This is a genomic window from Rhodococcus gannanensis (assembly GCF_042681175.1).
GTDB classification, from domain to species: Bacteria; Actinomycetota; Actinomycetes; order Mycobacteriales; family Mycobacteriaceae; genus Rhodococcus_G; species Rhodococcus_G gannanensis.
Window position 1 is genome coordinate 368,373 of the sequence record NZ_JBHUFB010000013.1, and the last position, 56,270, is coordinate 424,642.

The 56,270-nt window shown below is 69.7% G+C and carries 56 protein-coding genes and 2 pseudogenes (2 of these 58 cut by a window edge); 25 read left to right on the plus strand and 33 right to left on the minus strand.

Going from position 1 to position 56,270, the window contains the following annotated elements:
* The 4 genes in view from ACFSJG_RS18935 to pyrH are tightly spaced (at most 48 nt apart) and all read right to left on the minus strand, a layout consistent with a single transcriptional unit that may run on beyond the window.
* A protein-coding gene (locus tag ACFSJG_RS18935; protein ID WP_378486771.1) for a class I SAM-dependent methyltransferase crosses the window boundary here: on the minus strand, positions 1-80 show its beginning. 652 nt of this gene lie to the left of the window's left edge; only the first 80 of its 732 coding nucleotides appear in the window; it begins with the start codon at positions 78-80; its stop codon lies beyond the left edge, outside the window.
* 10 nt (positions 81-90) lie between these two features.
* The gene (locus ACFSJG_RS18940; RefSeq protein WP_378486772.1) at positions 91-921 is read right to left on the minus strand and encodes a phosphatidate cytidylyltransferase; all 831 of its coding nucleotides are present in this window, start codon (positions 919-921) and stop codon (positions 91-93) included.
* A 48-nt stretch (positions 922-969) separates the two neighbouring features.
* Positions 970-1,527: a ribosome recycling factor gene (gene frr / locus ACFSJG_RS18945; protein ID WP_378486773.1), complete on the minus strand. Its 558-nt coding sequence runs from the start codon at positions 1,525-1,527 to the stop codon at positions 970-972.
* A 45-nt stretch (positions 1,528-1,572) separates the two neighbouring features.
* Complete coding sequence (gene pyrH / locus ACFSJG_RS18950) at positions 1,573-2,331, minus strand: UMP kinase (protein ID WP_378486774.1); 759 nt, start codon at positions 2,329-2,331, stop codon at positions 1,573-1,575.
* Between the two features lie 198 nt (positions 2,332-2,529).
* On the opposite strand from pyrH, the gene ACFSJG_RS18955 reads away from it, so the two are divergent.
* Entirely contained in the window at positions 2,530-3,321 is a 792-nt protein-coding gene (locus ACFSJG_RS18955) for an SDR family oxidoreductase (protein WP_378486775.1), read from the plus strand.
* Between the two features lie 61 nt (positions 3,322-3,382).
* On the opposite strand, the gene tsf is transcribed toward ACFSJG_RS18955, so the two are convergent.
* Positions 3,383-4,207 (minus strand): translation elongation factor Ts, encoded by an 825-nt coding sequence (gene tsf / locus ACFSJG_RS18960; RefSeq protein ID WP_378486776.1) that lies wholly within the window; start codon positions 4,205-4,207, stop codon positions 3,383-3,385.
* 92 nt (positions 4,208-4,299) lie between these two features.
* Positions 4,300-5,139, minus strand: coding sequence for a 30S ribosomal protein S2 (rpsB, locus tag ACFSJG_RS18965; RefSeq protein WP_378486777.1), 840 nt, complete (start codon positions 5,137-5,139; stop codon positions 4,300-4,302).
* 287 nt (positions 5,140-5,426) lie between these two features.
* Here rpsB and ACFSJG_RS18970 point away from each other — a divergent pair, with 287 nt between their 5' ends.
* Positions 5,427-5,909, plus strand: a complete 483-nt coding sequence (locus ACFSJG_RS18970; RefSeq protein WP_378486778.1) for a M23 family metallopeptidase — start codon at positions 5,427-5,429, stop codon at positions 5,907-5,909.
* Between the two features lie 4 nt (positions 5,910-5,913).
* Here ACFSJG_RS18970 and ACFSJG_RS18975 read toward each other — a convergent pair whose 3' ends face one another.
* The gene (locus ACFSJG_RS18975) at positions 5,914-6,873 is read right to left on the minus strand and encodes a tyrosine recombinase XerC (RefSeq protein ID WP_378486779.1); all 960 of its coding nucleotides are present in this window, start codon (positions 6,871-6,873) and stop codon (positions 5,914-5,916) included.
* Positions 6,874-6,958: 85 nt separating this feature from the next.
* Between ACFSJG_RS18975 and ACFSJG_RS18980 the strand changes: the two genes are divergently transcribed.
* The gene (locus ACFSJG_RS18980) at positions 6,959-8,140 is read left to right on the plus strand and encodes a multidrug effflux MFS transporter (RefSeq protein WP_378486877.1); all 1,182 of its coding nucleotides are present in this window, start codon (positions 6,959-6,961) and stop codon (positions 8,138-8,140) included.
* A 38-nt stretch (positions 8,141-8,178) separates the two neighbouring features.
* On the opposite strand, the gene ACFSJG_RS18985 is transcribed toward ACFSJG_RS18980, so the two are convergent.
* Positions 8,179-8,955, minus strand: a complete 777-nt coding sequence (locus ACFSJG_RS18985; protein ID WP_378486780.1) for a siderophore-interacting protein — start codon at positions 8,953-8,955, stop codon at positions 8,179-8,181.
* A gap of 185 nt (positions 8,956-9,140) precedes the next feature.
* Between ACFSJG_RS18985 and ACFSJG_RS18990 the strand changes: the two genes are divergently transcribed.
* From ACFSJG_RS18990 to ACFSJG_RS19000, 3 genes and pseudogenes are all read left to right on the plus strand, one after another.
* Positions 9,141-9,722: a hypothetical protein gene (locus ACFSJG_RS18990; RefSeq protein ID WP_378486781.1), complete on the plus strand. Its 582-nt coding sequence runs from the start codon at positions 9,141-9,143 to the stop codon at positions 9,720-9,722.
* A 214-nt stretch (positions 9,723-9,936) separates the two neighbouring features.
* Positions 9,937-10,131: pseudogene (locus ACFSJG_RS18995) on the plus strand (GntR family transcriptional regulator); the annotation flags it as partial.
* A gap of 4 nt (positions 10,132-10,135) precedes the next feature.
* Positions 10,136-10,319 (plus strand): annotated as a pseudogene (locus ACFSJG_RS19000) (regulator); the annotation flags it as partial.
* On the opposite strand, the gene ACFSJG_RS19005 reads toward ACFSJG_RS19000, so the two are convergent.
* The 4 genes from ACFSJG_RS19005 to ACFSJG_RS19020 are packed head-to-tail and all read right to left on the minus strand — an operon-like array spanning position 10,250 to position 13,865.
* On the minus strand, positions 10,250-10,846 hold the full coding sequence (locus ACFSJG_RS19005; RefSeq protein WP_378486782.1) for an EVE domain-containing protein: 597 nt from the start codon (positions 10,844-10,846) through the stop codon (positions 10,250-10,252). The pseudogene ACFSJG_RS19000 and the gene ACFSJG_RS19005 overlap by 70 nt on opposite strands.
* Positions 10,847-10,885: 39 nt before the next feature.
* Positions 10,886-12,004, minus strand: a complete 1,119-nt coding sequence (gene dprA, locus ACFSJG_RS19010) for a DNA-processing protein DprA (protein WP_378486783.1) — start codon at positions 12,002-12,004, stop codon at positions 10,886-10,888.
* Positions 12,001-13,509, minus strand: coding sequence for a YifB family Mg chelatase-like AAA ATPase (locus ACFSJG_RS19015; RefSeq protein ID WP_378486784.1), 1,509 nt, complete (start codon positions 13,507-13,509; stop codon positions 12,001-12,003). Before ACFSJG_RS19015 ends, dprA begins: the two co-directional genes overlap by 4 nt.
* Positions 13,509-13,865: a YraN family protein gene (locus ACFSJG_RS19020; RefSeq protein ID WP_378486785.1), complete on the minus strand. Its 357-nt coding sequence runs from the start codon at positions 13,863-13,865 to the stop codon at positions 13,509-13,511. The genes ACFSJG_RS19015 and ACFSJG_RS19020 overlap by 1 nt, the downstream gene beginning before the upstream one ends.
* A gap of 261 nt (positions 13,866-14,126) precedes the next feature.
* Here ACFSJG_RS19020 and ACFSJG_RS19025 point away from each other — a divergent pair, with 261 nt between their 5' ends.
* Positions 14,127-14,873, plus strand: coding sequence for a DUF2786 domain-containing protein (locus tag ACFSJG_RS19025; RefSeq protein WP_378486786.1), 747 nt, complete (start codon positions 14,127-14,129; stop codon positions 14,871-14,873).
* Positions 14,870-15,382: a TIGR04338 family metallohydrolase gene (locus ACFSJG_RS19030; protein WP_378486787.1), complete on the plus strand. Its 513-nt coding sequence runs from the start codon at positions 14,870-14,872 to the stop codon at positions 15,380-15,382. The genes ACFSJG_RS19025 and ACFSJG_RS19030 overlap by 4 nt, the downstream gene beginning before the upstream one ends.
* 1 nt (position 15,383) lies before the next feature.
* Here the strand turns inward: ACFSJG_RS19030 and ACFSJG_RS19035 are convergent, their stop codons facing one another.
* The 7 genes from ACFSJG_RS19035 to ACFSJG_RS19065 form a co-directional block, all read right to left on the minus strand.
* Positions 15,384-15,707 carry a DUF2469 domain-containing protein gene (locus ACFSJG_RS19035; RefSeq protein WP_007536792.1) on the minus strand — a complete coding sequence of 108 codons (324 nt, stop codon included), beginning with the start codon at positions 15,705-15,707 and terminating at the stop codon, positions 15,384-15,386.
* A 64-nt stretch (positions 15,708-15,771) separates the two neighbouring features.
* Complete coding sequence (locus ACFSJG_RS19040) at positions 15,772-16,464, minus strand: ribonuclease HII (RefSeq protein ID WP_378486788.1); 693 nt, start codon at positions 16,462-16,464, stop codon at positions 15,772-15,774.
* A gap of 48 nt (positions 16,465-16,512) precedes the next feature.
* A complete protein-coding gene (gene lepB, locus ACFSJG_RS19045) occupies positions 16,513-17,271 on the minus strand; it encodes a signal peptidase I (protein ID WP_378486878.1) in 759 nt (252 codons plus the stop codon).
* A gap of 223 nt (positions 17,272-17,494) precedes the next feature.
* Positions 17,495-17,836, minus strand: coding sequence for a 50S ribosomal protein L19 (gene rplS, locus ACFSJG_RS19050; RefSeq protein WP_378486789.1), 342 nt, complete (start codon positions 17,834-17,836; stop codon positions 17,495-17,497).
* Between the two features lie 153 nt (positions 17,837-17,989).
* On the minus strand, positions 17,990-18,823 hold the full coding sequence (locus ACFSJG_RS19055) for a hypothetical protein (protein ID WP_378486790.1): 834 nt from the start codon (positions 18,821-18,823) through the stop codon (positions 17,990-17,992).
* Positions 18,823-19,746, minus strand: coding sequence for a formylglycine-generating enzyme family protein (locus ACFSJG_RS19060; protein WP_378486879.1), 924 nt, complete (start codon positions 19,744-19,746; stop codon positions 18,823-18,825). The genes ACFSJG_RS19055 and ACFSJG_RS19060 overlap by 1 nt, the downstream gene beginning before the upstream one ends.
* Positions 19,747-19,836: 90 nt before the next feature.
* Positions 19,837-22,200 (minus strand): Tex family protein, encoded by a 2,364-nt coding sequence (locus tag ACFSJG_RS19065; RefSeq protein ID WP_378486791.1) that lies wholly within the window; start codon positions 22,198-22,200, stop codon positions 19,837-19,839.
* Positions 22,201-22,259: 59 nt separating this feature from the next.
* Between ACFSJG_RS19065 and ACFSJG_RS19070 the strand changes: the two genes are divergently transcribed.
* Positions 22,260-23,345, plus strand: a complete 1,086-nt coding sequence (locus ACFSJG_RS19070; protein ID WP_378486792.1) for a serine hydrolase — start codon at positions 22,260-22,262, stop codon at positions 23,343-23,345.
* A 6-nt stretch (positions 23,346-23,351) separates the two neighbouring features.
* Here the strand turns inward: ACFSJG_RS19070 and trmD are convergent, their stop codons facing one another.
* Genes trmD through rpsP form a run of 4 tightly spaced genes read right to left on the minus strand, consistent with a single transcriptional unit; the run spans position 23,352 to position 25,282 of the window.
* Positions 23,352-24,041: a tRNA (guanosine(37)-N1)-methyltransferase TrmD gene (gene trmD / locus ACFSJG_RS19075; RefSeq protein WP_378486793.1), complete on the minus strand. Its 690-nt coding sequence runs from the start codon at positions 24,039-24,041 to the stop codon at positions 23,352-23,354.
* Positions 24,042-24,043: 2 nt separating this feature from the next.
* Positions 24,044-24,571, minus strand: a complete 528-nt coding sequence (gene rimM / locus ACFSJG_RS19080) for a ribosome maturation factor RimM (RefSeq protein ID WP_378486794.1) — start codon at positions 24,569-24,571, stop codon at positions 24,044-24,046.
* Between the two features lie 4 nt (positions 24,572-24,575).
* Entirely contained in the window at positions 24,576-24,818 is a 243-nt protein-coding gene (locus ACFSJG_RS19085) for an RNA-binding protein (protein ID WP_007536808.1), read from the minus strand.
* Complete coding sequence (gene rpsP, locus ACFSJG_RS19090; protein WP_378486795.1) at positions 24,815-25,282, minus strand: 30S ribosomal protein S16; 468 nt, start codon at positions 25,280-25,282, stop codon at positions 24,815-24,817. The genes ACFSJG_RS19085 and rpsP overlap by 4 nt, the downstream gene beginning before the upstream one ends.
* 434 nt (positions 25,283-25,716) lie before the next feature.
* On the opposite strand from rpsP, the gene ACFSJG_RS19095 reads away from it, so the two are divergent.
* Genes ACFSJG_RS19095 through ACFSJG_RS19105 form a run of 3 tightly spaced genes read left to right on the plus strand, consistent with a single transcriptional unit; the run spans position 25,717 to position 27,719 of the window.
* Positions 25,717-26,394 carry a DUF5336 domain-containing protein gene (locus ACFSJG_RS19095; protein WP_378486796.1) on the plus strand — a complete coding sequence of 226 codons (678 nt, stop codon included), beginning with the start codon at positions 25,717-25,719 and terminating at the stop codon, positions 26,392-26,394.
* Positions 26,391-27,185 (plus strand): NADase-type glycan-binding domain-containing protein, encoded by a 795-nt coding sequence (locus ACFSJG_RS19100; RefSeq protein WP_378486797.1) that lies wholly within the window; start codon positions 26,391-26,393, stop codon positions 27,183-27,185. Before ACFSJG_RS19095 ends, ACFSJG_RS19100 begins: the two co-directional genes overlap by 4 nt.
* 27 nt (positions 27,186-27,212) lie before the next feature.
* Positions 27,213-27,719, plus strand: coding sequence for a DUF2716 domain-containing protein (locus ACFSJG_RS19105; protein WP_378486798.1), 507 nt, complete (start codon positions 27,213-27,215; stop codon positions 27,717-27,719).
* Between the two features lie 75 nt (positions 27,720-27,794).
* On the opposite strand, the gene ACFSJG_RS19110 is transcribed toward ACFSJG_RS19105, so the two are convergent.
* Positions 27,795-28,061, minus strand: coding sequence for a hypothetical protein (locus ACFSJG_RS19110; RefSeq protein ID WP_378486799.1), 267 nt, complete (start codon positions 28,059-28,061; stop codon positions 27,795-27,797).
* 320 nt (positions 28,062-28,381) lie between these two features.
* Between ACFSJG_RS19110 and ACFSJG_RS19115 the strand changes: the two genes are divergently transcribed.
* From ACFSJG_RS19115 to ACFSJG_RS19125, 3 genes are read left to right on the plus strand one after another with little or no spacing between them, the layout of a single operon-like run.
* Complete coding sequence (locus ACFSJG_RS19115) at positions 28,382-30,160, plus strand: TIGR03767 family metallophosphoesterase (protein ID WP_378486800.1); 1,779 nt, start codon at positions 28,382-28,384, stop codon at positions 30,158-30,160.
* Positions 30,157-30,510 (plus strand): hypothetical protein, encoded by a 354-nt coding sequence (locus ACFSJG_RS19120; RefSeq protein WP_378486801.1) that lies wholly within the window; start codon positions 30,157-30,159, stop codon positions 30,508-30,510. Before ACFSJG_RS19115 ends, ACFSJG_RS19120 begins: the two co-directional genes overlap by 4 nt.
* A complete protein-coding gene (locus tag ACFSJG_RS19125; RefSeq protein WP_378486802.1) occupies positions 30,507-31,100 on the plus strand; it encodes a hypothetical protein in 594 nt (197 codons plus the stop codon). The genes ACFSJG_RS19120 and ACFSJG_RS19125 overlap by 4 nt, the downstream gene beginning before the upstream one ends.
* A 55-nt stretch (positions 31,101-31,155) precedes the next feature.
* Here the strand turns inward: ACFSJG_RS19125 and ACFSJG_RS19130 are convergent, their stop codons facing one another.
* The 7 genes from ACFSJG_RS19130 to ACFSJG_RS19160 all read right to left on the minus strand — a co-directional run bounded on the left by ACFSJG_RS19130 (position 31,156) and on the right by ACFSJG_RS19160 (position 40,470).
* Positions 31,156-32,250: an amidohydrolase family protein gene (locus ACFSJG_RS19130; RefSeq protein WP_378486803.1), complete on the minus strand. Its 1,095-nt coding sequence runs from the start codon at positions 32,248-32,250 to the stop codon at positions 31,156-31,158.
* Positions 32,251-32,253: 3 nt separating this feature from the next.
* Positions 32,254-33,840, minus strand: a complete 1,587-nt coding sequence (gene ffh, locus ACFSJG_RS19135) for a signal recognition particle protein (RefSeq protein ID WP_378486804.1) — start codon at positions 33,838-33,840, stop codon at positions 32,254-32,256.
* Between the two features lie 106 nt (positions 33,841-33,946).
* The gene (locus ACFSJG_RS19140) at positions 33,947-36,481 is read right to left on the minus strand and encodes a [protein-PII] uridylyltransferase (RefSeq protein ID WP_378486805.1); all 2,535 of its coding nucleotides are present in this window, start codon (positions 36,479-36,481) and stop codon (positions 33,947-33,949) included.
* Entirely contained in the window at positions 36,471-36,809 is a 339-nt protein-coding gene (locus ACFSJG_RS19145) for a P-II family nitrogen regulator (protein WP_007536824.1), read from the minus strand. The genes ACFSJG_RS19140 and ACFSJG_RS19145 overlap by 11 nt, the downstream gene beginning before the upstream one ends.
* A 42-nt stretch (positions 36,810-36,851) precedes the next feature.
* Positions 36,852-38,150, minus strand: coding sequence for an ammonium transporter (locus ACFSJG_RS19150; protein ID WP_378486806.1), 1,299 nt, complete (start codon positions 38,148-38,150; stop codon positions 36,852-36,854).
* 136 nt (positions 38,151-38,286) lie between these two features.
* A complete protein-coding gene (ftsY, locus tag ACFSJG_RS19155) occupies positions 38,287-39,783 on the minus strand; it encodes a signal recognition particle-docking protein FtsY (protein WP_378486807.1) in 1,497 nt (498 codons plus the stop codon).
* A 51-nt stretch (positions 39,784-39,834) separates the two neighbouring features.
* Positions 39,835-40,470 carry a TetR/AcrR family transcriptional regulator gene (locus tag ACFSJG_RS19160; RefSeq protein WP_378486808.1) on the minus strand — a complete coding sequence of 212 codons (636 nt, stop codon included), beginning with the start codon at positions 40,468-40,470 and terminating at the stop codon, positions 39,835-39,837.
* Positions 40,471-40,658: 188 nt separating this feature from the next.
* Between ACFSJG_RS19160 and ACFSJG_RS19165 the strand changes: the two genes are divergently transcribed.
* The 5 genes from ACFSJG_RS19165 to ACFSJG_RS19185 all read left to right on the plus strand — a co-directional run bounded on the left by ACFSJG_RS19165 (position 40,659) and on the right by ACFSJG_RS19185 (position 47,713).
* The gene (locus ACFSJG_RS19165) at positions 40,659-42,026 is read left to right on the plus strand and encodes a flavin-containing monooxygenase (RefSeq protein ID WP_378486809.1); all 1,368 of its coding nucleotides are present in this window, start codon (positions 40,659-40,661) and stop codon (positions 42,024-42,026) included.
* Positions 42,027-42,038: 12 nt separating this feature from the next.
* A complete protein-coding gene (locus ACFSJG_RS19170; protein WP_378486810.1) occupies positions 42,039-43,178 on the plus strand; it encodes a serine hydrolase domain-containing protein in 1,140 nt (379 codons plus the stop codon).
* A complete protein-coding gene (locus tag ACFSJG_RS19175) occupies positions 43,178-44,218 on the plus strand; it encodes an NAD(P)-dependent alcohol dehydrogenase (RefSeq protein WP_378486811.1) in 1,041 nt (346 codons plus the stop codon). The genes ACFSJG_RS19170 and ACFSJG_RS19175 overlap by 1 nt, the downstream gene beginning before the upstream one ends.
* Before the next feature lie 29 nt (positions 44,219-44,247).
* Entirely contained in the window at positions 44,248-45,906 is a 1,659-nt protein-coding gene (gene casG / locus ACFSJG_RS19180; protein WP_378486812.1) for a steroid-24-oyl-CoA synthetase, read from the plus strand.
* Between the two features lie 64 nt (positions 45,907-45,970).
* Entirely contained in the window at positions 45,971-47,713 is a 1,743-nt protein-coding gene (locus ACFSJG_RS19185; RefSeq protein ID WP_378486813.1) for an N-acyl-D-amino-acid deacylase family protein, read from the plus strand.
* A gap of 127 nt (positions 47,714-47,840) precedes the next feature.
* Here the strand turns inward: ACFSJG_RS19185 and ACFSJG_RS19190 are convergent, their stop codons facing one another.
* Complete coding sequence (locus ACFSJG_RS19190; RefSeq protein ID WP_378486814.1) at positions 47,841-48,518, minus strand: TetR/AcrR family transcriptional regulator; 678 nt, start codon at positions 48,516-48,518, stop codon at positions 47,841-47,843.
* Positions 48,519-48,598: 80 nt separating this feature from the next.
* Between ACFSJG_RS19190 and ACFSJG_RS19195 the strand changes: the two genes are divergently transcribed.
* Genes ACFSJG_RS19195 through ACFSJG_RS19215 form a run of 5 tightly spaced genes read left to right on the plus strand, consistent with a single transcriptional unit; the run spans position 48,599 to position 55,260 of the window.
* The gene (locus ACFSJG_RS19195; RefSeq protein WP_378486815.1) at positions 48,599-49,723 is read left to right on the plus strand and encodes a VOC family protein; all 1,125 of its coding nucleotides are present in this window, start codon (positions 48,599-48,601) and stop codon (positions 49,721-49,723) included.
* Positions 49,720-50,661 carry a fumarylacetoacetate hydrolase family protein gene (locus tag ACFSJG_RS19200; RefSeq protein ID WP_378486816.1) on the plus strand — a complete coding sequence of 314 codons (942 nt, stop codon included), beginning with the start codon at positions 49,720-49,722 and terminating at the stop codon, positions 50,659-50,661. The genes ACFSJG_RS19195 and ACFSJG_RS19200 overlap by 4 nt, the downstream gene beginning before the upstream one ends.
* Positions 50,658-52,553: an acyl-CoA synthetase gene (locus tag ACFSJG_RS19205; RefSeq protein ID WP_378486817.1), complete on the plus strand. Its 1,896-nt coding sequence runs from the start codon at positions 50,658-50,660 to the stop codon at positions 52,551-52,553. The genes ACFSJG_RS19200 and ACFSJG_RS19205 overlap by 4 nt, the downstream gene beginning before the upstream one ends.
* A complete protein-coding gene (mhpA, locus tag ACFSJG_RS19210; protein ID WP_378486818.1) occupies positions 52,550-54,094 on the plus strand; it encodes a bifunctional 3-(3-hydroxy-phenyl)propionate/3-hydroxycinnamic acid hydroxylase MhpA in 1,545 nt (514 codons plus the stop codon). The genes ACFSJG_RS19205 and mhpA overlap by 4 nt, the downstream gene beginning before the upstream one ends.
* Before the next feature lie 44 nt (positions 54,095-54,138).
* Positions 54,139-55,260, plus strand: coding sequence for an MBL fold metallo-hydrolase (locus ACFSJG_RS19215; RefSeq protein ID WP_378486819.1), 1,122 nt, complete (start codon positions 54,139-54,141; stop codon positions 55,258-55,260).
* Positions 55,261-55,284: 24 nt separating this feature from the next.
* Here ACFSJG_RS19215 and ACFSJG_RS19220 read toward each other — a convergent pair whose 3' ends face one another.
* Positions 55,285-56,270: the 3' portion of a molybdopterin-dependent oxidoreductase gene (locus tag ACFSJG_RS19220; RefSeq protein WP_378486820.1), read on the minus strand. 1,195 nt of this gene lie beyond the right edge of the window; the window shows 986 of its 2,181 coding nt (coding positions 1,196-2,181); its start codon lies beyond the right edge, outside the window — the gene reads right to left on this strand; its stop codon occupies positions 55,285-55,287.

Here is a 56,270-nt window from a genome sequence, read left to right on the forward strand (position 1 = left end):
ACCTCGTAGATCTGCGGCCACTGCCAGATGTTCGGACTCGGAATCGGTTCGCCGGGTGGTGGCCGCCGCCGTCCCGTCACGCCGGACCGGTCACAGCAGTGCGGTCAGCACCAGCCACGTCACGAACGCGGACGGGAGCAGCGAGTCGAGGCGGTCCATGATGCCGCCGTGCCCGGGCAGCTTCGTACCCATGTCCTTGATGCCGAGGTCGCGTTTGACCTGGGACTCGATCAGGTCTCCGAGCGTCCCCGTGACCACCAGGACGACGCCGAGGAGTACACCGATGAACGGGTTCGCGTCGAGAATCAGCGTGACGGTCAGCAACGATCCGATGATCGCGAACACCAGCGACCCGGCGAGACCCTCCCAGGACTTCTTCGGGCTGATGGCCGGGACCATCGGGTGCTTCCCGAAGAGCACGCCTGCGGCGTAGCCGCCGACGTCGGAGCAGACCACGCCGAGCATGAACACGAAGACCCACTTGGCGCCGCCGTCATGGGTGACCATCAACGTCGCGAACGATGCCAGCAGCGGAACCCACGCGGCGACGAAGACCGTGATCGAGACGTCCCGCAGATAGTTCTGCGGCGCCTTGTTCAGACCCTGGTCCAGCAGCCGCCACACCATGCACACGAGCACCGTGGCCGCGAAGCCACCGAGCACCCCGCTAGTGCCGTACGGCCAGCCGAGCCAGATGATCGCCTGACCACCGAGCAGCAGCGGGATACGCGGTACGAGGATGTCGCTCTCCCGCAGGCGGGTCGACACCTCCCAGGTGGCGATCGCCATCGCCGCGCCGACGATGCCGAACCACACCATCGGCACCAGCAGCAGCGACGCGATGACCAACGCGCCGAGCGCGACGCCCACCGCGATCGCGGCAGGCAGGTTGCGCCCCGCCTTCGAGGGAGCGGTTGTCACTGTCCCGTCCGGATGGGAACCATCGGTGGGACGTTGGGTGGACACCGCCTAGACCTCCATCAATTCGGCTTCCTTGTGCTTGACCAGCTCGTCGATGTGGGCGACGTACTTCGCCGTCGTCTTGTCGAGCTCCTTCTCGGCGCGCCCGACCTCGTCCTCGCCGGCCTCGCCGTCCTTCTGGATCCGGTTCAGCTCGTCCATGGCCTTGCGGCGGACGTTGCGGATCGCGACCTTGGCGTCCTCACCCTTGGCCTTCGACTGCTTGACCAGCTCGCGGCGGCGCTCCTCGGTCAGCTGCGGGACCGAGACGCGGATCAGGTGACCGTCGTCGGTCGGGTTCACGCCCAGGTCCGAGTTGCGGATCGCGTTCTGGATCGGGCCGAGCTGCGACGCCTCGTACGGCTTGATGACGACCATCCGGGCCTCCGGCACGGTGATCGACGCGACCTGCGAGATCGGGGTCATCGCGCCGTAGTACTCGATGGCGATCCGGTTGAACATGCCGGGGTTGGCGCGACCGGTACGGATGCCGCCGAGATCGTCCTTCGCCGAGGCGACGGTCTTCTCCATCTTCTCCTCTGCGTCGAAGAGAGCTTCATCGATCACGGTGGTCCTCCAGGCTCGCGGGGTTGCTTCGGGTGGTGGTGCTGGTCACGACCTCACCAGCGTTCCGATCTTCTCACCGGAGACCGCACGCGCGATGTTCCCCTCGGTGAGCAGGTTGAACACCATGATCGGCATCTGGTTGTCCATGCACAGGCTGAACGCGGTGGCGTCCGCGACCTTCAGTCCCTGCTCGATGACCTCACGATGGCTGATCTCGGTGTACATCGTCGCGGTCGGGTCGATCCGCGGGTCCGCGGTGTAGACGCCGTCGACGGCCTTCGCCATCAGGACCACGTCGGCACCGATCTCGAGAGCACGCTGCGCGGCCGTGGTGTCCGTGGAGAAGTACGGCATACCCATACCGGCGCCGAAGATCACGACGCGACCCTTCTCCAGGTGGCGACGTGCACGCAGCGGCAGGTACGGCTCCGCGACCTGCCCCATGGTGATGGCAGTCTGCACTCGGGTGTCGATGCCTTCCTTCTCCAGGAAGTCCTGCAGCGCAAGACAGTTCATGACGGTGCCGAGCATGCCCATGTAGTCGGAGCGGGCGCGGTCCATGCCGCGCTGCTGCAGCTCCGCGCCGCGGAAGAAGTTGCCGCCACCGATCACGACGGCGACCTGGACGCCGTCCTCGACGACCGCACGGATCTGCCGCGCCACCGTCTGCACGACGTCGGGATCGAGACCGACCTCGCCACCACCGAACATTTCTCCGCCGAGCTTGAGCAGGACGCGAGCGAAACCCTCGCGCCGGGCCCCCGCGTCCGACGGTGAGGAATCGGTTGGGGCGGATTCGGTCATGACTCTCCTTCTTCGTCGGATCGCGGGGTGACGCGACCAGCATGAATCGGCCATCGTCGGCGGTGCAGCCACAGATGACCCCTCCATCCTGCCCTATACCGGCCCGCGCACCACCTTCGGGGCCGTAGGCTCGCGCGGCGCGCCGCGTGCGCGACTGGGCCGGCAGGAGTCCAGGGGCTTCGACGACAAGGGAGTGTCATGATTCTCGATCGTTTCCGGGTCACCGGGCAGGTGGCGGTGGTGACCGGTGCGGGCCGCGGCGTGGGCGCCGCGTCCGCGATCGCGCTCGCCGAGGCGGGCGCCGACGTCGTGCTCGCCGCGCGAACCACCGACCAGTTGGAGAAGGTGGCCGACCAGGTCCGGTCCACGGGCAGACGAGCGCACATCGTCGCGGCGGACCTGTCCGACCTCGACCGGATCGCCGCCCTCCCCGAGGCTGCAGTCGAGGCGTTCGGCCGGCTCGACATCGTGGTCAACAACGTCGGCGGCGCCATGCCGACTCCGCTCCAGCAGACCTCGACACGGCAGCTCGAGGACGCCTTCCATTTCAACGTCTCGACGGCACATGCCCTCGTTCGAGCCGCTGTGCCACACATCCTCGACACCGCGGGAGGCGGCGCGATCGTCAACGTGTCGTCGGTCGTCGGGCGTGTCGGAGGTCGCGGCTACGCCGCGTACGGAACCGCGAAGGCCGCCGTCGCGCACTACACACGTCTCGCGGCGGCCGACCTGTCACCGCGTATCCGGGTGAACTGCGTGTCCCTCGGGTCGGTGCTCACCTCCGCACTCGACGTCGTCGCGCAGAACCCCGAGATCAAGACCGCGATGGAATCCGCGACCCCGCTGCACCGCATCGGAGACCCAGAGGACGCCTCGGCCGCGGTGCTGTACCTCTGCTCGCCTGCCGGGTCGTACCTGACCGGAAAGGTCCTCGAGGTCGACGGCGGCCTTCAGACCCCCAACCTGGACTTCGGCCTGCCCGACCTGTGACACACGACAGCGGCCCCGTCACCGAGTCGGTGACGGGGCCGCTGTGCGGAAGTGCCTGCGACTAGCTGGCGCCGACCTCGAAGCGAGCGAAACGGATCAGGGTGACCCCGGCCTCGTCCAGCAGCGCCTTGACGGTCTTCTTGCTGTCGGTGACCGAGGACTGCTCGGTCAGGACGACGTCCTTGAAGAAGCCGTTGACGCGACCCTCGACGATCTTCGGGAGAGCGGCCTCGGGCTTGCCCTCCTCCTTCGCGGTCTGCTCGGCGATGCGACGCTCGTTGTCGACGATGTCCGCGGGGACCTCGTCGCGGGTGAGGTACTTCGCCTTGAGCGCAGCGACCTGCATGGCGGCGGCACGGGCAGCCTCGGCGGCCGCGTCACCCTCGCCGGTGTACTCGATCAGGACGCCGACGGCGGGCGGCAGATCGGAAGCACGCTTGTGCAGGTAGGTCGCGACCGGGCCGTCGAAAGCGACGACGCGACGGAGCTCGAGCTTCTCGCCGATCTTGGCGGACAGCTCCTGGACAAGGGCATCGACGGTCTTGCCGTCGACGTCGACGGCCTTGAGGGCCTCGAGGTCGGCCGGCTTCGCCGCGGCGGCGGCGGTGACGACCTGCTCGGCGAGCGCCTGGAACTCGGCGTTCTTGGCGACGAAATCGGTCTCGGCGTTGAGCTCGATCATGACGCCGTCCTTGGCGATGACCAGGCCCTCGGCGGTGGAACGCTCGGCGCGCTTGCCGACGTCCTTGGCACCCTTGATGCGGAGCAGCTCGACAGCCTTGTCGAAGTCGCCGTCCGTCTCGGCCAGAGCGTTCTTGCAGTCCATCATTCCGGAGCCGGTGAGCTCGCGGAGCCGCTTGACGTCTGCTGCGGTGTAGTTCGCCATCGGGGGCGAGCCTCCTCGAATGAGTTTTCGGGTGGTGGAAGTCGAACGGCTCCGACCCGTCGCGTGGTGCAGTCGGGTCGGAGCCGGAGAGACTAGGCCTGCGGTGCGTCGCCCTCGGTCGCGGGCGCAGCCTCGGCAGCGGGAGCCTCGGCGGCGGGGGCGGCCTGCGCGAGCAGCTCCTGCTCCCACTCGGCGAGCGGCTCGGCGCCGGCCTCGGGCTTGCTGTCGTCGGCGGAGCCGCGGCCGGCGCGGGCCTGCAGGCCCTCGGCGACGGCGGAGGCGACGACCTTGGTCAGCAGCGCCGCGGAGCGGATGGCGTCGTCGTTGCCCGGGATCGGGTAGTCGACGAGGTCGGGGTCGCAGTTGGTGTCCAGGATCGCGATGACCGGGATGTTCAGCTTGCGAGCCTCGGAGACCGCGAGGTGCTCCTTGTTGGTGTCGACGACCCAGATGGCCGACGGAACCTTGGCCATGTCGCGGATGCCGCCGAGGGTGCGATCCAGCTTGGTCATCTCACGCGTGAGCATGAGGATTTCCTTCTTGGTGCGACCCTCGAAGCCACCGGTCTGCTCCATGGACTCGAGTTCCTTCAGGCGCAGCAGGCGCTTGTGGACCGTCGAGAAGTTGGTGAGCATGCCGCCCAGCCAGCGCTGGTTCACGAAGGGCATGCCGACGCGGGTGGCCTCGTCCGCGATGGACTCCTGCGCCTGCTTCTTGGTGCCGACGAACAGGATGGTGCCACCGTGTGCAACGGTCTCCTTGACGAACTCGTACGCCTTGTCGATGTACGTCAGGGTCTGCTGCAGGTCGATGATGTAGATGCCGTTGCGGTCCGTGAGGATGAAACGCTTCATCTTCGGGTTCCAGCGACGGGTCTGATGCCCGAAGTGGGTACCACTGTCGAGCATCTGCTTCATGGTTACGACAGCCATGGCTGTTGTACCTCTTTCAATTGCCGGTTGTCGCAGGAGTCGGTGACCCCTGCCCTGGCGCCCGACAGCACTCGGACCCTGCACGAATGCGGGACCAGCCGAGAGCTGTTGTCAATGCGCGGGCGCGCGAAGTCGGACTGCGCGAGCACAGACCGCCCAGCGAGTGTACTGCCCGCACCGGCCCGGATCACAATCGGCTCGTTTCCCCTGTGGACGGGCCCGCGTCGCCGTCCACAGCGCGGCTGCTCGGACTTCCGCCCCGCCGAACAGTCCTGGACCGTGGAGGCATGCGCCTCGTCTCGACCTTCGCCCTGGTTGCGGCACTCCTGTTGGCCGGCCCGGCAGACGCCGCCACCTCGGGATTCGTCTGGCCGCTGCGCCCTCGCCCCGTCGTGCTGACACCGTTCGATCCACCCGCCCGCGACTGGCTGCCCGGGCATCGCGGCGTCGACCTCGCGGGTGTCGCCGGTCGGTCGGTGCTCGCGGCCGGGGACGGCGTCGTCGCGTTCGCGGGTGTGGTCGCGGGCAAGCCGGTGGTCTCGATCGACCATCAGGGCGGGCTGCGCACGACCTACGAACCGGTCGAGGCCGAGGTGCGCGCCGGTGCGCGGGTGTCGGCGGGCTCGCGGATCGGGACACTGGTCGACGGCCACGAGGACTGTCCCACCGCGTGCCTGCACTGGGGTGTGCGCCGGGGCCGGGACGAGTACCTCGATCCGCTGGCGCTGGTCCGGGCGATGCCGGTGCGGCTCAAGCCGCTGCACGGGTGAGCGATCAGGCCCGCGGATGGGCCTGATCGTGCACGGCGCGCAGTCGCGCCACCGACACGTGGGTGTAGAGCTGCGTCGTGGCGAGGCTGTTGTGACCGAGCAGCTCCTGCACCACCCGCAGGTCCGCGCCGCCCTCGAGCAGATGCGTCGCTGCCGAATGCCGCAGACCGTGCGGACCCAGACTGGGCGCGCCGGGAACCGCATCGAGCACCTCGTGCACGACGGTGCGCGCCTGCCGCTGATCGAGACGACCCCCACGCTTGCCGAGCAGCAGTGCCCGCCCGGACTTCGGTGTCGCCAGCGCCGGCCGGCCCACATCCAGCCACGCGTCGAGGGCCTCCGCCGCCGGCGCCCCGAACGGAACCGACCGCTGTTTGTCCCCCTTGCCGACCACCCGGACGACGCGCCGTTCGCGATCGACGTCGTCGAGGTCGAGTCCGCACAGTTCGCCGACGCGGATCCCGCTCGCGTACAACAGCTCCACCACGAGCCGGTCCCGCACCGCGACGGGATCGAGTTGCGCCGCACCTGATTCCGCGGCCCGCATCGCCTCCTCGGCCTGTCCCTGACGGAGCACCGCGGGAAGGGTCCGGTGGGTCTTCGGGGCCGCGAGCCGCACACCCGGGTCCCGCGGGATGCGCCGGGTACGGGTCAGCCACGCCGTGAACGTGCGCGCCGACGCCGTACGCCGCGCGAGCGTCGTCCGTGCGACGCCCGCAGCGGACTGGGCGGCGAGCCAGGCCCGCAGGGTGGCGAGGTCGATGTCCTCGAGCCGGACGTCCGGATCGGCCGCGGCGACGTGGGTGAGGAGTGATCGCACGTCGCCGAGATACGCCCGGACCGTGTGCTCGGACCTCCCCCGTTCGAGGCGGAGGTGGTCGGTGTACGAGTCGAGCAGCTCGGCCAGTCGGGGTGGCAGCGGTTCGGCGGCGTCACCGGGGGCGGACTGCTCGGCAGGAGGCATGTGTCGAAGAGTCACCGGGGCAAGGGAATAAATCAAGCATCCGCGCCGCTGGCTCTCGGATGTGACCCGCGCGATTCCGCTGCCGATGCTGTTGGCGCTAGCACTGCTCTCTGCGATCGCCCCGCTGGCAACCGACATGTACCTCCCCGGACTGCCCGCGCTGGCGGACGATCTGGGTACCTCGACGTCCTCGGTCCAGCTGACGCTGACGACGTTCATGGCCGGCCTCGGCGTCGGGCAGCTGATCGTCGGTCCGCTGTCCGACGGCTGGGGACGCCGCCGACTGCTGCTGGGCGGGACGGTGGTGTTCGCGATCAGCGGTCTACTGTGCGCGATCGCCCCGTCGGTGGAGGCGCTCGTCGCCGCGCGGTTGCTGCAGGGACTCAGCGGCGGCGCCGCGATCGTGCTGGCACGGGCGGTGATCACCGACCGGACCACCGGAGACCTGGCGGCGAAACTGTTCTCGATGCTGATGATCATCGGCAGTGTCGCGCCGGTCCTCGCGCCGGTCCTCGGCGGCGCCCTGCTCGGCCCGATCGGTTGGCGCGGGATCTTCTGGGTCCTCACCGGCACCGGGATCCTGATGGTCGTGGCCGTGCTGGCCGTGGTCCCCGAGACGCTCGCGCCCGAACGCAGACACGGCGGCGGGCTGGCGGCACACGCCCACAACCTGCGCTACGTGCTCGGCAACCGTCGATACGTCGGGTACGCCCTCACCTTCGTCTTCGGATTCGGCGCGCTGTTCTCGTACATCGCAGCGTCGCCGTTCGTGGTCCAGGACGTCCTGGGGCTCACCGCGGGCCAGTTCTCGATCGTGTTCGCGGTGAACTCGCTCGGCCTCATGGCGGGCAGCATCGTCAACACCCGCCTGATCGGGCGCTTCCACGCCCGGCAGATGCTGGGCGTCGGGGTGGCGACGCTGCTGGTGGCGGGCGTCGCACTGACCCTCGAGGCCACCGTCGGCGGGGCCGATCGGGCGGTGTTCCTGCCCCTCCTGTTCGCGGTGCCGGTCGCGATCGGATTCACGATGGGCAACGCGACGGCACTCGCCCAGTCCGAGGTCCGCGAGGCCGCCGGAACCGGCTCCGCCGTCATGGGCGCCGGGCAGTTCGGACTGGCGGCCCTGGTCTCCCCGCTGGCGGGCGGCTCGGCCGCCGGAATGGCGATCAGCATCCTGGTGTGTGCCGCGATCGCGGCGCTGTCGCTGTTCACGCTCACGCAGGCACCGGCGTCGCGGACCGACGAGGCGGAGCCGGCGCGACCGTAGGCCACCCGAGCGAACCGCTGCTCGCTCGGGTGACGGCCTCAGCCCGCGGTCTCGGCGGCCGCGAGATCGGACTTCCAGACCCGGAAGCCCTCCTCGGTGCGTCCACGCCGCCAGTAGCCGGAGATGGACGCCCACTCGGCGGTGACACCGCGCTCCTTGCGGATGTACGGACGGATTCCGTGCATCACGGACTGCGCCTCGCCGTGTACGAAGACGTGCGGCCGGCCCGGCCACCACTCGGCCCCGCGGACCGCGGCGACCAGCGGAGCGTTCTCCCCGGCCCGGTCGTCGCCGACCTCGCCCGCCCCGGCGCCGCGGTGCACCCAGGTGACCGTCGCGTCGGCGGCGGTGACGAAGTCGATCTCGTCCTCCGGGCCCGCTGCCTCGACGAAGACCTGGGCGCGGGCACCGGCTGGCATCGCTGCGAGCGCTGCCGCGATCGCGGGCACGGCGGACTCGTCGCCCGCGAGCAGGTGCCAGTCCGCGTCACCGCGGGGCGCGTACGCCCCGCCCGGCCCCCGCATCGCCAGTTCGTCGCCCGGCTGCGCGTTCGCCGCCCAGCGGCCGGCGACCCCCTCGTCCCCGTGCACGACGAAGTCGATCGCGATCCGACGGTTCACGGTGTCGACGGTGCGGACGGTGTACGTGCGCAGCACCGGCTCCTCGTCGGTGCCGAACACCAGCTTCACGTAGGCGTCGGTGAAGGCGTTCGGCGCGAAGTCGTCGAACCCCGGTCCACCGAGATACACCCGCACGAGATGCGGCGTCAGCTGCTCGGTTCGCTCGACCGTCAGCACGACGGAGGGTCGTGGCATGTTCTGACCTCGTCTCTTCACCCTGCTTATTAGGTTCACCTAAGACAGCGTACGCGCCGCTCGGTGCGGCCGGTCCGCCCACGAACGCGCAGAGCTCGGACGACTCCCGGCACCGCCCTGGCCGCTGCCAGGCATACTCCTTCGGTCGCAGTCGGATTCCCAATCCATCGAAAACCCGGAGGATCATGAAGCTCGCCCGCCGCACCATCACCGCCGCCGCGGTCTCCGCAGTCGCGCTCGCCGCCGTTCTCACCGGATGCTCGTCCGAGTCGACGGACACGGCGACGTCGGGCTCCGAGTGCGTGGACGCCACCCTGCCCAACGCGACCGCGGACGAGATCGTCGACGTCCTGCGGCCTCAGCCCGCCGGCGAGGAGGACGACGCCTACCGTCAGCTCGTCACCCAGTTCGAGGCGGCCAGGGCCGCGGAAGTCGAGCGGGTGCAGTCGAGCAGCGTCTTCACCGGTGTTCCCGAAGGCGGCGATGCCGCGTTCGTCACCGCAGTGTGCGGGCAGGCCCGGTGGGACTCCGCGACGACCGCGGACGGCGTCGAGGTCGCGAGCGTTCGGGGCCAGCGTGCCGTGATCGCCTCGGCCGGCCACACGTTCTGCGACACCTACGAGCAGTTGCTGCCGTCTGCCGAGTCGACCGAGGCGTGGTCCGACTGGCCCGGCTACGTGGAGATGATGACCCGCGGCGACGACTCCGACGACGCGAAGCAGCTGTACGCGTCGGCCCTCGAGAACATCTGCCCCCAGTTCGCCTGAGCCCGGCCCGATTCGTGGCGGGTGCGCCCGCGCCCGCCACGAATCGCCGATCCGGCGCCAACTATGGCCGCACTGTGAATCCTTGACGGCCTTGGCCTTTCGCACCCCAGGACACGGAAGCCACCGATCGCGGACGAGCCTACGGCGGCGCGCACCCCTACAATTGCCGACAATCGACGTGCCGATCGATCCGGGAGGACACCGGACACCCGACATGACGGCCACCGAGCGACACCTCCACCAGACACTGCCCGCGACACTCGTCGAGGTCGCGGCGGATCGGGTGCGGGGAGCCATCCTCAGCGGGGCGCTTGAGCCCGGCGAGAAGATCGTCGAGGAGCAGTTGTGCGCGGACCTCGACATCAGTCGGGCGCAGCTGCGCGAGGCGTTGCGGCAACTGGCGCAGCAGGCGTGCGGGCACCGGCGCGGTGCTGTCGTTCATCGGGCTCATCCACCCCCCGGAGGTGGCATGGGCCGCCAGTCCGGAGGTCGCGCTCGGCTACGCCTTCTTCGCGATCGTGCCTCGCCTACCTGTTCCTCCCCGGGGCGAAGGACCCGGTGGAGGTCGACGAATCGGATGTGGTCGCGGGACACTGACCGCGGCCCCACCCCACCTGCGTCAGGACGGCGGCGCCGACGCGCGCTGCGACCAGATCGGTCAGCGCCGCCGTCTCGTCGGGAGTGAGGTATCCGGGGTTCGGCATCCGCGGTGCCCGGATCTGCTCGCAGCGCGCCAGCCCGGGTGCCGCCAGGATCTCCGACCTCGGAACGTACGTCGTCGGGGTCAAACGCACCGCGGTGAACTCGACGCCGAGGCAGGGCGCCGCGATCTTCTCCAGATCAACGGCGTGCTCGGCGTCGAAGCCGTCCGGCCAGTCGAGTACGCCGTCGCTGGTGACCACCCCGATCTCGTGCACGCCCGGGTTTTTCGGTCCGGTCACCCACAGCGCGATCAGGTCGCCTCGGCGGACCAGAGCCGGCCGCGCCGAGGCCGGACTCATGCTCCAGTTGCTCTCGCACACCTGTGGATCCGGTCCGGTCACCGCGCGGCCACCGAACCAGTCCCACACCGACGGATTGCACTTGACGATCCAGCACCCGACATCGCTTCGTGAAACAGCCACTGTCCCCTCCTGTTTCCTTGTGTGAACATTCCGAGTACGTCAGCGACGCCGAAACCATCCCGACTCGTCCTGACCGACCACGCCCTCCAGTTCGAGCATCGGCAGAGCGCCTCGGACCGCCGCCAGCGGTTGACCCGACTGCTCCGACAGCTCCCGCACCCCGATCGCCCCCGTCGCCGGCAGGGCCTCATACACCGACAACTCGACAGCCGACAGCGAATCGAGACGCCGAGCCGGACCGGACTCGTTCTCCTCCAGCGTGATCGGTCCAGCCGCAGCGATCACGTCCTCCGCCCGCGCGACCAGTTGTGCGTACCCGTCGCGGATCATGCGGTGGCACCCGACCGATGCCGCCGAGGTGACGGGCCCGGGCACGGCAAGCACCGGCTTCCCCAGCCTGGAGGACCATGCCGCCGTGTTCCGCGCCCCACTGCGCGCGCCGGCCTCCACCACCAGAACGGCATCGGACAGACCGGCGACGAGACGGTTCCGCGCCAGGAACCGGTGCCGCGCCGGCGCGACTCCCAGTGGGTACTCGCTGAGCACGATGCCCGTTTCGGCGATGTCGCGCAGCATCCGTGCGTGCCCCGCCGGATAGGCACGGTCGACCCCGCAGGCAAGCACCGCGACGGTCGGCGCCCCCGCCGCCAGCGCCGCTCTGTGCGCCACCCCGTCGATGCCGTACGCCGCTCCCGAGACGACGGTCAACCCGGCCCCGCTCAGATCCTCGACGAACCGGGCGGTCACGTGTTCGCCGTACCCGCTGGCGGCCCGGGTGCCGACGACGGCCACGGCCCGCTCGGTCAACTCCACCAGCGATCCGCTGCCGAGCGCCCACAACGCCAACGGGAGCGCGGCGTCCCGGTCGCGCCGTGCGTCGACACCCCCGAACGCCAACAGTTTCCACGCCGGCCATTCCTCGTCGTCGGGCGTGATCAGCCGTCCAACCAACCGGTCGAGCCTCTCGAGGTCCCGTTCCGCGGTGTCGAGCGCCCGACGTGCCTCGGTTCGTGTGCGCAGCACCTCGGGCAGATCGGCACCACGAACCGCGCGAGCAGCCTCCTCGGGGCCGACGGCAGCGACGAGCTCGACCAGCGGCGCGCAGGGACCGAGCGCCACCTGCGACAGATAGGCCCACGCCAGCGTCCGGGTGCTCATGCGCTCCACCTGTCCCGGAAACCGAGCGCGAGACCCACCTCGTCTGCGCCGGGCGACGGCAGTCCGGCCAGATCGGAAATGGTCCATGCAACCCTCAGTGCGCGATCGGCGCCACGGGCGGTGATCTCGCCGCCACGCAACGCCCGCTCCATTCCGGACAGCGCCTGGCGACCGAGCCGGAATCGTTGTCGCAGAGCCGGTCCCGGGACCTCGGCGTTGGTTCGCCATCCGAACTCGGACCAGCGTTCCACCGCGGCCGCCCGAGCCGTCTCCACGCGCTCCCGCACGGCGGCGGTGCTCTCCGCCGCATCGCCGTTGAGTGCGCCCACCGACACCGCGAACATCTGGACCCGGAGATCCACCCGATCCATCAGGGGACCCGACAGCTTGCCGAGATACCGACGGCGCGCGGTCGGGGCACACACACAGTCCTCGGCACGGGGCGGCGCGCACGGACACGGATTCGCCGCCAGGATCAACTGGAACCGTGCCGGATAGCGGGCTATCCCGTCGCGCCGGGCGATCCGCACCTCGCCGTCCTCCAGCGGAGTCCGCAACGCCTCCAGCGACTTGACGCCCAGTTCCGCGCACTCGTCGAGGAACAGGACGCCCCGATGCGCTCGGCTGACCGCGCCGGGGCGCGCCATCCCCGACCCCCCGCCGACGAGGGCGCTGATCGAGCAGGTGTGGTGCGGCGCGACGAACGGCGGCTCCGTGATCAACGGTTGCTCGGCGGTGAGCAGCCCGGCGACCGAGTGGATCGCCGTCACCTCCAGCGACTCCTCCTCGCCGAGTGCGGGCAGGATCCCCGGAAGTCGCTGCGCCAGCATCGTCTTCCCGATGCCCGGCGGGCCCGTCAGCATCAGGTGATGGGCTCCCGCCGCAGCCACCTCCAGCGCGAGCCTCGCCTCCTCCTGGCCCGCCACCTCACTCAGATCCGGAACCGCCCGCACACCGTCGCGGTCCACCGGACCCGGCCGCGCCAACGCGAGTTCCCCGCGCAGCCACTCGACCACCTCGCGTAGATCCCGTGCACCGAGCACGTCCATGCCGTCGACGAGCCCGGCCTCCGCCAGCGCGACGTACGGCACCACGACTGTCGTCCACCCGGCATGTTTCGCGGCGAGCACCGCAGGCAGGATCCCGCGCACGGTCCGCAACCGGCCGTCGAGCGCCAACTCGCCCAGCAGCACCGTCGTGTCCAGGTCGCCCACCGGCACGACACCCGCCGCGGCCAGCACCGCACACGACAGGGCCAGGTCGTAGGCACTGCCACCCTTCGGCAGCGTCGCCGGCGACAGTGCCAGGGTGATCCGCGAATCCGGCCACTTCTCACCGATGTTCGTCACCGCCGCCCGCACCCGGTCCCGCGACTCCTTGAGCGCACTGTCCGGCAGCCCGACCAGGTGCACGCCCGGCAGCCCGCGACCGAGGTCGGCCTCGATCTCGACGATCTCCCCTTCGACCCCGCGCACCGCTACCGAGTACGCCCGCCCCAGCGCCATCAGAACACCGCCTCGAGATGCGTCAGGTCCGGTGCACACCCCGGCGCCAGCACCACCGCGACCACGTCGAACCGCACATGCCGCCACCCGCGCGGCTGCTCCCGCAGCCACAGCGCCGCGAGCTTGCGGATCCGCGCCTGCTTCGCGTACGTCACCGCCTCGGCGGGCGTTCCGTGGCCGCGACCGGTGCGTGTCTTGACCTCCACGAACACCACGGCGTCCCCCGCCTCGGCGATCACGTCCACCTCGCCGTACCGGCACCGCCAGTTCCGCGCGAGCACCGTCATCCCCCGCCCCGCCAGATGCTCGACGGCCATGTCTTCGCCGAGCGCCCCCAACTCCAGATTTCGCGCCATGCCCAGACCCTGCACCCCACACCACACCAACCCCGGACACCCACCTGGGCTTTCACCCGACCCTGTGGATGAAAACGCGGCTGGGTACAACTTCTCCTCGGATGCCCGACCGCCGACCCCGCCCAGGTGGGCTGAATGTCACATCGTGCGCACCCAGCGCGCACGATGTGACATTGCGCCCACCGCGAAGTCAGGCAACGAGCCGACGCTCGGGTGCGGCGTAGGGCTGCGCTGTCGGAGGCGGCCGCTACCCTGGGCCGGGTGAGCTCGGAGAAGATGCTGGTCCGCATCGGTGGGCTGCTGCGGCAAGCCGAGTCGACGGACAACCCGCACGAGGCGGAAGCCTTCATGGAGGCCGCGCAGCGGCTCGCCACCGCCACCGCGATCGACCTGGCGGTGGCCCGCGCCCACACCTCGTCACGGGAGCGACGCGCCACCCCGGTGCAGCGGGCGATCTCCATCGGCGAGCCCGGCCGCAGAGGGCTGCGCACCTACGTGCAGCTGTTCGTCGCGATCGCGTCCGCCAACGACGTGCAGTGCGACGTCGCGCACAACTCGACGCAGGTGTTCGCGTACGGGTTCGTCTCGGACATCGACGCCTGCCAGGCGCTGTACTCGTCGCTGCTGATGCAGATGGTCCGGGCGTCGGACGCCTACCTGCGGTCGGGTGCGCACAAGCCGGTCGCGGGCGTCACGGCTCGGCTGAACTTCCAGCTGGCGTTCGCCGCCCGAATCGGGCAGCGGCTCGCGGAGACGAAGCGGGACGTCGAAGCGACCGTGGCGGCCGGCGCGAACGACGCAACCGGAACCGCACTCGTGTTGCGGGACAAGCAGATCGAGCTCCGAGACTTCTACACGCATACCTCCAAGGCGCGAGGCACCTGGCGCGGTCCGCAGTCCGGCGTCGCGCGATCCGACAAGGCGCGGCGCGCGGGCGACCGCGCGGGGCGCGATGCCCGCATCGGCCGGTCCACCGAACTCCCGTCCGCACGCAAGCGGTTGGCGTGACGGTCCGCGACGCCCAGCGGTCGCGGGTGTACGAGGCCGAGGCGCTGGTCCGGCGCGTGTTCGACCGCGCCGACGCGGGAACCGGCCGGCAGGTGGAACTGTACGGATCGTCGATCACGCTCCCGGTCGAGCGACGGTTCGCCTCGGTCGACTCCGTCCAGGACTACTCCGACCGCGTCCTCGCGTTGAACTGGGTCCGGGAGACGTGGCCGCGTGCCGCCGTCCCGATCACCGTCCGTCAGCGCGCCGGGACGACCGCCGCCCACTACGAACCCGCCACCGCGACGCTCGCCGTCCCGACGTCGGGCAGCGGCACCCGCTGGGCGCTACGGGAGCTGGTGGTCCTGCACGAGCTCGCGCACCATCTCGAACCGGACGGATCCGACGAGGCCCCGCACGGGCCACCGTTCGTGGACCGCTACCTCACGTTGGTCGACGGCGTCATCGGTGCCGAGGCGGCGCTTCTGCTGCGCGCCACCCTCGTCGAGGGTGGCGTCCGGCTCGGCTGACTCAGCCTCCGAACGGGCCGTTCTCGGGCAGCCTCAGATCCGACTTCTCGAGCTCCTCGATGTTGACGTCCTTGAACGTGATGACCCGGACGTGCTTGACGAACCGCGCGGGCCGGTACATGTCCCACACCCAGGCGTCGGCCATCCGCACCTCGAAGTAGATTTCGCCGTCGGCGTTGTGCGGGACCAGTTCGACAGAGTTTGCGAGGTAGAAGCGGCGCTCGGTCTCCACGACGTAGGCGAACTGGCCGACGATGTCCTTGTACTCACGGTAGAGCGACAGCTCCATCTCCGTTTCGTACTTCTCGAGATCTTCGGCACTCATCGGTGTGGTCGTCCTCCTGCGTATTGCCTGCCCGAACAACCCGGTGTCGGGTGTCGACGTCCCATCATCCCGCACCGACCGCCGCGGTGTACATCGCACCCGCCGCACCACCGACTGCGGATCGCACGTTCGCGTACGACATCCGGTGCTCGCGGCTCGGCCCGAGCAGCGACAGCGCCTGGGTGTGTGCCGCGGTGCTGTAGCCCTTGTGCCCCGCGAAGCCGTATCCGGGGATCGTCTCGTCCATCGCGACCATCGTCCGGTCGCGGGAGACCTTCGCGAGCACGCTCGCAGCGGCGATGCAGGCCGCCGACGCGTCGCCGCCGATCACCGGGAGCGACGGCGCCGCGAGCCCGGGAACCCGGAACCCGTCCGTGAGGACGTAGCCGGGTGGCCGGTGCAGGCCCGCCACTGCTCGCCGCATGCCCTCGATGTTGGCGACGTGCACCCCGAGCCTGTCGACCTCGGCGGCCGGGATCTCGATGACACACCAGGCCGCAGCGAGCCGCTGGATCACCGGGAACAGTTCCTCCCGGGCCCGCTCGGTGAGCTTCTTCGAGTCGTCGAGCCCCTCGAGTGCCCGGTGCGGTTTCGGTCCCAGCACGCACGCCGCGACCACCAGTGGTCCTGCGCATGCACCGCGGCCGGCCTCGTCGACTCCGGCGACGGGACCGAGGCCCGTCCGGATCAGGGCGGACTCCATGGTCCGCAGGCCCGATGCCCTGCGGATCACGGTGCGCGGCGGCCACTTCGTCACGTCGGTAGATCCACTTCGATCACGTCACTTCGCTCAGGGGGCAGGCCGTCAGCTCGTCTGCGGGTTGGGCGAGTCGATCGTTCCCCACCGTGACGGCGGCAGCACGATGAGTACGGCCTTGCCGATCACATTGTCCACCGGCACGGTGCCGCCGAGCTCGTCGCCGACGTGGTACCGCGAGTCCGCCGAGTTGCTGCGGTTGTCACCCATCACCCACAGGTTGCCCTCGGGAACCGTGTAGGGGCCGAAGCAGCGGCCCGAGCGGACCGGGGTGTCACACGTCTGGGTGCCGGGGACGAACGGGAAGTCCGTCACCACGTACGGCTCGTCGAGGGGTTTGCCGTCGACGAGGACCCGGCCCTGGTCGTCACAGCACTCGACCGTCTGTCCGCCGGTCGCGATGACACGCTTGACGAGATCGTTCTCGTCCGGCGGCACGAGACCGACCAGAGAGCCGACCTCCTGGATTCCGCGAACCACCACGTTCGAGGACCGGGTCGAGACGAACTCGGTGTTCCAGGAATCGGGACCCTTGAAGACCACGACGTCACCCGGCTCCGGATCACCGAAGTGGTAGCCGATCTTCTCCACCAGGATCCGGTCGCCCGTGCAGCCCGGGCATCCGTGCAGCGTCGGCTCCATCGACTCCGACGGGATCAGGTACACCCGCGCGATGAACGTCTGCAGCACGAAGCTGAGCAGCAATGCCACCACGATGAGAATGGGGAGCTCACGCCAGAAGGAGCGGGACTTCTTCTTGGGCCGCACCGACACACTGTCGGGGCCGTTCGCGCCGTTGTCCGGCACCGTCGATTCCTGCGGGGTATCTGCCACCGCAACAGGTTAGCGTCTGCCCGGTCCGGCCCTTGCCGCGTTGGCATTCGGCGAACGTGACGCACGGCGTCACCGAGGTCGCTTCCCCCGGAAACGGAGCAGCCCGGCCCGGAGAAGTCCGGGCCGGGCTGATCCGGCATGCGCGAAGCTCAGGCGCACACGAGCGGAACGCTCGGTGCAGATCCGAGCTGGAAGCTCAGCGCTTCTCCTTGATCTTCGCGGCCTTGCCACGCAGATCGCGGAGGTAGTACAGCTTGGCGCGACGCACGTCACCGCGGGTCAGCACCTCGAGCTGGGCGATGTTCGGGCTGTGCACCGGGAAGGTGCGCTCGACGCCGACACCGAAGGAGACCTTGCGGACCGTGAAGGTCTCGCGAACGCCGCCGCCCTGACGCCGGATAACGACGCCCTTGAAGACCTGCACGCGCTCCTTCGAGCCCTCGATGACCTTGACGTGCACGTTCAGGGTGTCACCGGGACGGAACTCCGGGATGTCGTTACGGAGCGACTGGGCGTCCAGGAAGTCCAGTGTGTTCATTGATTCATCCTTGCGTTTCTTCGCATGAGCAGAGGACCCGAGCGGCACCGCTCTCGCGGCGCTCGGCTGGTTCGTGCTCCGATTAAGGGGTGCGCCTGTGCAGGCAACCCCCCGATTGTGCCAGATCGCAGGCCCGACGGGAAATCCGCCGGGTCACCCGCGCGACACCGGGGCGGGCGCCGGGCGTACGGTGCGCTCCAGTTCGGCCTCGGTCGCCGTCATCGCGTGCTCCACGCTCGGCGTTCCAGCAATCAGGTCCTGGAGGAATATTTTCGCCCTGATCAGAGGGCGTCGGTAGCGTTTCTCCCGCACCACCGCGCGGGCCATCTTCTTCGGCTTGTCCTGATACCGCCACCTCGCCCACGGCGCACCGGGCCGGCTCAACCGGATCGCTCCCACCAGTAACAGAGGCGACACGAACATGCCGAACAGCGCGGTCCAGATCTTCCCCTTCGCGATCACGACGCCGGCGACCGCGAGGCTGATCAGTGCCGACACGACGAGCGCCAGGCGCACCCAGGGGTTCGGGTTGTCCCGGAAGTCGGTCGGATTGACGATCGCGTCCGGTCGCGCACCGAGAAGCAGCAGGCCGGTGACAGCCACCGCCGCGAACACCGCGTCGACCGACGCGCGGCCCTGCTGCGACCAGTACACGTCCTTGAGATAGAAGATCAGAGCAAACTCGTCGAGGACGAGCGCGGCACCGACCCCGAACAGCGCCGCGAGGACCGCGCCCGAGGTCTGGGTACCGTCCTCGTAGATCGCGATCAGCGCGACCCCGGACACCAGCATCATGACGACGCCGAACACCACGTGGTGGACGTGCTGACCTCCGGGCGTCACGTTCCCCGGCCACCACCGCACCTGCGCCCGGATCATTCGCACGCTGAATCGGATGAAGACGAACCCACCGATGAAGCCGAGCAGGAAGAAGAGCAACGGCACCCGGCCGGTGTCGACGATCTGATGCTCGAACCAGCGGCTCATCAGTCCGGTCCCGGCTCCAGGGAGATGCACCGGAAGCCGATGTGGCAGGTTGAGGTCTCCTCGGTGTCGCCCTGCCGCGCCGCCGGCCGGTACCGCAGGCAGTAGTTCGGCGCGCACAGGTGCGAGCCGCCCTTGATCACCCGCCGCGGATACGTCTCGCCGTCACGCCGGACCACGGCCTCCACCCGCGGGTTGCGGGGGATGCAGCACGCGCTCGCGGGTGCCACGTTCCGGCCGGACGCGCCGTGATCGGCGGAGTGGTAGTCGGTCGTCCACTGCCACACGTTGCCCGCCATGTCGACGAGGCCGTAGCCGTTCGGCCGGAACGATCCGACCGGGGACGTTCCCGGGAAGCCGTCGTCGACGAGGTTCTGCCACGGGAAGCTGCCCTGCCAGGTGTTGGCCTGGTGCCGCCCGCCCGGGGTGAACACGTCGCCCCACACGTAGGTGGCGCGGTCGAGTCCGCCGCGGGCCGCGAACTCCCACTGCGCCTCGGTCGGCAGTTCCTTGCCCGCCCACCCGGCGTAGGCCAGGGCGTCCGAATAAGCCACATGGGTGACCGGATGCCGTTCGCGTCCACCGACATTGCTGCCCGGGCCCTCGGGGTGCCGCCAGTCCGCGCCCGGCGTCCAGGACCACCACCGCCGGTAGTCGTCCAGGGACACCGGTCCCGGCGGGGGGGTGAACACCAGTGAGCCCGGCACCAGATCCGCGGGATCGGCATCGGGATAGTCGGCCGCGTCGGGCGTGGTCTCGGCGACGGTGACGTGCCCGGTGTCCTTCACGAACCTCCGGAACTCCGCCACCGTCACCGGATGGATGTCCATCCAGAACCCGTCGACGTGGACCTGGTGCACCGGACGTTCCTCGGGATAGAAGTCCTCCGAGCCCATCCAGAAGGTGCCACCGGGAATCCACGCCATGTTCTTCGGAGTTACCGCGACTGCCACCGGCACAGCATCCCACGCGGGGCACCGCCTTTCGCGCGGTGCCGTCGGCGCGTGGTGGTGCCGTCAGTTGCCGAAGCCCGCCTTGCGGAGCGCGTCGGCCATGGAGCCGGAGGCGGGACGCTCGGCGCGACCGCCCTGCTGCCTGCCACCCGACTGGCGATCTCCGCTGCGCTGACCGCCACCACGGTTGCCCCCGCCACGGTTGCCCCCGCCACGGTTTCCGCCGCCGTTGCGCTCGCCGCCCTGGCCGCCCCGCGACCCCGGCTGCTTCGGCGCGCCCGGCTCGTCGTCGAGGCGCAGGCTCAGTCCGACACGCTGCCGCGCGACGTCGACCTCCATGATCTTCACCTTCACCACGTCACCGGACTTGACGACCTCACGGGGGTCACGGACGAAGCTGTGCGACATCGCGGACACGTGGACGAGCCCGTCCTGGTGGACTCCGACGTCGACGAAGGCGCCGAACGCGGCGACGTTCGTGACGACGCCCTCGAGAACCATGCCGGGCTTCAGGTCGGCGACCTTCTCGACGCCCGCCGCGAAGGTGGCGGTCTTGAACTCCGGCCGTGGATCGCGGCCGGGCTTCTCGAGCTCGGCGATGATGTCGGTGACGGTCGGGACGCCGAACGTCTCGTCGGCGAACTGTTGCGGACGCAGTGTCCGCAGCATCGACGTGTTGCCGATGATCTCCTTCACCGTCGATCCCTGTGCGTCGACGATCCGGCGCACCACCGGGTACGCCTCGGGGTGCACGGCGGAGGCGTCGAGCGGATCGTCCCCGTCGGGGATCTTGAGGAAGCCGGCGCACTGCTCGAACGCCTTCGGACCGAGCCTGGGCACGTCCTTGAGCGCGGCGCGGGTGCGGAACGGACCGTTGGCGTCGCGGTGCGCGACGATCGACTCGGCCAGCGAGCCGGCAATGCCCGACACTCGGGACAGCAGCGGAACGGATGCGGTGTTGACATCGACGCCGACGGCGTTCACCGCGTCCTCCACGACCGCGTCGAGAGAGCGCGCGAGCAGCGATTCGGAGACGTCGTGCTGATACTGGCCGACACCGATGGACTTCGGGTCGATCTTCACCAGCTCGGCGAGGGGATCCTGGAGACGACGGGCGATCGACACGGCGCCGCGGATCGACACGTCGAGGTCGGGCAGTTCCTGGGAGGCGTACGCGGAGGCCGAGTACACCGACGCGCCCGCCTCGGACACCATCACCTTGGTCAGGTTCGCGTCCGGGAACTTCGCGATCAGATCGGCGGCGAGCGCGTCGGTTTCGCGGGACGCGGTGCCGTTGCCGATGGCGATCAGGTCGACGCGGTGCTTGGCGGCGAGCCCGGCGAGCGTGGCCAGCGACTGGTCCCACTTGTTCGCCGGCTGGTGCGGGTAGATGGTCGCGTGGTCGAGCACCTTGCCGGTCGCGTCGACGACCGCGACCTTGGTTCCGGTGCGGAACCCGGGATCGAGACCCATGGTGGCGCGGGTGCCCGCGGGCGCCGCGAGCAGCAGGTCCTTGAGGTTCATCGCGAACACGTCGACGGCGTCCCGTTCCGCGGACTGCCGCAACCGCATCCGGGTGTCGATGCCGAGGCTGACGGCCAGCTTCGTCTTCCACGCCCAGCGGACGGTGTCCAGCAGCCAGCGGTCCGCGGGGCGACCACGGTCGGCGACGCCGAAGCGGGCGGCGATGCGGCCCTCGTAGACCGTCGCCTCGCCGGGAACCAGGGGCTCGCTGTCCGCGTCGATGCTCAGCGAGAGCACCTCCTCCTTCTCACCGCGCAGTAGCGCGAGGATCCGGTGCGACGGCAGCTTCTCGAACGGCTCGGAGAACTCGAAGTAGTCGGCGAACTTCGCGCCGTCGGTCTCCTTGCCCGCACGGACCGACGACGTCACCTGGCCACGACGCCACATCGTCTCGCGCAGTTCGCCGACCAGGTCGGCGTCCTCCGCGAACTGCTCGACCAGGATCGCGCGGGCGCCGTCGAGCTGTTCGGCCGTGTACTGCGCGGGGTCGACGGACGGATCGGTGAGCAGGGTGTCGGCGACGGGCTGATGACCGGCCTCCCGCGCGATCTGCGCCTTGGTACGCCGCTTCGGCTTGAACGGAAGGTAGATGTCCTCGAGCCGCGCCTTGGTGTCGGCGAGGACGAGCTGGTCCTCGAGCTCGTCGGTCAGCTTGTCCTGGGAGCGGATCGACTCGATGATCGCCACGCGCCGCTCGTCGAGCTCACGCAGGTACCGCAGGCGCTCGTCCAGTTGCCGGAGTTGCACGTCGTCGAGGCCGCCGGTCACCTCCTTGCGGTACCGGGCGATGAACGGGACCGTCGCGCCGCCGTCGAGGAGGTCCACGGCGGCGCGTACCTGCTCCTCTCGAACGTCGAGTTCCTCGGCGATGCGCTGGTTCACGGATTTCAGGGCAGAGGTCACGGCGATCGACCCTACAGCTACGATTTCAGGTGAGAGTGCACGGACACGAGGGCGGCAGAGTGAGCAGGCGTCGGTACGTAGCGGCGTTGGCCGTCGCGATCGGGACGACGATCGCCGGGACCGGCTGTGCCATTCCGTCGGGGACCACCGACCCTTACGCCACATACCACTCGGAGGAGTGGTCGGATCTCCCGGCCGCACGCGTGCCGGCACCGATTCCGCCGTCGGGAGACAGCGCAGAGGGGGACGTCCCGGGCACCGGAGGCTGGACGCCCGCGGCAACGACGTCCGGGCCGCTTCCCACCGACCTGGCCGAGAGGGTCACGGCCGCCCGTGCTTCAGCCGCGGCCCGCGGCGCCGACGTCGCCGTGTCCCTTCTCGACCGGACGACCGGGGACCGCGTCGTCGCCGACGGGGACGTACTCGTCGAAACCGCCTCGGTGGCCAAGATCTTCATCGCCGATGCGGTGTTCCACGAGACCACGGCACCGTCCGATCCCGATCTCGAGCTGATCGCCCGGATGCTGGAACGGTCCGACGACGACGCCGCGACGGCGTTGTGGTCCGAGCACGGCGGCTCCGCGCTCGTGGACGATGTCGTCGCCCGCTACGGACTGCACGCCACGGCCGCCCCGTGGGACGGCAACTGGTGGAACACCACGACCACACCGGACGATCTCGTCGACTACTACGCGGGACTGCTCGGCGGAGCAGGCGGACTGACCGACGACGCGGCGACCGCGATTGTCTCCCGTCTGCGAGCCGGCACCCCCACCGCCGCAGACGGATACGACCAGTGGTTCGGAATCCCGGACGCCCTCGACTTCGAGGTCGGCGACGTCGCCTTCAAGCAGGGCTGGATGTGCTGCGTCTCGGGACGGTGGGTGCACCTGTCGACGGCGGTCGTCGGACCGGACTCACGGTACGTGCTGGTCGTGGTGTCCCACGAGACGGTGACCTACGAGTCCCCGACCCGGGAGACCACGGTCGAGGATCTCGCAGCCGGAAGCGACGACGCCGGCTGGGATTCGGTCCTGCCCGACACGTCCCTCGATCCGGCCGTCGACGACGTCAGTGCCGCGCACGCGCGCGAGACGCTCACCGACGTCGTGCGGATCATGTTCCCGGAGGGGCGAATCGGGTGACGCCCGTCAGTCGGACTCGCCGGGAAGCAGATCGGGCCGGCGCTCCGTGGTCCGCTGCAGTGACTGCTCGCGTCGCCACTGCTCGATCTTCGCGTGATTGCCCGACAGCAGGACCTCGGGGACGTCGAGCCCCCGCCAGCTGACCGGACGGGTGTAGCTCGGTCCTTCGAGGAGTCCGTCGGAGAACGAGTCCTCCTCGTGCGACTGCTGATTGCCGAGCACACCGGGCATCAGGCGGACGACGGCCTCGGCCATCACCAGCACGGCCGCCTCGCCCCCGATGAGGACGTAGTCGCCGATGCTGACCTCTTCGACGCGGACCCGGCGGGCGGCGTCGTCGAACACCCGCTGGTCGATGCCCTCGTAGCGGCCGCAGGCGAAGACGAGGTGCTTCTCCCGCGACCAGCGCTGCGCGGTGGACTGGGTGAACGGAACCCCGGCAGGCGTCGGGACGACGAGCAGCGCGTCGTCGGGGCACACCGCGTCGAGGGCGTCACCCCAGATCGTGGGTTTCATGACCATGCCGGGACCGCCGCCGTACGGGGAGTCGTCGACGGCCTTGTGGACGTCGTGCGTCCAGTCCCGCAGGTTGTGCACCCCGACGGACACCAGGCCCTTGTCGATGGCCTTGCCGAGCAACGCCGTTCGCAGCGGCTCGAGGTATTCGGGGAAGATCGTGATGACGTCGAGGCGCACGGCTACTCCGGGTCCAGAAGTCCTTCGGGCGGGTCGATCTCCACGTAGCCGTCGGCAACGGAGACGACCGGGACGATGGCGGTGACGAACGGGACGAGGATCTCACCGCGGTCCGCGCCCTCCGGTCGCACCGAGAGCAGTTCCCCGGCGGCGGAGTGCAGGACCTCGTTCACGGTGCCGACGACGGTGCCGTCAACGAGCCGCACCTGCAGACCCTCGAGTTCGTGGTCGTAGAACGCGTCGGGGTCGTCGGACGGCGGAAGGTCCGAGCTGTCGACCACGAACAGCACGCCGCGCATCGCGTCGGCGGCGTTCCGGTCGTCGACGCCCTTCAGACGCAGCAGAAGCCGCCCGGAGTGCTCCCGGGCGGCTTCCACCGTGTAATCGGTCAGTTTCCGATCACGAGGCTTACGGCCGCGCAGAACCGCACCGACGGCGAAGCGGAGCTCCGGCTCGTCGGTGCGGATCTCGACGGCGAGTTCGCCCCTGATGCCGTGCGACTTGGCCACACGGCCGACGACGAGTTCCACCGATCTACTGATCGGTGTCGATCACGTCGACACGGATGCCCTTGCCACCGATGCCGGTGACGAGGGTCCGCAGGGCGGTTGCGGTGCGGCCACCACGGCCGATCACCTTGCCGAGGTCGTCAGGGTTGACGTGCACCTCGACGGTGCGCCCGCGGCGTCCGGTGATCAGTTCGACCCGGACGTCCTCGGGATTGGCGACGATGCCACGAACGAGATGCTCGACGGCGTCGGCGACAACGGCACTCACTTGTCAGCAGCCTCGGAATCCGCAGCGGCCTCGGCCTCGGCGGCGGGCGCCTCGGCAGCCTCGTCGGCGTCCTTCTTGGCGGCCTTCTTCTTCGGGGTGATGGCCTCGGCGACAGGCTCGTTGTCGGCGGCGGCGAGCGCGGCCTGGAACAGCTCCAGCTTGGAGGGCTTCGCCTCCTTGGTCTTGAGGGTGCCCTCGGCGCCCGGCAGGCCCTTGAACTTCTGCCAGTCACCGGTGATCTTGAGGAGGTTCTCGACCGGCTCGGTCGGCTTCGCGCCGACACCCAGCCAGTACTGCACGCGCTCCGAGTCGACCTCGATCAGCGACGGCTCTTCCTTCGGGTGGTACTTGCCGATGGTCTCGATCGCACGACCGTCACGACGGGTGCGGGAGTCCGCGACGATGATGCGGTACTGCGGGTTGCGGATCTTGCCGAGCCGCGTGAGCTTGATCTTGACAGCCATGATGGAGCCTTTCGAATGGTCACGGCGCAATTCGGCGATGCGCATGGCGTGCGCACCCGGTTTTGCGTTGATGGGGTGTCGTGACCGCCGCGCGGTACGGAACCGGAGACGGGCGAACAGCGATCCATTGTGCCAGACCCGCCCGACCGGGTGCCAATCGCCGTCCGTCGTTCCCTCCCCTTCCCCTCTCGCCCCGCTGCGCGACTCGCCCGCACCGGACAGCCCGCGCACCGACCCGCGGTCTGCCTACACTGCGGTCGACCGCGAACCGCGGCCCGGCTCGACGACTCGAAGGGGGTTCGACGTTGTCGTCCTCGCCACAGCCACCGCAATCGCCGCCGGCGCCCACGACGCCGCCGACCGCGTCTCCGTTTCCCAGTTTCACCGACGGTCCCCCTGCCCCGGAGCGGGGCCGGGCGATCGGCCTCGCGGTCGTGGTGTTGCTGCTCGGTTTCGCCGCCCTGCTGGTCGGCCTGGGCCCCTACGTCACGGCACACACCTCGGCGGGGGTGGTCACGGTCAGCGGCTACGCGCTCCCACAGGGGATGACCGTCGTCGCGGCTCTGTTGTTCGCCGGACTGGTCGCCGGACTGTCGACACTCCCCCGGCTGGCCCACGTCCGCGGTGCCACCCCCGTCCTGCACGCGATCGCGACCGCCGCCGCGGCCGCGGGCACCCTGCTCGCGATCTTCCTGCTCATCGTCGTCGGCAACATCGCCACGCCGGCCGACCTGGTCGGCAGCGCCGCCGACGCGTCCGAGTCCGTGGTCGTCGGGCTCGGGTGGGCCGGGATCACCATCCTTGTGCTCGCGGTGTTGCAGGCGCTGGTCGCCTTCGTGGCTCTCGCCTACGACATCGGACTGGCGCAGGCCAGGCGCGAACCGGAACCCGTGCACGAGCCGTTCCTGCCGCCGGAGCCGGCAGGCGCGGACAGCGACGGTAAGACAGGCGCGGAGCGAACCGGGACCGGGTCGACCCTGACCGACGCGACGATCGAACAGCCCACCACAGAACCGGGCAAGGCGAAACCGAAGCCGTCGGCGCCGAGGAAGACCGGACAATCCGCGGCCGAGCCGGCCGCGACCGACGCGACGAAGGCGAAGACCGAATGACCGACAGCACCCCACCCGCACCATCCGACCCGGAGGATCCGCCCCGCCCGCCGCTGTCGAAGCGCGGCTGGCTCGTCGTTCTCGCGTCCGTCGCTGCGGTTCTCGCCCTGCTCGCGGGTGGCGGCTACCTCCTCAATCGGGCGCTCACCGACGACGTCTCCGAGGTTGCGGGCAGCGCCGAACCGGCGGACGACTCGATCGGAGTCGAAGCCGGCAACGGGACCGACCTCGACGGCGATTCCGGCGGCGACGGCACCGACTACACCGGTCCGAGCGTCCCTGTCACCCCGTCCGCGGTCCTGCCGACCTGCACCCCCGTGCCCCCGGCGATCGACTCCACCGGACGCCCCCACGGCTACGAGGCCCAGAACGCCGTCGACGGCGACGTCAGCACGGCCTGGCGCTGCACCGGAACCAGCGGTCAGACCCTGGCGGTCAGCTTCCCGTGCTCGATCCACCTCGCGACCGTCGGGATCGACCCGGGGCACGACAAGACCGATCCCGACGGCTCCGACCGGTTCACCCAGAACCGCAAGGTCACCAAGGTCAAGTGGACGTTCGACGACGGCAGCACCGTCGAGCAGCGACTCGAACCGCGCCGCGGGATCCAGACGATGCCGGTCGATCAGACCGCCCGGACCGCGACACTGACCGTCCTCGAGACCGTCGACGGTCAGCCCGTCACGAACCGGGCGGGGCAGCAGTCCGCGCCGTTCAACGACGTCACGTCGATCAGCGAGATCCGGTTCGCCGCGCGAGAGGGCGACGGCGGCGACGCCTGCGTCCGCTAGGACGCGCCCACCCAGGAGGATGCCGTCATGATGAGGCACACGCTCGACTTCGGTTCACCGCTGCCGCCCGGATGGACCGAGTTGGTCGACCAGGAACCGTACTGGGATCGGTTCACCGACACGTTCGGATTCCGTCCCGGCATCACCGAGGACACCTGGCCGGCTATCACCGAACCGACCCCGTCGATCACCTTCGATCTCACCGCGCCGGCCGACGTCCCTGGCGCGTGGCAGAGCCGCTTCGACGCAGTCAACGCCGAGGCACTGCGCTGTTTCCTCACCGAGTTCCCCGAAGACCCGACGTTCGTGGTGCTGGACTGGCAGCACATGGCCTACCGGTTCGATGCGGCAGTTCATGCCGCCACCCGCGACACCGAGTGGCGCGTGCCCGTCTACCCGAACGGGGACTACTACATCTTCCTCCGCGACGACCTCGGCGAGGGGACCTTCGGGCTGGGAGCAGACCCTGTGCGTGTTCGGAGATCGACTGCTGGGCTCGCTTGCTCGCACCTTGTCGACGTGGCTGCCCGTTAAGCGAGTCGACGGGCGTCACCCCTGACGCGGTCTCCGCACAGCCGAGAACTGCTGGGTGCCAGACGTCCTTGCGATCTACCTGATGGACGCCGGCGCCCAGCGGCACACCTCGGTGCTACCGCCGCCCTTGGCGCGCCGGTAGTTGCACACCATTCCGTTGTTGCACGTGATGAACGTGCCGTTGCTCGTCGTCTTGGAGTCCCCGCTGGACATCGTCCCGCTGCCGACGACACATCCTGTCGCCTGTTCGGCCATCGCCGCACCGGTGAAGGCCAGCGGCGTCACGATCGCGAATGCGGCAGCGGTGATGGTGACGGAGACGAAAGCGGTGCGCAGGCGCATGTCTGATCCTTCGGTGGTTCCTGACGTTGTCCACCAATCGTCGAACTGTTCTCGACGCCGAGCGAGGCACCCTAGGGGTCGAGTCTCACCCACCCCCTGCGCGACACGGTGGCTGCCATGGGGACTCGACCTGGGCCATCGGGAGGTCGGAGCAGACCCTCACCAATGCAGCGAACCGTACCGTCGACGCAGCGACGCCCCGTGGCGCGTGCACACCACCGCCGAACGCCATAAGCTCACCGGGCGCCACCGCGTGGTGGACCGCAGACACGTTCCGAACAGTGGGGAGTTCGGGCACCCCATGGAGACAGACGTTCACGATGCCCGGACTCTCGCGCCGTCAATTCCTCACCCGCAGCGCGGCACTCGCCGCCGCGACGGGACTGAGCTCCACCCTGCTCGGATCACGGCTCGCGTCAGCCGCACCGACCGGTGACATCCCGACGACCCTGCTCCAGACGATCCGGCAGGGATCGATCACGTCCGGGCGCTACCGGACCCTCGCGACAGGTCCGGGTGAACCGTACGTACCGCGCCTCGACATCCTGCGAGCCGCACCGAATCCCGCACGCACGTCCACGAGACGGTCACTGCTGTACGTCGGGCACCTGTCCGATCTGCACGTGATCGACTCCCAGTCGCCGGCCCGTATCGAGCCGATGATCGAGCAGGATCACGCCGCGTGGGGCTCGGCATTCCATCCGCAGGATCCGTTGAGTGTCCACGCCACCGCCGCCATGGTCCGCGCCTTCTCCGACGCCCGGTACAGCCCGTTGACCGGGGCCCCGATGAGCGCCGCGATCGTCACCGGCGACAGCGCGGACATGCACTCGAACCTCGAACTCCGCTGGTACATCGACCTGATGGACGGGTTGTCCGTCGACCCGGCGAGCGCGGGAGCAACGTTCCAGGGCGTCCAGGCCTGGGCGGAGGCCACGTGGGCGTACCGGCCGACCGACCCGAGCGGGGGCGCGTTCGGCGAGTACGGCTTCCCCACCCTGCCCGACCTGCTGTCGCAGGCGATCGCGCGTCCGGTGGAATCGATCGGCCTGCCCGCCCCCTGGTACGCCGTCTACGGCAATCACGACACGTTGCTGCTGGGGACCTTCGGACTGACTCCGCAGATGCACTCGCTGGCGGTCGGCGGGCGCAAGTCGTACTCGCTCGTCGGTACCGCGGGCAGCGCGCTCGGCGGCTATGCCGCGTCGGGAGGCGCGTTCACCCAGGTTGTCGACGCTCTCGGTCTCGCGCTCGGGCGCCGCGGCTTCAAGTCCGTCACCGCCAACCCGGCACGAGCGCTGTTCCCGCAACGGGACTTCATGGCCGAGCACTTCCGGACCCAACCCGCGCCAGGTCCGGTCGGGCACGGCTTCACACAGCACAACCTCGACTCCGGCGAGACGTGGTGGAAGACCGACCTCAGTCCTCACGTCCGCATGTTCGGACTCGACACCTGCAACCAGGTCGCCGGACCGGACGGCGCGGTGCCGGGAGTCCAGTTCCGTTGGCTGCAGGGCGAGCTGGAGAAGGCGCAGGCGGAACGCACGCTCGTCCTGATCGCGAGCCACCACAACAGCCTCACCCTGGAGAACCGGGCTCAGCGTCCCGGCGACACCGAAACCCTTCACGGCGCGGACGAGTTCGTGGCGATGCTGCAGCGGTATCCAGTGGTTGTCGGTTGGCTCAACGGCCACACGCACATCAATCAGATCCTCGCCCACGGATCGGGGACGAGCGGATTCTGGGAAATCACCACCGCCTCCTGCATCGACTTCCCCCAGCAGCAGCAGGTCGTCGAGATCGTCGACAACCGCGACGGAACGCTGTCCCTCTTCACCACCGTTCTCGACCATGCGTCACCCGCCGTCCCCGGCGACAGCGGCAGCGCCACCGACCTCGCGTCCCGTAGCCGCGAACTGGCGGCGAACGACTGGGCCGAAACGCCCATGATGCGACGGGGTTCACCTCTCGACCGCAACACCGAACTCCTGCTCCGAGCCCCCTTCGACCTGAGCACCATCCCGGACAGCGCACTGGAGACCCAGCACATGACCGAACGCGCGCGCCTGCTCGCCTACGAGACGGCACGGGGCCTGTGACCGCGCGCCGGGCCGCGCCCGCGGTGGCCTTCGCGGTCGCTGTTGCTGTGTCGGGTTGTTCCCAGATCGACGCCCTTGCACCCGTCGGCGGCAACGCCCAGGCCGAGGTGCGGTTCGCCGCGATCGACGTCCTGGTCGGCGCAGGCGTCGAGATCCTGGTCGCGCCGGTTTGCGTCGGCGCATCGGGCGGGGATCTGACCTGCACCGGTGAAACGGTCTCGGGTGAGGTGATCTCGGTGCACTCCCCCGCGGACTCCGACGACATGCTCACGGTCACCGTCGGGTCCGACGTCCTGTACTCGGGGTCGGTCACGGCGGTGCTCGACGCAGCGGCGAGGGAGACGGAATGACCACCATCCTGGCTGCCCTCGGAGGGTGGCGGGTGTTCGTCCCGGTGGTGATCGCGAACGCCGCGATCCAGGCCGCGACCACGCTCCCCCACGACACACCCGCCGCGGCAACGACGTTCGTGATGCTGGCCGGTGTCTCTTTCCTGGCGCTGGTCGGTGCGGTGGTCCTCTCGGTGGCGCAGGCCGACGCGTCGGTTGCAGGTTCGCGATTCCGGTGGCCGCATCCTCGTCTGTGGGCCGCGGGGATCGCGGCCGTCCTGATCGTGGCCGGTTCGTCGCTCGTCCTCGGACCGCTCCCGATCGTGACAGGCGCCGTGGCCCTCGCCGTGCTGCCGGCTCTCGCCGGGAGCGCGGGCGCCGGTGCCGCATTCCGGTCGATGCCCCGCAGGCCGCTGCCCACCGCGGCCCTTGCATTGGTGACGCTCGCTGCGACATCGCTACTGGCGGCCATCGCACTGCTGTCGGGGGTCTTCGTCGCCGGAGTGGTTTCGGCTGTCGTCACCTGGCTCGTCGCCGGGTCGGCGAGTGCGCTGCTCCTGTGTGCCTGGTCAACACTGGCGAAGTCCAGGGATGGGTCGCCGACGCCCTGACACAGGCGAAGCCGCTACACCCGAACCGGCCGCGCCATCGGGCCGTTCGTCGGGGTCACGCGAACCGGCCGCGCCGCACGACGATCCGCCCCCGCAGCACCACCAGGTCCGGCGCGGACAGCACCTCCGGCCCGGTGCGCGGATCCTGCTCGTAGACCACGAGATCCGCGGGGGCGCCGGCGTCGAGCCCGGGATGCCCCAGCCAGGGGCGGGCGTCCCAGCACGCGGCGCCGAGCGCCGCCGTCGGTCCGAGTCCGGCGGCCGACAGTTCGGCGACCTCGTCGGCGAGCCTGCCGTGCCGGATGGACCCACCCGCATCGGTACCCGCATAGATCGGGACACCGGCGTCGTGTGCGGCCGCGACCGTCTCGTAGCGGCGCGCGTGCAGGTCACGCATGTGCGCCGCGTACACCGGGAACCGGTCGGCCGACTCCGCGATCTCGGGGAATGTCGCGATGTTGATCAGGGTGGGCACCAGCGCGGTGCCGTGCTCGAGCATCATCTCGATCGTCGCGTCGGTCAGGCCGGTGCCGTGCTCGATGCAGTCGATGCCGGAACCGATCAGCCCCGGCAGGGCGTCCTCACCGAAGACATGGGCGGTGACCCGGGCACCGACCTCGTGCGCCGCGTCCATCGCCTCCTTCAGCACCGCGTCGCTCCACAGCGGCCGCAGGTCGCCGACCTCCCGGTCGATCCAGTCGCCGACGAGCTTGACCCAGCCGTCCCCGGCGAGGGCCTGCTCGCGGACCGCGGCGGGAAGCTGCGACTCGTCCTCGAGGTCGATCGGCAGTCCGCGGATGTATCGCTTGGGCAGTGCGATGTGCCGTCCGGCGCGCACGATGCGCGGGAGGTCCTCCCGCGCGTCGACGAAGCGGGTGTCCACCGGCGACCCGGCGTCGCGGACCAGCAGGACGCCGCAGTCGCGTTCGGTCTCCGCCTGCGCGATCAGGCCGGCTTCGTCCTCGTGACCGCCGCCGAACCGGATCCCGACATGGCAGTGCGCGTCGACGAGTCCGGGCAGGATCCACCCGGTCTCGGTCAGCGTCTCGGCCCCGGGCACCGGGTCAGTGGAGATCCGGCCGTCGTCGTCGATCCACAGTTCGACATCCTGCTCGTCGGGCAGCCCGCGCCCGACCAGCCGAAACGCCACCGACTACTTCTTCGGCAGCTTGAGCTGGGACAGGTCGAGGCCCTCGAGTCCGGGCGGCAACTCGTCGAGGCCCTTCGGCATCTTCGACAGGTCCATGCCCGCGGGCAGGCCCGGGAATCCGCCGGGCATCCCGCCCGGCATGCCGGGGAAACCGCCCCTGATCTTCGGCGGGGTCGGCCCCTTGCCGCCCTTCTTGCCCTTCTTGCCCTTCTTGCCGCGCTGTGACCGCTGCGAGCTCCGGGCACCGGGCATGCCCATCCGGCCCGCCATCGCGGTCATCATCTTGCGTGCCTCGAAGAACCGGTCGACGAGCTGGTTGACGTCGGAGACCTTCACGCCCGAACCGTTCGCGATACGCAGCCGCCGCGAGGCGTTGATGATCTTCGGGTTGGCGCGCTCCTCCGGCGTCATGCCGCGGATGATCGCCTGGATCCGGTCGAGCTGCTTGTCGTCGACCTGCGCGAGCGCGTCCTTCATCTGCCCGGCGCCGGGCAGCATGCCGAGCAGGTTGCCGATCGGCCCCATCTTCCGCACGGCCATCATCTGCTCGAGGAAGTCCTCGAGGGTCAGCTCGCCGCTGCCGATCTTGAGCGCGGCCTCCTCGGCCTGCTTCTGGTCGAAGACCTGCTCGGCCTGCTCGATCAGGGTGAGCACGTCACCCATGCCGAGGATGCGGCTCGACATCCGGTCCGGGTGGAAGACGTCGAAGTCCTCGAGCTTCTCACCGGTCGACGCGAACATGATCGGCTTGCCGGTGATCTCGCGGACGCTGAGCGCGGCGCCGCCGCGGGCGTCGCCGTCGAGCTTGGTCAGGACGACACCGGTGAAACCGACGCCCGACTGGAACGACTCGGCGGTGTGCACCGCGTCCTGGCCGGTCATGGCGTCGAGGACGAACAGCACCTCGTCGGGCTGCACGGCGTCCCGGATGCCCGCGGCCTGTCCCATCAGTTCCTCGTCGATGCCGAGGCGCCCGGCGGTGTCGACGATGACGACGTCGTAGTGCTTGGTGCGGGCCTCCTCGACGCCGCGGCGCGCGACGTCGACAGGGTCGGCGGCCGACACGCCGAGCGCGTTGTCGCCGCCACCGATGGAGGTGCCCGGGTGCGGCGCGAAGACGGCCGCGCCTGCCCGCTCACCGACGATCTGCAGCTGACTGACCGCGCCGGGACGCTGCAGGTCACAGGCGACGAGGAGCGGGGTGTGCCCCTGCGCGGTGAGCCACTTCGCGAGCTTGCCCGCGAGGGTCGTCTTACCCGAACCCTGCAGACCGGCCAGCATGACGACAGTCGGCGGGGTCTTGGCGAACTGGAGCCTGCGCGTCTCGCCGCCGAGGATGCCGACGAGTTCCTCGTTGACGATCTTGACGACCTGCTGCGCAGGATTCAGGGCACCGGAGACCTCGGCGCCCTTCGCCCGCTCCTTGATCTTCGCGATGAAGGAGCGGACGACGGGCAGTGCCACATCGGCCTCGAGCAGGGCCAACCGGATCTCCCGGCAGGTGGCGTCGATGTCGGCGCCGGACAACCGGCCCTTGCCCCGCAGGTCCTTGAGGGCACCTGTCAACCTGTCGGAAAGGGATTCGAACACCGATCGGGCTCCTGGCTGTCGGGACCGCGCGTCAGCCGGCGCGGCAGTCGGACCACGCGAACACGGGGCGTGGCAGTCTTACGGACATTTGTGCCCAGCGTAGCCGCTACCCGGCCACGCTCCCCTCCTCCCCGTCCTTCTTCGGGGGCGGCGGAGCCGGGACCACCGACAGGATCGCCGACTCCAGGTCCTCCCGGGTCACCCGCGAGTCACCGGCTCCGAGGTTGAGGCAGAACGAGTCGACGACCGAGTTGCCGAGGGTCGCGACCTTCGCCCACCGGACGTCGGCGCCGTGCCGTTCGAGCTCGGCGGCCAACCGACACAGCAGACCGACCCGGTCCTCGGTGCGCAGTTCCACGATGACCTGGCCGTCGACCGCCGTCTCGAACCAGATGATCCGCGGCGGCGCCTGGGCGTACTGCACAGGAACCGCCGTGACACCGAGTTCGAGGGCCTGCTCCTCCGTCGCGATCCGTTCCTTCTCGGCGAGCATCGCCACGAGGTCCAGCTCTCCCGCCGTCGCCCGGATCAGTTCCTGCCGGAGCAGTCCGGCCTGCGGTGGGGCACCGAACCGCGGCGAAACGGTGAAGGTGTTCACCGCGGTCCCCTCGTGACTGCCCACCGACGCCGCCAGCACCCGCAACGAGTGCAACGCGAGCACACCGGCCGCGTCGGACAACACGCCCGGCACGTCCGGCGCGATGACCGTCACCGTGTAGGTGTGCGGCCCCTCCGAAGGGCTGAGCATCACGTGGACGCCGCCTGCCTCGGCGAGTGCCGCGTGTTCCGGGTCGATCGGATCCGGAACAGGTAGGGCCTCGCCCGCCATCACCAGCCGGCAGCGCCGGACCAACTCCCCGATGAGCGACGCCTTCCAGTCACCCCAGACACCGGGTCCGGTCGCCAGGGAATCGGCCTCGGCCAGCGCGTACAGCAACTCCAGCAGCATCACGTCGTGGCCGAGCGCGTCCGCCACCATCTGCACCGTCGCCGGGTCGTCGAGGTCGCGGCGCGTGGCGGTGTCGGGAAGGAGCAGGTGGTACCTGACCATCGCGTTCAGCACCGACACGTCCGACGGCCACAACCCAAGCCGGTTCCCGATCTGCGTGGCGAGTTCGGCACCCACCACGCTGTGGTCGCCGCCGCGCCCCTTGCCGATGTCGTGGAGCAGCGCCCCGAGCACCAGCAGGTCGGGACGCGTCACCCGGGTGGTGAACGCGCTCGCCTGCACCGCCGTTTCGACGAGGTGCCGATCGACGGTCCAGGTGTGCACCGCGTCCCGAGGCGGCAGGTCCCGGATCGCGCCCCACTCCGGCAGGAGCCGACCCCACAGCCCGGTGCGGTCGAGCGCCTCGATCACGGCCGCCATCCGCGGCCCCGACCCGAGGAGCACCAGCAGATCGGCGAGCGCCTCCCGCGGCCACGGCTCACGCAGCTCCGGTGCACTGTCCGACAGCCTCCCCAGCGTCGACCCACCGATCGGCATCCCGGTCTGTGCCGCCGCTGCGGCGACCCGCACGATCAGCCCCGGATCCTTGCTCGGCTTGGCGTCACGGGCGAGGACGACCTCCCCCGCGTGCTGCACGACGCCCTCGTCGAGCGGACGCCGCACCGGGACGCGACGCAGCCTCGACAACCCGCGACGCGGCAGGCCGTTCGCCGCGGTCCGCAGTCCGACGTCCACCGAGTACCCGATGGTGCGTGCCGAATCGCTCAGCACACGGGCGAGGTCGAACCGGTCCCCGATCCGCAGGGCCGCACCGATCTCGTCGGCGTCCTGCGCCCGCACCTGGTCCCGCGCACGCCCGGCGACGCGGTGCAGCTCGGTTCGCACGTCCAGGAGGCGGGCGTGCGCGGACTTGAGACCGCCACCCGGGGTGTCCGGCCCGAGGCTGGCCTGGGAGTCGGTGAGTTGCGCGATCGCTAGCGCGTCGAGCAGTTGGACGTCCCGCAGTCCACCGCGGCCGTTCTTCACGTCCGGCTCGGCACGGTGCGCGATCTCGCCGCTGCGTGACCACCGCGCCTGCGTCATCTCGACCAGTTCGTCGAACCGCGAGCGGATGCCGGTCCGCCACTGCCGTCGGACACCGCCGATCAGCAGGTTCGTGAGCTCGGCGTCGCCGGCGATGTGACGGGCCTCGAGCAGTCCCATCGCCGCGGTCAGGTCGGACGCCGCCACCTGCAGCGCCTGCGGCACCGTCCGGACGCTGTGGTCGAGCTTGATGTGCGCGTCCCAGAGTGGGTACCAGAGCCGGTCCGCGACCGCCCCGACGATCTCCGGGTCCATGTCGTCGTGCAGCAGCACCAAGTCGAGATCCGAGTACGGCAGCAGCTCCCGCCGCCCGAGTCCGCCGACCGCGACGATCGCGAAGCCGCTGTCGGGCGTGATCCCGAGTTCCGATCCCTTCGTCGTCAGCCAGAACTCGTGGAGATCGACGAGCGCCTGACGCAGCGCGGAGGTGTCGAGCCGGCGTGACCGGGAGCGGCCGTCCAGCAACTGCTTCCGCGCCCGGACGAGATCGTCGGCCGCCACGCCGTGGGCGTGTTCGTTCGGGCCCGGAGACGAGGGCGGCCCCGACCCCGCCGACGTTGCGACGGGATCGGGGCCACCGGATCCGGACCCTGTCGGGTCAGAGCGCATCCCCGCCCCGTTCGCCGGTGCGGACCCGGACGACGGACTCCACCGGGCTGACCCAGACCTTGCCGTCACCGATCTTGCCGGTGCGGGCTGCCTCGACGATCACCTCGACGACCTTGTCGACGGCGGCGTCGTCGACGACGACCTCGACGCGCACCTTCGGCACGAAATCGACGGAGTACTCGGCACCGCGGTAGACCTCGGTGTGGCCCTTCTGACGACCGTAACCCTGGACCTCGCTGACGGTCATGCCAAGCACACCCGCCTGCTCGAGTCCGGTCTTGACGTCCTCGAGGGTGAACGGCTTGACGATTGCCGTGATCAGCTTCATATCCTCATCCTTCCAAGTCTCCTGAGCCCTGCAGTGTTCATATCACTTGAGTGCGGCAGCGAAGTCGTATGCGGTTTCCGCGTGCTCGGACTCGTCGACACCGCGGGCCTCGGCCTCGGGCGAGATGCGCCAGCCGAGCGGCTTGAGCGCGAACGCGATGACCGCGGTCAGGACGGCCGTGAAGAGGAGCGCCACGACGGCGATCACGATCTGCACGACGAGCTGCTTGTAGTCGCCACCGTAGAAGAGGCCGGTCTCGGTTCCGAGGAAACCGATCGCGATGGTGCCCCACAGGCCGGAGACGAGGTGGACGCCGACGACGTCGAGCGAGTCGTCGTAGCCGAACTTGTACTTGAGGCCGACAGCGAGGGCCGACAGGATGCCCGCGATGGCGCCGAGGGCGATCGATCCGACCGGGCTGAGGGCGCCGGCGGCCGGGGTGATCGCGACCAGGCCTGCGACGGCGCCGGACGCGGCACCGAGGCTGGTGCCCTTGCCGTCACGGATGCGCTCGGTGAGGAGCCAGCCGAGGATCGCGGCGGCGGTCGCGGTGGTGGTGTTCACCCAGGCGAGGCCGGCGGTGCCGTTGGCGCCGAATGCGGAACCGGCGTTGAAGCCGAACCAGCCGAACCACAGCAGCGCCGCGCCGAGCATGACGAACGGCAGGTTGTGCGGGCGGAACGCCATCTTTCCGAAGCCGGTGCGCTTGCCGACGACCAGCGCCAGGACGAGTGCCGCGACGCCTGCGTTGATGTGGACGACGGTGCCACCGGCGAAGTCGATGGGTGCGACGTTCGCGGTGCCCTCGTCGTTGACGCCGAACATCTTGGCCGCGAGACCGTCCTCGGCACCCGAGAGCAGGCCGCCACCCCACACCATGTGGGCGAGGGGGAAGTAGACCAGGGTGACCCAGATGCCGGTGAAGGCGAGCCAGGTGCCGTACTTCACGCGCTCGGCCAGCGCACCGCTGATGAGCGCGGTGGTGATGATGGCGAAGGTGACCTGGAATGCGATGTCGATGATCTGCGGGTAGTCACCGAGCGTGCTGGCGAGGAACTCACCGGCGTCGTCGTAGATGGCACCCTGCAAACCGAACTGCTCGAACGGATTCGCAAAGATGCCTGCGACGTTCTCCGTGCCGTAGGACATCGACCAGCCCCACAGAACGTAGATGACGCCGATGACAGCCATTGCGCCGAACGACATCATCATCATGTTCAGCACGGACTTCGCACGTGACATTCCGCCGTAGAAGAACGCCAGACCCGGCGTCATCAACAGCACCAACGACGCGGAAATGAGCATCCACGCTGCGTCGCCGGTATTCACCACTTCCTCCACTGGAACCTCCCTCTAGGCGCGCCCTTCGGCGCGATCAGGAAGAAGAATGCTGTCGCGATGTTTCAGCGGAGACGCTTGTCCGTTTCGTCGGCGTGAACCAATTGCCCGATTGTGTTTCGCAAAAGTTTCGGAAATCTCATCCGAGTAGCGCGTCGACGAAAGCCTCGGGTTCGAACGGCGCCAGATCGTCCGCGCCCTCACCGAGTCCGACCAGCTTCACCGGGACGCCGAGCTCGTGCTGGACCTGGAAGACGATGCCACCCTTCGCCGTTCCGTCCAGCTTCGTCAGAACCACGCCGGTGATGTCGACGACCTCGGCGAACACCCGCGCCTGCACGAGTCCGTTCTGTCCGATGGTGGCGTCGAGCACGAGCAGCACCTCGTCGACCGGGGCCCGCTTCTCGACCACGCGCTTGACCTTGCCGAGCTCGTCCATGAGCCCGGTCTTGGTGTGCAGACGGCCGGCGGTGTCGACGATGACGACGTCCACCCCCGTCTCGATGCCCTTCGTCACCGAGTCGAAGGCGATCGCGGCCGGATCGGCGCCCTCGGCGCCCCGCACGACCTCGGCTCCGACGCGTTCCGCCCAGGTCTGGAGCTGATCAGCGGCCGCGGCGCGGAACGTGTCTGCGGCACCGAGCAGTACCCGTCGCCCGTCCGCGACCAGCACGCGCGCCAGCTTGCCGGTGCTGGTGGTCTTGCCCGTGCCGTTGACGCCGACGACGAGCAGCACGCCGGGAGTGGCGTCGTGCGGCAGTGCACGGATCGACCGGTCCATCTCCGGGTGCAGCGCCTCGACGAGCACCTTCTTCAAGGTCGCGCGAGCCTGCTCCTCCGTCTTCACCGAGCCCGATGCGATCTCCGCGCGCAGCTTCCCGACCACTTCCTGGGTGACGGCGCTACCGAGGTCGGCGATGATCAGCGTGTCCTCGATCTCCTCCCAGGAGTCCTCGTCGAGGTCACCGCCGCCCATCAGTCCGAGCAGCGACTTGCCGACCGCGTTCTGCGAGCGTGCGAGGCGCCCGCGGAGCCGTCCGAGCCGGCCTTCGGTGGGTGCGATCTCCTCGATGGCCGGGGCGGGCTGTGAAGGCGCTTCGACCGGAGCGGGTGCGGCAGGAGCCGTCTCGGCGGGCGCCGCGGGTGCGGCAGGAGCCGTCTCGACGGGCTCCGCGGGCGCGGCAGGCTCCTCGACGGTGGGTTCGACCGCGGGTTCCGCCGGAGCCGCTTCGGCCACCTCGGGCTCGGCGGCAGGCTCGACCACCTCGGGCTCGGCGACCGCAGGCTCGGCTTCCGGCTCCGCGGCGGCGGGCGCGGCAGCCTCGGCCGACGTCGGCGTCTCCTCCGCCGGCGCCGCGGGCGGGGTGATCGGCTTCTCGACCACGCGGGGTTCCACCGGCTCGGGTGCCGGCGTCGGCGGAGCTGCGGTCGTCCCGGCCGCTCCCTGGCTGAAGTTGAAGCCACCGGCGGACTTGTAGCCACCGGAACGGTCCTTCGCCTCCCCGAGTGCCTCGGGCTGCTCGATCTTCGGCGTCAGGCTGACCTGCCGCTTGCGATACAGCACCGCGCCCGCGACGAGGGCGACGACGAGAACGGCCAATACGGCCGCGATGGCAATCCAGGCTCCGGTAGTCACCGGCCCATACTCTCAGGCCCGACGCCCCGGACGCACACGGTGCACCGACCGTCACTCCGGGTCGGGGGCCACCAGTGCCGGGAACCAGATGTCGGCGAGCACCTCGGCCGCCAGTTCGGCGTCGGTCTCGATGGTGCCCTGCAACGCCCAGCGGGTGAAGAAGCCTTCGAGTTGGGTGCTCAGCAACGCGATGCGCAGCCGCGCCTCGTCGCGTCGGTCCTCGGGCCAGCGGGCGAGGTACCCCGGCATCGCGTTGGGGAACGCGAGCCGTCCCTCCCGCGCCATGGCCTGCATGTCGGGTTCGAGCACCGTCGCTTCGTCCCAGGCCAGGAGCAGGTCACGGTGCTGCTGGAACCAGCCGATGGCCCGCGTCACCCAGGCGACGAACTCGGCACGCGAGCCGGTTTCGAGAACGCGGTCCAGATCCCGGTAGTTCGCCATCGTGCTCTGGGCGATGTCCTCGTCGGTGAGTGCGCGGAGCACGTCCACCTTCGCCGGGAAGTGCAGGTAGAAGGTGGCGCGGCTGCATCCGACGTCGGAGGCGATGTCGTCGACGGTAACCCCCGCGTATCCCCGCTCGCCGAAGAGCGTGCGGGCGGATTCGACGAGTCGCGCCCGGGTGGCCCGCTTCTGCTCGTCCCGGAGGGTGCCCCGTCGCTGCCGCGTTGCGCTCGCCGTCTCCGCCATGAGGGCAACGCTACCCCGTGCTCATTCACTGGTCTCCACATCTCTGACAAGACACTGAGAAGTTTCACTTGACACACCGTCAGCGAACGCAGGAGTATGGCCCAGATCACATCGGCTGTTCTCACTCGGCTCGGCGACGACACCCGCGACGCCGAGCCCGCCCACCACGCGCAGGGAGAAGACGCTTCATGACCACCACCGCACTACCCCGGGTCTGCATCATCGGCGCCGGCCCGTCCGGCATCACGACGGCGAAGCGGCTGAAGGACCACGGCATCCCGTACGACTGCTTCGAGGCGTCGGACGAGGTCGGCGGGAACTGGTACTACAAGAACCCCAACGGGATGTCGGCGTGCTACCAGAGCCTCCACATCGACACCTCGAAGTGGAGGCTCGCGTTCGAGGACTTCCCGGTGCCCGCCGAGTGGCCCGACTTCCCGCACCACTCGCTGCTGTTCCAGTACTTCAAGGACTACGTCGACCACTTCGGGCTGCGGGAGACGATCACGTTCGACACCTCCGTCGACCACGCCGAGCGCGGCGCGGACGGGCTGTGGACGGTGACCCTGTCCACCGGCGAGACCCGCGCCTACGACGCACTGATCGTGTGCAACGGACACCACTGGGACCCGAACACCCCGGACTACCCGGGCCGGTTCGACGGCACCCTCATCCACAGCCACGACTACAACGACCCGTTCGACCCGATCGACATGCGCGGCAAGAACGTGGTCGTCGTCGGAATGGGCAACTCCGGCCTCGACATCGCCTCCGAACTGTCCCAGCGTTTCCTCGCCAAGTCGCTGACCGTCTCCGCCCGCCGCGGAGTGTGGGTGCTGCCGAAGTACCTGAAGGGCGTGGCCGGGGACAAGATGTCGATGCCGGCGTGGATGCCGCGACCGCTCTCGATGGCGATCCAACGACGCTTCCTGAACAAGAACATCGGCACCATGGAGGGCTACGGCCTCCCCAAACCCGACCACCTGCCGTTCCAGGCCCACCCGTCGGCGAGCGGGGAGTTCCTCGGCAAGGCCGGCTCGGGCGACATCGCGTTCAAACCCGCGATCACCGCGCTGGAAGGCAAGCAGGTCCGCTTCGCCGACGGCAGCACCCTGGACGTCGACGTGATCGTCTGCGCCACCGGCTACCACATCAGCTTCCCGTTCTTCACCGATCCGAACCTGTTGCCCGACAGCGAGAACCGCTTCCCGCTGTTCAAGCGGATGATGAAGCCCGGGATGGACAACCTCTTCTTCATGGGACTCGCGCAGCCGATGCCGACCCTGGTGAACTTCGCCGAGCAGCAGAGCAAGCTCGTCGCCGCGTACCTCGCCGGGCAGTACCTGCCGCCGTCACCCGAGGAGATGCAGGAGATCCTCGCCGCCGACGAGAAGTACTACCTCGGCCCCTACTACGCGTCGCCGCGGCACACCATCCAGTGCGAGTTCGACCCGTACGTACGCAACCTGAAGAAGGAAATGGTGAGCGGCGGCAAACGCGCCCGCGCCGCAGGCAACAGCCTGCCCGTTCCCGCCCGCGCCCTGCAGAACGCCTGACCCGGAGGTCCCATGACATCGACACACGGCCACTGCGCAACGGAGTTCGCCGCGCTGCGCGAGGCACTCGACACGCAACTCTCCTCCGGTGAGGAACTGGGGGCGTCCATCTGCGTGACCGTCGACGGCGAACCCGTCGTCGACATCTGGGGCGGGCACACCGACACCGAGCGGACCTCCGAGTGGGAACGCGACACCATCGTCAACGTCTTCTCCATCACCAAGACGATGACCGCACTCTCGGCGCTACTGCTCGTCGACCGCGGGTCGCTCGATCTGGGTGCGAAGGTCGCACACTACTGGCCGGAGTTCGCGGCGAACGGCAAGGCGGACATCCAGATCCGGCACCTGCTCGCGCACACCTCCGGCGTGGGCGGCTGGGAGCTCCCCCTCGAACTCGCCGACATCTACGACCACGAGTCCTCGGTGAAGCGCCTGGCCGAGCAGACTCCGTGGTGGGAGCCGGGCACCGCGTCCGGCTATCACGCTCTGAACTACGGCCACCTGATCGGCGAGGTGATCCGGCGGGTCGACGGCCGCACCCTCGGCCGCTTCTTCGCCGAGGAACTGGCCGGACCGCTCGGCGCCGACTTCCACATCGGCACCGGTCCCGAGCACTTCGACCGGATCGCCCCGCTGGTGCCGCCGCCCGCACTCGAATTCGACATGGCGACGCTCGATCAGGACAGCATTCTCGTCAAGACCCTCACCCACCCGCTGCTCGACTACGACCGGACCGCGGACCCGCAGTGGCGCTCGGCCGAGATCGGCGCCGTCAACGGTCACGGCAACGCCCGCTCCATCGCGCGACTGCAGTCGATCGTCTCCTGTGGAGGTGTTCTCGACGGCCGAACGTGGCTGTCCCCGGACACCATCGACGCGATCTTCCGGGAGCAGTCGAACGGACTCGATCTGGCCCTTCTCACGCCGCTGCGGTTCGGCATCGGTTACGGCCTGCCGCAGTCCCAGACCGCGCCCGCCGTCCCCGACGGCCGGGTCTGCTGGTGGGCAGGCGTCGGTGGATCGTTCGTCGTGAACGACCTCGACCGCGGCATCACCTTCGCGTACGCGATGAACAGGATGGCGCCGGGGCTGATCGGGTCCGACCGTGCCGATGCCTATCTCACCGCGACCTTCGAGGCGGTGGCGTGATGCGGGCATTGCAACTGGTGGACGCAGGCACCGTCGAGATCCGTGAGGTCCCGGTACCGGAGATCGGCCCGTCGGACCTGCTCGTCCGGGTCGGCGCCGCCGGGATCTGCCACTCCGATCTCCACCTGCTGCATTTCCCGGTGAAGATCCGGGAGGAGCCGCTGACGCTCGGGCACGAGATCGCGGGCACCATCGAGGCGGTCGGCAGCGAGGTCGACGGGCGCCACACCGGCGAGCGCGGCGTGATCTACCTGTGCTGGTCGTGCGGGGTGTGCCGGGAGTGCATCTCGGGCAACGAGAACGTGTGCCTGGCAGCGGGTCGGACGGCGATGCCACCGTGCCCGGGTCTGGGTCCCGACGGCGGCATGGCGGAGTACGTCCGGGTGCCTGCGCGGTCCTTCGTCCCGATCGGCGACCTGGACTTCGAACAGGCCGCACCGATCGCCGACGCGGCGCTGACGAGCTACCACGCCGTTCGCGGCGCCCGCGAGCAGCTGCAGCCCGGGTCGACGGCGGTCGTCATCGGCGTCGGCGGCCTCGGCCACGTGGCCGTGCAGATCCTCCGCGCGACCAGCGCCGCGCGGATCGTCGCGGTGGACGTCGGCCCGGAGCAACTCGACCTCGCGACGCGATGCGGCGCCGACCTGGCCCTCGAATCGGGACCGGAATCCGTCCGGCAGATCCTCGACCTGACCGGCGGGCGCGGAGCCGACGCGGTGTTCGACTTCGTCGGAATCGACGCCACCGCACGGATGTCCGTCGAGTCCGTTGCACCGAACGGTGCGTACCGGATGGTCGGGCTCGGTGGCGGAGTCCCCGGTGTCACGGCCGAGCCGGCCGGTGGCCCCGGCTGGCCGTGGGGTGCCTCCGTCCGCAAGTCCTACGGCGGCACCCGACGCGACCTGGTCGATTCGATCGCGCTGGCGCAGGCGGGCCTGCTCACCGTCGCCGTCGAACGATTCGACCTCGACGAGGGCCGCGCCGCACTCGACCGGCTCGACGCGGGGGCGATCCGCGGCCGCGCCGTCCTCGTCCCGTGACCCGCCGACCAACCGCCGAGGAGGCGACATTGACGAAATCGGTTGACCCACAGCAGTACATCGCGACCGTGATGGCCGGACTCACCGGCCCCGGCGGTCGATTCGAACTCCAACCCGAGGACGTGTTCGGTGCCCGGATGCCGGTGATGAAGAACCGGGACCGCTCACTCGGCGACGTCCTGGCCGCATCGCTGCCCTACGGCGACCGGGACTACCTCGTCACCGAGCACCGCCGGCTGAGCTACGCGGAGCACGGCGCCGCGGTGGCCGCCCTCGCCGCCGCGCTGTCCGAGCGGTACGGGATCCGCAAGGGCGACCGGGTTGCGATCCTCGCGGCGAACACCCCCGAATGGGTGATCGCCTTCTGGGCGGCGCAGGCGCTGGGCGCGATCGCGGTCGGGTTCAACGCGTGGTGGGTGCCGCGGGAGATCGAGTACGCCCTGGGCCACACCGAGCCCGCGGTCGTGATCGCCGACGCGAAGCGGGTCGCCCGGCTCGACGAACTCGGCGTCGACGTCCCCGTGATCGACATGGACGAGGACCTGCCGCGTCTGCTGATCGACTACTCGGGATCCGAACTGCCCACCACCCCGGTCGACGAGGACGACCCGGCGGTGATCCTCTTCACCAGCGGCACCAGCGGTCGACCCAAGGGGGTCGTGCACTCGCACCGGAACGTGTTGGCCGTCATCGACTACCACCGGTACAGCGACGCACTGTCGGCCGCGTTCACCGGAAGGCCGGCCGCCGACGGACCGAGCGATCTGCGGTACCTGATGACGTCCCCGCTGTTCCACATCGCGAGCCTGCACAACCTTGCCGTGCCGCGGCTGGCGACCGGCGGCGCGGTCGTCATCCACCAGGGTGCGTTCGACGTGGACCGGGTGCTGCGACTCGTCGAGCAGGAGCGGGTCACCAACTGGGGCGCCGTCCCGACGATGGTGAGCCGGCTTCTCGACCACGACGGACTCGACCGCTACGACCTGTCCTCGCTCACCGGATTCGCGCTCGCGTCGGCACCGTCCTCCCCCGCCTTCCAGCAGCGGGTACGCGACACCCTGCCGTTCGCCCGCGACGCCCTCGCCGACAGTTACGGCCTGACCGAGTGCAGCACCGCCGTCTCGGTGGCCACCCCGATGGATCTCGCGGCCTCGCCCGGCACCCTCGGTCGGCCGATCATCGGTGTCGCCGTGCAGGTTCGCGATCCGTTCGGGGAACCCGTCCCGGACGGCGTCGAGGGCGAGATCTGCGTCCGCAGCCCGTACGTGATGCTCGGCTACTGGAACGACGAGACGGCCACCGCGGCCGCGATCGACCCCGACCGCTGGCTGCGCACCGGCGACTTCGGCACTCTGGAGGGCGGCATGGTCCGGCTCACCGGACGCCGATCGGACCTGATCCTGCGCGGCGGCGAGAACGTGTACCCGGTGGAGATCGAGCAGGTCGTCGACGAGCATCCCGCGGTCGCGGAGTGCGCGGCCCTCGGGGTGGCCCACCCGGATCTCGGCCAGGAGGTCGCGGCGGTCGTGGTGCTTCGGCCCGGCGCGGCGGCGACCGAGGACGAACTACGCGACTTCGTGGCCGAGCGGCTCGCGTACTTCAAGGTCCCCACACGGTGGCGGTTCACCACGGACCCGTTGCCGCGCAATGCCACCGGCAAGACAGTCCGCACCGGGATCGACCTGTGACCGGCGCGCGGAAGCGGAACGCGCATTCCATGGTGAGGACCGGAACCACCGAAGGAGCAGAGTCGTGAACTTCGACGCCATCGTGAAGAACGGCCGTTGGTTCGACGGCACCGGGGCGAGGTCCGAGATTCGGCATCTCGGCCTGCGGGACGGCCGGGTCGTGGTCGTGTCCGCCGACCCACTCGACGAATCCGGCTGCGACCGAGTGATCGACGCGTCGGGCAAGTGGGTGATACCCGGCATACTCGACATCCACACCCACTACGACGTCGAGGCCATTCTCGCCCCCGGCCTGACCGAATCGGTGCGGCACGGCGTCACCACGATCTTCCTGGGGTCGTGCTCGCTGTCGGCAGTCCACGCCGAACCTGCCGACGCGGGAGACCTGTTCGGCCGGGTCGAGGCCATCCCACGGAAGTTCGTCGTCGACACCCTCACCACGTCGAAGACCTGGACCTCGGCCCACGAGTACGTCGAGGCACTCGAGGCACTGCCGTTGGGCCCGAACGTCGCGTCCTTCATCGGCCATTCGGACATCCGGGCGGCCCGGATGGGTCTGGACCGGGCGACCCGCGAGGACGTCGACCCGACTCCGGCGGAGCTGGCGTCGATGGAGGCCATGCTGGAGGAGGCGCTCGACGCCGGGTTCATCGGGATGTCCTCGCAGGAACTGCTGTTCGACAAGCTCGACGGCGAGATGTGCCGGTCCCGGACGCTGCCCTCGATGTACTCGACGCGGCAGGAACGGCGGCGACTCGGAGCGATCCTGCGCCGTCGTGGCCGCGCCCTGCAGGCCGGCCCAGACGTGGCGCGTCCGCAGAGCATGGTCGGGTTGGCCCTGAGCAGCCTCGGGCTCTTCCGCCGTCCGCTGAAGGTGAGCCTGTTGTCGGCGGCCGACGTCAAGGCGATACCGGCTGTCGCTCACGTCTTCCCCGCGATGGCGAAGGTGATCAACGGGCTCGGCGGCGACTTCCGCTGGCAGCACCTGCCGGTGCCGTTCGAGGTCTACTCGGACGGCATCGACCTGCCCGTGTTCGAGGAGTTCGGGTCGGGAGCGGCCGCACTGCACCTGTCGAACCAGATCGACGAGAGGCGGGCCCTCCTCGCCGACGAGGACTACCGCCGCTGGTTCCGCAAGGACTACGACAAGAAGTACGGGCCGAGGGTGTGGCACCGCGACTTCTTCGACGCCGAGATCGTCGAGTGCCCGGACGAGTCCGTGATCGGCAAGACCTTCGGTCAGGTCGGAGTGGACCGGGGCGGTGTGCATCCGGTGGACGCTTTCCTCGACCTCGTCGTCGAGTACGGCACGAAGGTGCGGTGGCGTACCACGATCTCGAACCATCGGCCCGAGGTTCTCGACAAGTTCGCATCCGATCCCGGTATCCAGCTGGGCTTCTCCGATGCGGGCGCGCACCTGCGCAACATGGCCTTCTACAACTTCGGTCTGCGGCTGCTGCGCCGGGTCCACGACGCCGAGCGGTCGGGCCGGCCGTTCATGTCGCTCGAGCACGCGGTCCACCGCCTCACCGGTGAGCTCGCCGACTGGTACGGCCTGGACGCCGGGCACCTGCGGGAGGGTGACCGAGCCGACCTGGTCGTCCTCGATCCCACTCATCTCGACGCCACGCTCGACGCGTATGCCGAGAGCCCGGTCGCCGAGTACGACAACCTCTCCCGCATGGTGAACCGCAACGACGACGCGGTGACCGCGGTGTTCGTGGGCGGCCAGTTCGTGTTCGGTGAGGGTGTCGCGGACCCCACGCTCGGCACCCGTCGCACCGGACGCTTCCTGAGGGCCGGATAACCCTCCTGCACAACGACATTCCGCCGCAGCCCGTACCGATCCCCGGTGCGGGCTGCGGCGTCTCGACGTTCGGGCGTGAACGCGGTGCGTTGCGACCCCAGCGATCGGCGACAGAGACGGTGCCCGCTCAGCCGTCCGCCGACGCGATGACGGAGCCGGCCGTGCCGTCGACGTCGGGAAGCGGGAGACCGCAGATCTCCGTGGCCTCGGACTCCGGGATGCCGAGCATGCAGAGGATGTCCACGGCGAAGACGTCGGCGGCGTCCCCGGCGTCACGGGTGGGATCGGCATCGAGCAGCGCGGCGACCGCGAGGACGCCGCCCGCGACGAGGGCCAGCGCGATTCGGGTGTCTGTCCTGCGGAAGCGGCCGACTCTGATACCCGCCTCGATGTCACGGAGCGCACGTGGGGCCAGTCCGTGGTCGGCGAGCGTGACGTCCAGACCGCGGTTCACCAGCACCCGCGTCAACTCCGGTTCCTTCCGGCACAGCCGCCCGGTCAGCCGCAGGCTCTGCGCGAACACCACGGCCGGATCCTCGTGATCGGACAGCAGGTCGAGGATGCCGCCGAAGCGTTCGAGCGCGTCGTCGACCGCGGCGCCGAACAACTCGTCCTTGTCGGTGAAGTGGTTGTAGAAGCTCCCCAGACCGACGTCCGCGAGCTGGGTGATCTCGAGAACCGGAATGTTCGTCCGGCCCTCCGCCAGCAGTTTCTGAGCGGCGAGCACCAGGGCGGCGCGAGTGCGGGCGCGTCGCGCATCGGTTCGGGTCGGTGTCGACACCGCGTCATCCTCCCACATCGTCATTTCTGAATGTTTCGTCAAAAACTCATTGACGAGACTCAGGTCACATGTGACGATTACGTCAGAAATGAGAGGAGGTGTACATGCACGACCCCCACAGCGGCATTCACAGCGAGGCCGGCGGACTGCCCGGCGAGCATCCGGGACGGATGCGCAACCCGGTGATCAAGGTCCGGGACCTGGCATGGCTCGAGTTCGAGAAGCCGGACCTGCGAGCGGCGGAGCGGTTCGCACACGCCTTCGGGTTCACCACGGCCACACGGACACCGGACGAGTTGCAGTTGCGCGGTACCGATCCCGGCGCGCCGTGCGTCCTCGTCCGAACCGGAACTCGGTCTCGGTTCCTCGGCCCGACGTTCCACGCGGCCGACACCGCGGACCTGGTCCGGCTCGCGGACGCCACCGGCACCCGGGTGCGGCCTCTCCCGGAATCCCTCGGCGGCACCTGCGTCGAACTGGCCGACCCGAGCGGCCTTCCGGTCCGGGTCGTCGCCGACACCCACGTCCTCGACGCGCTACCCGGACAACACGCGCTCCCGAACAATGTCGGCGGCGAGCTACGGCGCGTCAACGCCACCCAACGACCCCCACGGGCACCTGCTCTGGTGCAGCGCCTCGGTCACGTCGTCCTGCAGTCCACCCGATTCCGCCGGACCCTCGACTGGCACCTGGAGAACCTGGGCCTGATCGTCAGCGACTTCCTGTACTTCGACGGGCAGCGCCACCGCGGTCCCACGATGGCGTTCATCCGCTGCGACCAGGGTTCCGTGCCGTCGGATCACCACACCCTGGCGATGACGCTCGGTCCGGCGAACCGGTACGTGCACTCCGCGTTCCAGGTGGCGGACCTGGATGCGATCGCGGCAGGCGGCGAGTACCTCCTCGGCGAGGGGTACCGGCGGTCCTGGGGCATCGGCAGGCACGTCCAGGGAAGTCAGATCTTCGACTACTGGCGCGATCCCGACGGTTTCCTGGTCGAGCACTTCAGTGACGGCGACTTGTTCGACAACACCCTCGAACCGGGATGGGCGCCGATGACCGCGTCCGGCCTGGCGCAATGGGGTCCGCCCGCCACCAAGGACTTCCTCGGCATCGCTCGCGGCAGGGAGTCGATCACCGAAGTCCGATCCATGTTCCATTCCCTGCGCGAGGACAACGAGTGGGATCTCGATCGCCTCCGCGGACTGATGAAAGTAGCTGCAACGTGAGCATTTCCGTCCTTCGCACCGCCGACGCCTGGTGGGCGCTGACCGCCGACGGCACCGCTGTCCGCATCGACACGGCAGCCGGCACCACCGCCGAACTGCTCGCCGACCGTGCCGCCGTCGAGGCTGCGGCCGCGTCGGCAGGCACCACGGCGGTCTCCGACCTCGACCTGGTCGCACCCGTCACCACGCCGTGCCGCGTGGTCGCGCAGATGACGAACTACGTCAGCCATGTCACCGAATCCGGACTGGACCCGGAAACGATTCCGCTGACGTTCTTCCGGAAGGCATCCGGCTCGATCAACGGGCCGCACGCGGACATCGTCCGGCCCGCACACGTGCGGTTCCTGGACTACGAGGTCGAACTCGGGCTGGTGATGGGTCGCGCCCTCGAGGTCGGCGACGAGGTCACCGCCGACAACTGGACGGATTTCGTGGCCGGAATGGTGATCACCAACGACGTCTCCGCCCGCGACGTCCAGCTCCCGAAAACCCAGTTCTACGAGGCGAAGTCGTATCCGACGTTCACGCCCACCGGACCGGTGCTGGTACTTCTGGACGGCTCCGAGCTGGAACGCTTCCGGGAACTGCGGCTGCGTCTGACGGTCAACGGCGAGGTCCGCCAGGACAACACGGGTGCCGACATGATCTACACGCCCGCGCAGGCATTGGCGGCGCTCGCGCGGTTCCAGCGGCTCGCCCCCGGCGACCTCGTCCTCACCGGCACTCCCGGAGGCACCGCGTTGAAGGCGCCGCCGCGCGTGGTCGAGAAGATCGGCGCCCTGCTGCCCCCGGCCGTGAAGTGGAAGGCGTTCTTCAAGTCCCAGGCGAAGAACCCCCACTACCTCCAGGAGGGCGACGTCGTCGAGATCACCATCGAGACGCCCGACGGCAAGATCGACCTCGGCCGGCAGCGCACCACCGTGAGGCATGCGCGATGACCGTCGACACTCACGACGCAGTCTGCTGGCCCGCCTCCTTCGACCACCCGGGCGACCTTGCGACAGTGGAACGAACGCCGCTGTCCGAGCGCGGCCTCCCGGACACCACCTACGACGCACTGGCCCGCGCCGGGAGCCTCTGGCCCGACCGGACTGCCGTTACCGTACTCCCCGACGCCGAGCGCTGGCAGTCACCCGTCCGCCGCACCTACCTCGACCTGCTCACCGACGTGCACCGGTATGCCAACGCGCTGCACGCGCTCGGTGTCCGGCGCGGCGACGTCGTCGCGATCATGTCCCCGAACTGCGACGACCTGATCACCGTGACGCTCGCCGCGGAGTTGGCGGGCATCGCGATGCCGGTCAACGGGGCGCTGGCGGCCGGTCACATCCGGCAACTCCTCGACCGGGCGGCGACCCGGGTCCTGGTCGCCGCTGCACCCGCGCTGGACCCGGCGGGCTGGGAGCAGGTCCGTGCGCTCGCCGATACGGGGGCTGTCGACACCGTGCTCCTGCTCGCCCCGACCGGTGAGACGGTCGACACCGCACCGGAACTGGGCGGCGTGACGGTCCACCGGTTCGCCGAGCTCGCCGCCGGGTGCGACGGCGAAAGCTTCGTCGGCGACCTGCCGACCGCAGACGATCTGGCGGCCCTGTTCCACACCGGCGGCACCACCGGCGCACCCAAGCTCGCCGCACACACCCATCGCAACGAGATCGTCGACGCCTGGTCGGTCGCCGCCGCGTCGGAACTGGGCGAGGACACGACGATCTTCGCCGCGTTGCCGCTGTTCCACGTCAACGCGCTCGTGGTGACACTGCTCGCCCCGACGCTGCGCGGTCAGCACGCGGTGTGGGCAGGTCCGCTCGGGTACCGCGACCTGCACCTCTACGGCTGCTTCTGGAAGCTCGTGGAGCACTACGCGATCACCACCATGAGCGCGGTGCCCACCGTGTACGGCGTCCTGGCGAACGTCGCCGTCGACGCCGACATCTCCTCGCTGCGGATGGCCGTCGTCGGCGCGTCGATGCTGCCGCCCGCGGTGCGCCGCTCGTTCGAGGAGCACACCGGGGTCACGCTGCTCGAGGGGTACGGCCTGACGGAGGCGACGTGCGCCAGTGCGAGAAGCTATCTCGCACATCCCCGTCCCGGGTCGGTCGGGCAGCGCCTCCCGTACCAGCGGATCAAGGCGGTCCGGATCGACGAGGACGGAACCTGGACCGACCTGCCCACCGGCGAATCGGGAGTCCTCGCGATCAGCGGGCCGGCGGTGTTTCCGGGATACGCCGTCGACCGCGACCACGACGGCGGTCTCGTCCTCGACGGGCTGGGCAAGCTGGTGGACGGCTGGCTCGACACCGGCGACCTCGGCTCGGTCGACGCCGACGGCTTCGTGCACCTCACCGGCCGCGCCAAGGACCTCATCATCCGCGGCGGCCACAACATCGACCCGGCGCAGGTCGAGGACGCGCTGCTGTCACATCCCGCCGTCACGGGTGCGGCGGCGGTCGGCATGCCCGACATCCATTCCGGCGAGGTTCCGGTCGCCTACGTCACCGTCGGAACCGCGACGGACGAGAGCGACCTGATCGTGTGGGCGAGAGAGCACGTCGCCGAGCCGGCCGCCGCCCCCAGGTCCGTCCACGTCGTCGACGTGCTCCCGATGACCGCGGTCGGCAAGCCGTACAAACTGACGTTGCGGGCCGACGCTGCCCGGCGTGCCGCGATCGCGGCCCTCGAGGACGCCGACGTCGCCGGTGTCGAGGTGTCGACCGAGGTGGAGGACGGGACCGTGGTGGTCACCGTTGCCACCACGCCCGGAACCGACGGCGCCGCGATCGGTTCCGTTCTCGACACCTTCGCCCTGACCTGGCGGCTGGTGCCGCGGTGACGGCGGCGCCCGTCGACGTGATCGTGGTCGGGGCGGGGCCGACGGGAGTCACCGCCGCCGCGCTGCTCGCGCAGTACGGTGTGCGGTGCCTGGTCCTCGACCGCTGGACCGAGGTCTACCCGCTCGCCCGTGCCGTCCACCTGGACGACGAGGTCCACCGGATCCTCGGCAGGCTCGGGCTGGCCGAAGCATTCGCGGCGATCTCCCGGCCGGCGCTCGGACTCCGACTGCTCGACCGTGACCACGTCGTGCTCGCGGAGTTCGCCCGGGACCGCCTCGTCGGCGTCCACGGGTACCCGCAGGCGAACATGTTCGACCAGCCTGCACTGGAGGGGTTGCTCCGCGAGCACCTCACCTCGCTGCCCACGGTCACCTTCCGTGGGGACGTCGAGGTGACCGCGGTCGACCAGATCGCCCACGATCGGGTGCGGGTCACCTTCGAGCACCGGACGACCGGCGCGGTCGACACGGTCGAGGCCGCGTTCGTGCTCGGCTGCGACGGCGCGAACAGCCTGGTGCGCAGAAGCATCGGGGCAACGATGCGTGACCTCGGGTTCGAGCAGCGGTGGCTCGTGGTCGACATGGAGACCGACCGCGAATTCGGGGCGTGGGACGGCGTGCACCAGGTCTGCGACACACACCGCGCCGCGACCTACATGCGCATCGGGGACCGGCGGCACCGCTGGGAGTTCCGCCTCCTCGACGGTGAGAGCGCGACGTACTTCGAGAGTGTCGACGCGCTCGCCCCGCTGCTCGAACCGTGGACGGGCGACGTTCCGGCGGAAGACCTGGTGCTGCACCGCATCACCGACTACACATTCCGCGCACAGCTCGCCGACCGGTGGCGGGATCGCCGCGTCTTCCTGCTCGGCGACGCCGCGCACTTGACCCCGCCGTTCATCGGACAAGGTATGGGTGCGGGGCTCCGGGATGCGCTGAACCTGTCGTGGAAGGTGGCGGGTGTGCTCGCGGGCGACCTCGACGAGTCCTGGCTGGACTCCTACGAGACCGAACGCCGTCCACACGCGAAAAGCCTGATCACCCTGGCTGTCTGGATGGGACGGGCGATGACCGGCGGCGGTCACGGCGGCGATCTCGCGCGCAGGGTGATCGCGCCCTGCCTGCACCGGGTGCCGGGATTCGGCGCCAAGGTCACCGACAGCACGACGCCTCCGCTGCACGGCCGGACGGTCGCACTGGACGGTCGTGCCGGACTCGCAGGCACCCAGTGCCCCAACGTCCGACTGGGCCCGTCCGCCGACGCCACCCGATTCGACTGCGGTCCGTCCGTCTCACGGTTCACGCTCGTGACTGCTGCACCGGTCAGCCAGCACACGCGGTCGATCGTCGTGCAACGCGGCGGTGTCGTCGTGGACGTCGCACCGGGTGAGCCGCTGCACGACTGGCTGACCACGGGTAAGGCCCGTGCCGCACTCGTTCGCCCCGACGGCGCGGTGTCGGCGGCAGGCCGGTCACCGACCGAGCTGGCCTACCGGATGCCGTCGTTCCGCTCCGAATTCGTCCGGCACGGCACCCGATGACAACCAACCCCATGCCCAGGACCACCACCCACACAGGAGAACCATTGCACCGCAACACCACACGCCGAAACGGCGTCTACCTGGCCACCGCCGTGGCGGCCGCCGTGCTGCTGGCGACCGGCAGCAGCGGCATCGGATCGGCGCAGTCCGTCGACCTCGGCTCCGGTTCCGCATCCGGCTCCGGGGAACAGATCGTCACGAGCCCCGCGATCGGTCCTCTCGTCGACTCCGCCATTCGACAGCAACTCACCGGATCACAACCGGACCCGTCATTCGCTGCGGACGACGGCCGCGTCCGGGTGCTGACGTGCGGCACCGGAAGCCCCGAACTGAGCGAGGCCTCCCAGGCGTGCACGATGGTCGCCGCGGGCGGCCGAATGCTCCTCTTCGACGTCGGCGAGGGCGCCACCCGATCCCTCAACAGTTCGAAGGTCGATCTCGCGAACATCGACCACGTGTTCCTCACGCACTTCCACTCCGACCACGTCAACGGCCTCGGGTCCTTCGTCAACCAGCGCTGGAACTGGGGTGCCACGACACCGTTGCAGGTCGTCGGTCCCCCCGGGGTGGATCAGGTGGTGGACGGCCTGAACAGCGCCTACGCCCTCGACATCGGCTACCGCACCGCGGACATGGCCGGACTCGCCGACGAGGTCGCCGCTGCCACGGCGACACCGGTGCCCGCACCGATCCCGGCCGGCGAGTCCTCGGTACGCGTGTACGACGACGGCGGAGTGACCGTCGACGCACTCGCCGTCGCCCACGAACCGGTCGAACCGGCGTACGGCTACGTGGTGACCTACCGGGACAAGAAGGTCTTCATCAGCGGCGACACGATGGTCACGCCGAAGACCCTCCCCGCCATGCAGGATGCCGACCTGGTCGTCCACGAGGCCTACGCGACCCACATGGTCGAACGGGCGGTCCCGATCATGCGCGAGCTCGGACTCGACGCCGACGTCGCCGAACGCACCGGCCACTACCACGCCGACACCGTCGCACTTGCCGAACAGGCCCAGCAGGCCGGCGTGGACCACCTGGTGCTGACCCACCTGATCCCCTACGCGGACACCGCGATCGAGCGGCAGCTGTTCGTCGCCGGCATGAGCGACAGGTTCGACGGCGAGATCACCGTCGCGCAGGACGGCAGCCTCTTCGTGCTGTGACGGACGGCGGTGTCCCCGGGCCGCTCAGGCCGGGGACACCGTCACCGGGACCCCGTTGAACACCGCGTTGCCGGACGGCACGTCGACGGTCGAGTCGTCGGTGAGGACGTTGGCGTTCACACCGGCATGCGCGGACGCCACCGATTGCGCACCACCGGCGTGTCCCCAGCCGTGCGGGAGGCTGACGACGCCCGGCATGATCGTGTCCGTCGGCTCGACCGGCACGATCAGCTCTCCCGCAGCGGATTTCACGACCGCGTTTTCGCCCAGCCCGAGCCGGTCCACGTCGGCCGGGTTGACGTGCAGGGTGCACGTGTTCGACCCACCCACCAGTGTCGACACGTTGTGCATCCAGCTGTTGTTGGACCGCAGCTGCCTGCGTCCGATCAGCACGACATCCGGCCTGGTGTTCGCGAGGTGCAGTCGCAGCCGGGCGACGTCGTCGATCAGCTGCGGTGGCGCCAGGTCGACGGCACCCGATTCGGTGCGGATCAGGTCGCCGAGTTGCGGCTGCAACGGTCCCAGGTCGATGCCGTGCGGGTTGTCCAGCAGTGTCTGCAGGCTCAGCGTGCCGCCGTTCCACTCCCCGTACGGGCCGAGTCGGAGCATCATGTCCAGCCGCAGTTCGGCGCCCGTCTCACCGCGGAGGTCGGCGCGCAGTCCGCCCACGTCCCGTCCCTGGACCGGTGAGCCCTCGGTGCCGACGGCCTGCTGCAGCGCCTGCCCGATGATCAGCTCGTCGAGCAGCGCGGGATCGCCCGACTGCCCGCTCGCGATCATCGCGAGACGCGCGAGGATCTCCGCCTCCGACGGCCGGCCGGCCGATGCCACCGCGGGTGGCGAGTAGCGGGCGTAGTTGCGCACCGAGAACCCCAGCAACGCGAAGTCGTAGTGCGGGGACTGCATCGTCCGCGGCGGCGGCAACACGACGTGCGCGTGTCGCGTCGTCTCGTTCAGGTAACGGTCCACGCTCACCATGAAGTCGAGCTGCGGCAGGGCCGCGTCGATCC

What these genes read in the sequence shown, in the direction of transcription:
- pyrH (WP_378486774.1), bottom strand. Translation starts at nt 2,331, where the DNA reads ATGACCGAATCCGCCCCAACCGATTCCTCACCGTCGGACGCGGGGGCC.
- ACFSJG_RS18955 (WP_378486775.1), top strand. Translation starts at nt 2,530, where the DNA reads ATGATTCTCGATCGTTTCCGGGTCACCGGGCAGGTGGCGGTGGTGACC.
- tsf (WP_378486776.1), bottom strand. Translation starts at nt 4,207, where the DNA reads ATGGCGAACTACACCGCAGCAGACGTCAAGCGGCTCCGCGAGCTCACC.
- rpsB (WP_378486777.1), bottom strand. Translation starts at nt 5,139, where the DNA reads ATGGCTGTCGTAACCATGAAGCAGATGCTCGACAGTGGTACCCACTTC.
- ACFSJG_RS18970 (WP_378486778.1), top strand. Translation starts at nt 5,427, where the DNA reads ATGCGCCTCGTCTCGACCTTCGCCCTGGTTGCGGCACTCCTGTTGGCC.
- ACFSJG_RS18975 (WP_378486779.1), bottom strand. Translation starts at nt 6,873, where the DNA reads ATGCCTCCTGCCGAGCAGTCCGCCCCCGGTGACGCCGCCGAACCGCTG.
- ACFSJG_RS18980 (WP_378486877.1), top strand. Translation starts at nt 6,959, where the DNA reads ATGCTGTTGGCGCTAGCACTGCTCTCTGCGATCGCCCCGCTGGCAACC.
- ACFSJG_RS18985 (WP_378486780.1), bottom strand. Translation starts at nt 8,955, where the DNA reads ATGCCACGACCCTCCGTCGTGCTGACGGTCGAGCGAACCGAGCAGCTG.
- ACFSJG_RS18990 (WP_378486781.1), top strand. Translation starts at nt 9,141, where the DNA reads ATGAAGCTCGCCCGCCGCACCATCACCGCCGCCGCGGTCTCCGCAGTC.
- dprA (WP_378486783.1), bottom strand. Translation starts at nt 12,004, where the DNA reads ATGAGCACCCGGACGCTGGCGTGGGCCTATCTGTCGCAGGTGGCGCTC.
- ACFSJG_RS19015 (WP_378486784.1), bottom strand. Translation starts at nt 13,509, where the DNA reads ATGGCGCTGGGGCGGGCGTACTCGGTAGCGGTGCGCGGGGTCGAAGGG.
- ACFSJG_RS19020 (WP_378486785.1), bottom strand. Translation starts at nt 13,865, where the DNA reads ATGGCGCGAAATCTGGAGTTGGGGGCGCTCGGCGAAGACATGGCCGTC.
- ACFSJG_RS19035 (WP_007536792.1), bottom strand. Translation starts at nt 15,707, where the DNA reads ATGAGTGCCGAAGATCTCGAGAAGTACGAAACGGAGATGGAGCTGTCG.
- rplS (WP_378486789.1), bottom strand. Translation starts at nt 17,836, where the DNA reads ATGAACACACTGGACTTCCTGGACGCCCAGTCGCTCCGTAACGACATC.
- ACFSJG_RS19055 (WP_378486790.1), bottom strand. Translation starts at nt 18,823, where the DNA reads ATGAGCCGCTGGTTCGAGCATCAGATCGTCGACACCGGCCGGGTGCCG.
- ACFSJG_RS19060 (WP_378486879.1), bottom strand. Translation starts at nt 19,746, where the DNA reads ATGGCGTGGATTCCCGGTGGCACCTTCTGGATGGGCTCGGAGGACTTC.
- rpsP (WP_378486795.1), bottom strand. Translation starts at nt 25,282, where the DNA reads ATGGCTGTCAAGATCAAGCTCACGCGGCTCGGCAAGATCCGCAACCCG.
- ACFSJG_RS19100 (WP_378486797.1), top strand. Translation starts at nt 26,391, where the DNA reads ATGACCGACAGCACCCCACCCGCACCATCCGACCCGGAGGATCCGCCC.
- ACFSJG_RS19105 (WP_378486798.1), top strand. Translation starts at nt 27,213, where the DNA reads ATGATGAGGCACACGCTCGACTTCGGTTCACCGCTGCCGCCCGGATGG.
- ACFSJG_RS19110 (WP_378486799.1), bottom strand. Translation starts at nt 28,061, where the DNA reads ATGCGCCTGCGCACCGCTTTCGTCTCCGTCACCATCACCGCTGCCGCA.
- ACFSJG_RS19115 (WP_378486800.1), top strand. Translation starts at nt 28,382, where the DNA reads ATGCCCGGACTCTCGCGCCGTCAATTCCTCACCCGCAGCGCGGCACTC.
- ACFSJG_RS19125 (WP_378486802.1), top strand. Translation starts at nt 30,507, where the DNA reads ATGACCACCATCCTGGCTGCCCTCGGAGGGTGGCGGGTGTTCGTCCCG.
- ACFSJG_RS19140 (WP_378486805.1), bottom strand. Translation starts at nt 36,481, where the DNA reads ATGCGCTCTGACCCGACAGGGTCCGGATCCGGTGGCCCCGATCCCGTC.
- ACFSJG_RS19145 (WP_007536824.1), bottom strand. Translation starts at nt 36,809, where the DNA reads ATGAAGCTGATCACGGCAATCGTCAAGCCGTTCACCCTCGAGGACGTC.
- ACFSJG_RS19160 (WP_378486808.1), bottom strand. Translation starts at nt 40,470, where the DNA reads ATGGCGGAGACGGCGAGCGCAACGCGGCAGCGACGGGGCACCCTCCGG.
- ACFSJG_RS19165 (WP_378486809.1), top strand. Translation starts at nt 40,659, where the DNA reads ATGACCACCACCGCACTACCCCGGGTCTGCATCATCGGCGCCGGCCCG.
- ACFSJG_RS19170 (WP_378486810.1), top strand. Translation starts at nt 42,039, where the DNA reads ATGACATCGACACACGGCCACTGCGCAACGGAGTTCGCCGCGCTGCGC.
- ACFSJG_RS19175 (WP_378486811.1), top strand. Translation starts at nt 43,178, where the DNA reads ATGCGGGCATTGCAACTGGTGGACGCAGGCACCGTCGAGATCCGTGAG.
- ACFSJG_RS19190 (WP_378486814.1), bottom strand. Translation starts at nt 48,518, where the DNA reads ATGACGATGTGGGAGGATGACGCGGTGTCGACACCGACCCGAACCGAT.
- ACFSJG_RS19195 (WP_378486815.1), top strand. Translation starts at nt 48,599, where the DNA reads ATGCACGACCCCCACAGCGGCATTCACAGCGAGGCCGGCGGACTGCCC.
- ACFSJG_RS19205 (WP_378486817.1), top strand. Translation starts at nt 50,658, where the DNA reads ATGACCGTCGACACTCACGACGCAGTCTGCTGGCCCGCCTCCTTCGAC.